This window comes from uncultured Lactobacillus sp., from assembly GCF_946477725.1.
Classification (GTDB): Bacteria; Bacillota; Bacilli; order Lactobacillales; family Lactobacillaceae; genus Lactobacillus.
The window spans coordinates 1-57,671 of the sequence record NZ_CAMKZC010000007.1; the positions used below are offsets into that span (position 1 = coordinate 1).

Annotated in this window: 61 protein-coding genes (1 of these 61 running past the window's edge); 52 read left to right on the top strand and 9 right to left on the bottom strand. The window is 36.7% G+C overall.

The window, feature by feature from the left end; genetic code table 11:
• Positions 1-5 precede the first annotated feature (5 nt).
• The 6 genes from Q0R51_RS04405 (at position 6) to Q0R51_RS04430 (ending at position 3,576) form a co-directional block, all read left to right on the top strand.
• Entirely contained in the window at positions 6-443 is a 438-nt protein-coding gene (locus Q0R51_RS04405) for a F0F1 ATP synthase subunit epsilon (RefSeq protein ID WP_046324715.1), read from the top strand.
• Positions 444-517: 74 nt separating this feature from the next.
• A complete protein-coding gene (locus Q0R51_RS04410) occupies positions 518-748 on the top strand; it encodes a DUF1146 family protein (RefSeq protein WP_034981184.1) in 231 nt (76 codons plus the stop codon).
• Positions 749-829: 81 nt separating this feature from the next.
• The gene (locus Q0R51_RS04415; RefSeq protein WP_046324716.1) at positions 830-1,819 is read left to right on the top strand and encodes a rod shape-determining protein; all 990 of its coding nucleotides are present in this window, start codon (positions 830-832) and stop codon (positions 1,817-1,819) included.
• 16 nt (positions 1,820-1,835) lie between these two features.
• Complete coding sequence (gene yidD, locus Q0R51_RS04420; RefSeq protein ID WP_046324717.1) at positions 1,836-2,129, top strand: membrane protein insertion efficiency factor YidD; 294 nt, start codon at positions 1,836-1,838, stop codon at positions 2,127-2,129.
• Between the two features lie 8 nt (positions 2,130-2,137).
• Positions 2,138-2,365, top strand: a complete 228-nt coding sequence (locus Q0R51_RS04425) for a DUF2969 domain-containing protein (RefSeq protein ID WP_110445998.1) — start codon at positions 2,138-2,140, stop codon at positions 2,363-2,365.
• 17 nt (positions 2,366-2,382) lie between these two features.
• Positions 2,383-3,576 carry an FtsW/RodA/SpoVE family cell cycle protein gene (locus Q0R51_RS04430; RefSeq protein ID WP_294757009.1) on the top strand — a complete coding sequence of 398 codons (1,194 nt, stop codon included), beginning with the start codon at positions 2,383-2,385 and terminating at the stop codon, positions 3,574-3,576.
• Positions 3,577-3,724: 148 nt separating this feature from the next.
• Here Q0R51_RS04430 and Q0R51_RS04435 read toward each other — a convergent pair whose 3' ends face one another.
• The 4 genes from Q0R51_RS04435 to rpsD all read right to left on the bottom strand — a co-directional run bounded on the left by Q0R51_RS04435 (position 3,725) and on the right by rpsD (position 7,414).
• On the bottom strand, positions 3,725-4,180 hold the full coding sequence (locus tag Q0R51_RS04435) for a universal stress protein (protein ID WP_294757010.1): 456 nt from the start codon (positions 4,178-4,180) through the stop codon (positions 3,725-3,727).
• A 780-nt stretch (positions 4,181-4,960) separates the two neighbouring features.
• Positions 4,961-6,262, bottom strand: a complete 1,302-nt coding sequence (locus tag Q0R51_RS04440; protein WP_294757012.1) for a replication-associated recombination protein A — start codon at positions 6,260-6,262, stop codon at positions 4,961-4,963.
• Positions 6,263-6,730 (bottom strand): YueI family protein, encoded by a 468-nt coding sequence (locus Q0R51_RS04445; protein ID WP_294757014.1) that lies wholly within the window; start codon positions 6,728-6,730, stop codon positions 6,263-6,265.
• Between the two features lie 72 nt (positions 6,731-6,802).
• Entirely contained in the window at positions 6,803-7,414 is a 612-nt protein-coding gene (gene rpsD, locus Q0R51_RS04450) for a 30S ribosomal protein S4 (RefSeq protein WP_294757016.1), read from the bottom strand.
• A 429-nt stretch (positions 7,415-7,843) separates the two neighbouring features.
• On the opposite strand from rpsD, the gene ezrA reads away from it, so the two are divergent.
• The 10 genes from ezrA to mreD all read left to right on the top strand — a co-directional run bounded on the left by ezrA (position 7,844) and on the right by mreD (position 20,148).
• Complete coding sequence (ezrA, locus tag Q0R51_RS04455) at positions 7,844-9,559, top strand: septation ring formation regulator EzrA (RefSeq protein ID WP_294757017.1); 1,716 nt, start codon at positions 7,844-7,846, stop codon at positions 9,557-9,559.
• Positions 9,560-9,723: 164 nt separating this feature from the next.
• Positions 9,724-10,881, top strand: coding sequence for a cysteine desulfurase family protein (locus Q0R51_RS04460; protein WP_294757019.1), 1,158 nt, complete (start codon positions 9,724-9,726; stop codon positions 10,879-10,881).
• A gap of 6 nt (positions 10,882-10,887) precedes the next feature.
• Entirely contained in the window at positions 10,888-12,105 is a 1,218-nt protein-coding gene (gene thiI, locus Q0R51_RS04465) for a tRNA uracil 4-sulfurtransferase ThiI (RefSeq protein ID WP_294757022.1), read from the top strand.
• A 267-nt stretch (positions 12,106-12,372) separates the two neighbouring features.
• Positions 12,373-15,012, top strand: coding sequence for a valine--tRNA ligase (locus Q0R51_RS04470; RefSeq protein ID WP_294757023.1), 2,640 nt, complete (start codon positions 12,373-12,375; stop codon positions 15,010-15,012).
• Between the two features lies 1 nt (position 15,013).
• Positions 15,014-16,291, top strand: coding sequence for a folylpolyglutamate synthase/dihydrofolate synthase family protein (locus Q0R51_RS04475; protein WP_294757025.1), 1,278 nt, complete (start codon positions 15,014-15,016; stop codon positions 16,289-16,291).
• Positions 16,272-16,952 (top strand): HAD family phosphatase, encoded by a 681-nt coding sequence (locus Q0R51_RS04480; protein WP_294757026.1) that lies wholly within the window; start codon positions 16,272-16,274, stop codon positions 16,950-16,952. Before Q0R51_RS04475 ends, Q0R51_RS04480 begins: the two co-directional genes overlap by 20 nt.
• Positions 16,953-16,987: 35 nt before the next feature.
• Positions 16,988-17,611 carry a JAB domain-containing protein gene (locus Q0R51_RS04485; protein ID WP_294757028.1) on the top strand — a complete coding sequence of 208 codons (624 nt, stop codon included), beginning with the start codon at positions 16,988-16,990 and terminating at the stop codon, positions 17,609-17,611.
• Positions 17,612-17,708: 97 nt separating this feature from the next.
• On the top strand, positions 17,709-18,713 hold the full coding sequence (locus Q0R51_RS04490; RefSeq protein ID WP_122025974.1) for a rod shape-determining protein: 1,005 nt from the start codon (positions 17,709-17,711) through the stop codon (positions 18,711-18,713).
• A 50-nt stretch (positions 18,714-18,763) separates the two neighbouring features.
• Entirely contained in the window at positions 18,764-19,615 is an 852-nt protein-coding gene (mreC, locus tag Q0R51_RS04495; protein WP_122025975.1) for a rod shape-determining protein MreC, read from the top strand.
• On the top strand, positions 19,615-20,148 hold the full coding sequence (gene mreD / locus Q0R51_RS04500; protein ID WP_294757031.1) for a rod shape-determining protein MreD: 534 nt from the start codon (positions 19,615-19,617) through the stop codon (positions 20,146-20,148). Before mreC ends, mreD begins: the two co-directional genes overlap by 1 nt.
• 29 nt (positions 20,149-20,177) lie before the next feature.
• On the opposite strand, the gene Q0R51_RS04505 is transcribed toward mreD, so the two are convergent.
• Positions 20,178-20,318 carry a DUF4044 domain-containing protein gene (locus Q0R51_RS04505; protein ID WP_084619544.1) on the bottom strand — a complete coding sequence of 47 codons (141 nt, stop codon included), beginning with the start codon at positions 20,316-20,318 and terminating at the stop codon, positions 20,178-20,180.
• 102 nt (positions 20,319-20,420) lie between these two features.
• Between Q0R51_RS04505 and Q0R51_RS04510 the strand changes: the two genes are divergently transcribed.
• The 30 genes from Q0R51_RS04510 (at position 20,421) to Q0R51_RS04655 (ending at position 48,369) form a co-directional block, all read left to right on the top strand.
• Positions 20,421-20,747 (top strand): DUF3397 domain-containing protein, encoded by a 327-nt coding sequence (locus Q0R51_RS04510; protein WP_294757033.1) that lies wholly within the window; start codon positions 20,421-20,423, stop codon positions 20,745-20,747.
• Positions 20,748-20,914: 167 nt separating this feature from the next.
• Positions 20,915-21,346 carry a division/cell wall cluster transcriptional repressor MraZ gene (gene mraZ / locus Q0R51_RS04515; RefSeq protein ID WP_265666778.1) on the top strand — a complete coding sequence of 144 codons (432 nt, stop codon included), beginning with the start codon at positions 20,915-20,917 and terminating at the stop codon, positions 21,344-21,346.
• Between the two features lie 2 nt (positions 21,347-21,348).
• Positions 21,349-22,296 carry a 16S rRNA (cytosine(1402)-N(4))-methyltransferase RsmH gene (gene rsmH / locus Q0R51_RS04520; RefSeq protein WP_294757037.1) on the top strand — a complete coding sequence of 316 codons (948 nt, stop codon included), beginning with the start codon at positions 21,349-21,351 and terminating at the stop codon, positions 22,294-22,296.
• Between the two features lie 12 nt (positions 22,297-22,308).
• Positions 22,309-22,671 (top strand): cell division protein FtsL, encoded by a 363-nt coding sequence (gene ftsL / locus Q0R51_RS04525; RefSeq protein WP_046324739.1) that lies wholly within the window; start codon positions 22,309-22,311, stop codon positions 22,669-22,671.
• Positions 22,671-24,836: a penicillin-binding protein gene (locus tag Q0R51_RS04530; protein WP_294757039.1), complete on the top strand. Its 2,166-nt coding sequence runs from the start codon at positions 22,671-22,673 to the stop codon at positions 24,834-24,836. Before ftsL ends, Q0R51_RS04530 begins: the two co-directional genes overlap by 1 nt.
• Before the next feature lie 6 nt (positions 24,837-24,842).
• The gene (mraY, locus tag Q0R51_RS04535) at positions 24,843-25,805 is read left to right on the top strand and encodes a phospho-N-acetylmuramoyl-pentapeptide-transferase (protein WP_294757041.1); all 963 of its coding nucleotides are present in this window, start codon (positions 24,843-24,845) and stop codon (positions 25,803-25,805) included.
• Positions 25,806-25,814: 9 nt separating this feature from the next.
• Complete coding sequence (gene murD / locus Q0R51_RS04540) at positions 25,815-27,194, top strand: UDP-N-acetylmuramoyl-L-alanine--D-glutamate ligase (protein WP_294757043.1); 1,380 nt, start codon at positions 25,815-25,817, stop codon at positions 27,192-27,194.
• Between the two features lies 1 nt (position 27,195).
• Complete coding sequence (gene murG, locus Q0R51_RS04545; RefSeq protein WP_294757045.1) at positions 27,196-28,302, top strand: undecaprenyldiphospho-muramoylpentapeptide beta-N-acetylglucosaminyltransferase; 1,107 nt, start codon at positions 27,196-27,198, stop codon at positions 28,300-28,302.
• Between the two features lie 16 nt (positions 28,303-28,318).
• Complete coding sequence (locus tag Q0R51_RS04550) at positions 28,319-29,176, top strand: cell division protein FtsQ/DivIB (protein ID WP_294757047.1); 858 nt, start codon at positions 28,319-28,321, stop codon at positions 29,174-29,176.
• Positions 29,177-29,236: 60 nt separating this feature from the next.
• Positions 29,237-30,595 (top strand): cell division protein FtsA, encoded by a 1,359-nt coding sequence (gene ftsA / locus Q0R51_RS04555; RefSeq protein WP_294757049.1) that lies wholly within the window; start codon positions 29,237-29,239, stop codon positions 30,593-30,595.
• A gap of 14 nt (positions 30,596-30,609) precedes the next feature.
• A complete protein-coding gene (ftsZ, locus tag Q0R51_RS04560) occupies positions 30,610-31,947 on the top strand; it encodes a cell division protein FtsZ (protein WP_122025984.1) in 1,338 nt (445 codons plus the stop codon).
• Between the two features lie 15 nt (positions 31,948-31,962).
• Positions 31,963-32,403: a cell division protein SepF gene (locus tag Q0R51_RS04565; protein WP_122025985.1), complete on the top strand. Its 441-nt coding sequence runs from the start codon at positions 31,963-31,965 to the stop codon at positions 32,401-32,403.
• Entirely contained in the window at positions 32,403-32,708 is a 306-nt protein-coding gene (locus Q0R51_RS04570; RefSeq protein WP_294757050.1) for a YggT family protein, read from the top strand. Before Q0R51_RS04565 ends, Q0R51_RS04570 begins: the two co-directional genes overlap by 1 nt.
• A 176-nt stretch (positions 32,709-32,884) precedes the next feature.
• The gene (locus tag Q0R51_RS04575) at positions 32,885-33,715 is read left to right on the top strand and encodes an RNA-binding protein (protein ID WP_294757052.1); all 831 of its coding nucleotides are present in this window, start codon (positions 32,885-32,887) and stop codon (positions 33,713-33,715) included.
• Positions 33,682-34,488, top strand: coding sequence for a DivIVA domain-containing protein (locus Q0R51_RS04580; RefSeq protein WP_294757053.1), 807 nt, complete (start codon positions 33,682-33,684; stop codon positions 34,486-34,488). The genes Q0R51_RS04575 and Q0R51_RS04580 overlap by 34 nt, the downstream gene beginning before the upstream one ends.
• Positions 34,489-34,708: 220 nt before the next feature.
• Positions 34,709-37,498: an isoleucine--tRNA ligase gene (gene ileS / locus Q0R51_RS04585; protein ID WP_294757054.1), complete on the top strand. Its 2,790-nt coding sequence runs from the start codon at positions 34,709-34,711 to the stop codon at positions 37,496-37,498.
• A complete protein-coding gene (locus tag Q0R51_RS04590) occupies positions 37,498-37,704 on the top strand; it encodes a cold-shock protein (RefSeq protein ID WP_294757055.1) in 207 nt (68 codons plus the stop codon). Before ileS ends, Q0R51_RS04590 begins: the two co-directional genes overlap by 1 nt.
• 14 nt (positions 37,705-37,718) lie before the next feature.
• Entirely contained in the window at positions 37,719-38,282 is a 564-nt protein-coding gene (locus Q0R51_RS04595) for an NUDIX hydrolase (RefSeq protein WP_046324752.1), read from the top strand.
• A 1-nt stretch (position 38,283) separates the two neighbouring features.
• A complete protein-coding gene (locus tag Q0R51_RS04600) occupies positions 38,284-38,622 on the top strand; it encodes a hypothetical protein (RefSeq protein WP_294757056.1) in 339 nt (112 codons plus the stop codon).
• An 18-nt stretch (positions 38,623-38,640) separates the two neighbouring features.
• Entirely contained in the window at positions 38,641-39,339 is a 699-nt protein-coding gene (locus tag Q0R51_RS04605) for a 5'-methylthioadenosine/adenosylhomocysteine nucleosidase (RefSeq protein WP_294757057.1), read from the top strand.
• Positions 39,340-40,491, top strand: a complete 1,152-nt coding sequence (locus tag Q0R51_RS04610; protein ID WP_294757058.1) for a cysteine desulfurase family protein — start codon at positions 39,340-39,342, stop codon at positions 40,489-40,491.
• Between the two features lie 53 nt (positions 40,492-40,544).
• On the top strand, positions 40,545-40,886 hold the full coding sequence (locus Q0R51_RS04615) for a DUF1831 domain-containing protein (protein ID WP_294757059.1): 342 nt from the start codon (positions 40,545-40,547) through the stop codon (positions 40,884-40,886).
• Positions 40,887-40,891: 5 nt separating this feature from the next.
• Positions 40,892-42,016, top strand: a complete 1,125-nt coding sequence (gene mnmA, locus Q0R51_RS04620) for a tRNA 2-thiouridine(34) synthase MnmA (protein ID WP_294757060.1) — start codon at positions 40,892-40,894, stop codon at positions 42,014-42,016.
• 118 nt (positions 42,017-42,134) lie between these two features.
• A complete protein-coding gene (locus tag Q0R51_RS04625; protein WP_294757061.1) occupies positions 42,135-42,791 on the top strand; it encodes a histidine phosphatase family protein in 657 nt (218 codons plus the stop codon).
• A complete protein-coding gene (locus tag Q0R51_RS04630; RefSeq protein ID WP_294757062.1) occupies positions 42,788-43,432 on the top strand; it encodes a tetratricopeptide repeat protein in 645 nt (214 codons plus the stop codon). Before Q0R51_RS04625 ends, Q0R51_RS04630 begins: the two co-directional genes overlap by 4 nt.
• The gene (locus Q0R51_RS04635) at positions 43,429-45,804 is read left to right on the top strand and encodes an ATP-dependent RecD-like DNA helicase (protein WP_294757063.1); all 2,376 of its coding nucleotides are present in this window, start codon (positions 43,429-43,431) and stop codon (positions 45,802-45,804) included. The genes Q0R51_RS04630 and Q0R51_RS04635 overlap by 4 nt, the downstream gene beginning before the upstream one ends.
• Positions 45,805-45,813: 9 nt before the next feature.
• Positions 45,814-46,203: a DUF1828 domain-containing protein gene (locus Q0R51_RS04640; RefSeq protein ID WP_294757064.1), complete on the top strand. Its 390-nt coding sequence runs from the start codon at positions 45,814-45,816 to the stop codon at positions 46,201-46,203.
• A 95-nt stretch (positions 46,204-46,298) separates the two neighbouring features.
• Positions 46,299-47,012 (top strand): ABC transporter ATP-binding protein, encoded by a 714-nt coding sequence (locus Q0R51_RS04645; RefSeq protein ID WP_294757065.1) that lies wholly within the window; start codon positions 46,299-46,301, stop codon positions 47,010-47,012.
• Between the two features lie 8 nt (positions 47,013-47,020).
• Positions 47,021-47,812, top strand: coding sequence for an ABC transporter permease (locus Q0R51_RS04650; protein ID WP_294757067.1), 792 nt, complete (start codon positions 47,021-47,023; stop codon positions 47,810-47,812).
• 11 nt (positions 47,813-47,823) lie between these two features.
• Positions 47,824-48,369, top strand: a complete 546-nt coding sequence (locus Q0R51_RS04655; protein WP_294757069.1) for a GNAT family N-acetyltransferase — start codon at positions 47,824-47,826, stop codon at positions 48,367-48,369.
• A gap of 136 nt (positions 48,370-48,505) precedes the next feature.
• Here the strand turns inward: Q0R51_RS04655 and Q0R51_RS04660 are convergent, their stop codons facing one another.
• The 4 genes from Q0R51_RS04660 to def form a co-directional block, all read right to left on the bottom strand.
• Entirely contained in the window at positions 48,506-49,456 is a 951-nt protein-coding gene (locus tag Q0R51_RS04660; protein ID WP_122026001.1) for a diacylglycerol kinase family protein, read from the bottom strand.
• 45 nt (positions 49,457-49,501) lie between these two features.
• Complete coding sequence (locus Q0R51_RS04665; protein ID WP_294757070.1) at positions 49,502-51,181, bottom strand: ribonuclease J1; 1,680 nt, start codon at positions 51,179-51,181, stop codon at positions 49,502-49,504.
• Between the two features lie 5 nt (positions 51,182-51,186).
• Positions 51,187-51,411, bottom strand: a complete 225-nt coding sequence (locus Q0R51_RS04670; RefSeq protein ID WP_046324764.1) for a DNA-dependent RNA polymerase subunit epsilon — start codon at positions 51,409-51,411, stop codon at positions 51,187-51,189.
• A 175-nt stretch (positions 51,412-51,586) separates the two neighbouring features.
• Positions 51,587-52,141, bottom strand: a complete 555-nt coding sequence (gene def / locus Q0R51_RS04675; protein ID WP_122026002.1) for a peptide deformylase — start codon at positions 52,139-52,141, stop codon at positions 51,587-51,589.
• Between the two features lie 254 nt (positions 52,142-52,395).
• On the opposite strand from def, the gene typA reads away from it, so the two are divergent.
• The 6 genes from typA to Q0R51_RS04705 all read left to right on the top strand — a co-directional run.
• Entirely contained in the window at positions 52,396-54,237 is a 1,842-nt protein-coding gene (gene typA / locus Q0R51_RS04680; protein WP_122037540.1) for a translational GTPase TypA, read from the top strand.
• Between the two features lie 101 nt (positions 54,238-54,338).
• Positions 54,339-55,517 carry an FtsW/RodA/SpoVE family cell cycle protein gene (locus tag Q0R51_RS04685; protein WP_294757075.1) on the top strand — a complete coding sequence of 393 codons (1,179 nt, stop codon included), beginning with the start codon at positions 54,339-54,341 and terminating at the stop codon, positions 55,515-55,517.
• A complete protein-coding gene (locus tag Q0R51_RS04690; protein WP_198202439.1) occupies positions 55,514-55,855 on the top strand; it encodes a YlbG family protein in 342 nt (113 codons plus the stop codon). The genes Q0R51_RS04685 and Q0R51_RS04690 overlap by 4 nt, the downstream gene beginning before the upstream one ends.
• Positions 55,852-56,400, top strand: a complete 549-nt coding sequence (rsmD, locus tag Q0R51_RS04695) for a 16S rRNA (guanine(966)-N(2))-methyltransferase RsmD (protein ID WP_294757077.1) — start codon at positions 55,852-55,854, stop codon at positions 56,398-56,400. Before Q0R51_RS04690 ends, rsmD begins: the two co-directional genes overlap by 4 nt.
• A gap of 6 nt (positions 56,401-56,406) precedes the next feature.
• A complete protein-coding gene (gene coaD, locus Q0R51_RS04700) occupies positions 56,407-56,886 on the top strand; it encodes a pantetheine-phosphate adenylyltransferase (RefSeq protein WP_294605271.1) in 480 nt (159 codons plus the stop codon).
• Positions 56,883-57,671, top strand: the 5' portion of a protein-coding gene (locus Q0R51_RS04705) for a SepM family pheromone-processing serine protease (RefSeq protein WP_294757079.1). 261 nt of this gene lie beyond the right edge of the window; the window shows 789 of its 1,050 coding nt (coding positions 1-789); it begins with the start codon at positions 56,883-56,885; its stop codon lies off the right edge, out of view. The genes coaD and Q0R51_RS04705 overlap by 4 nt, the downstream gene beginning before the upstream one ends.

Here is a 57,671-nt window from a genome sequence, read left to right on the forward strand (position 1 = left end):
GTCAAATGGCAGATCCAGAAAAACTTTTTATGGTAAATGTTGTAACTCCAGATGGTCTAATATTTTCTCATCATTCTAGTATTGTTGAAATGCGTGCAATTGATGGTCAACGTTCAGTGATGTATAATCACTTACCGATTTTGACTCCGCTAGCAATAGGTGAGATTAAAGTTAAAAGAAGTCGGGAAATGAACAATATTGTCAACCATATTGCTGTTAGCGGTGGCTATTTTGAATTTTCAAATAATGTGGCTACCATTATTGCTGACAGCGCTGAGCGGGCAAATAATATTGATGTTTCCCGGGCTAAAGCAGCTAGAGAACGTGCTCAAAATGCACTGAAAAAGGCTCAGGCTGCCCATGATCAACGATCACTTGAGCGGGCACAGGTTGCACTTAGAAGAGCCGTTAACCGAATAAGTGTTTACAATTCAGTTAAATAGATTTAAAGTTTTAAGCGGATGCACTGCTTTTGTGTGTCCGCTTTTATTGTAACTTAGGAAAAGTGGAAAAGAATATGTTTCAACTTGGCGTTCATGCTTTAATTAGTATAGTAATTTATTTAATTACGATTGGTTTGTCCTTTCAGATTATGAAAAGTGTTCGTATTGAAAAGATAATTCGTAAAAACAGGATATTTGAAGCACAACTGCTACTTATCTTTGCTGCAATTGCTTTAGGCTTTTTAGTGGGTAATTTCTTTATTACATTAATTGATACTTCATTGCAGTTAAGTAATTTCTTTTAAGACTTGGTAAAGCGGATAAAGTCGCCGACAAACTTAAAATCTTTATGGTAAAATATACATTGAATATGATGGAGGATTATCGTGGCACGAGATATAGGAATAGATTTAGGAACAGCAAATGTGCTCATTAATGTTTCTGGTAAGGGAATTGTCTTAAATGAGCCTTCTGTTGTTGCTGTTAATACAAGTACAAATAAAGTAGTAGCAGTTGGTACGGAAGCCTACAAGATGGTTGGAAGGACTCCGGGGAACATCCGTGTAATCCGTCCTTTAAAAAATGGTGTGATAGCAGATTTTGATATCACAGAAGCAATGCTGTCTTACTTTATTGAAAAATTAAACGTTAAAGGCTTTATGTCTAAGCCAAATATTTTAATTTGTGCTCCTACTGGAGTAACATCAATTGAACAGAAGGCAATTATTCAGGCTGCGGAAAAATCGGGTGGTGGCAAAGTTTACCTCGATTTTGAGCCTAAAGTTGCTGCTGTAGGTGCAGGGCTTGATATTTTCAAACCTCAAGGCAACATCGTAATCGATATTGGTGGTGGTACTACTGATATTGCCGTTTTATCAATGGGTGAAATTGTTACTAGTCAATCATTACGTTATGCTGGAGACCATATGAATCAGGCAGTTGTTTCTTATATTAAGAATAAACATAACTTACTAATTGGCTCACGCACTGCGGAACAGATTAAAATTGAAATTGGTAGTGCTTTTGAACCTGATAAGAACGAAACTATCACTGTTCGTGGTCGCGATGTGGTTGACGGTCTGCCAAAACAGGCTACTGTTACTGCGCCTGAAATTCAAGAAGCTCTTCATGATGGCTTGATGACTATTATTGCTGCTACTAAAGAGGTTTTGGAAAAGACCCCACCGGAGCTTTCTGCGGATATTATTGACCGTGGAATTATGCTGACAGGTGGTGGAGCATTGCTTAAGAATATTGATAAGCTAATTTCTTATTACCTTAAGGTACCAGTATTAACGGCCGATCATCCACTTGAAGCTGTCGCACTTGGGACTGGAATTTTGCTTAAGAATATTGAAAAACATCAGCGTCACTGATTATGGGAGGCTCGATTTGCGGAAAATTTTGATTTATTTGGTTAAAATTTATCAGAAGTTTATTTCTCCTGCTTTACCAAAGTCATGCCGTTATTATCCAACATGTTCGACTTATATGGTTGACGCATTAACTAAATTTGGTCCTCTTTTAGGACTTATTATGGGAATCTCACGTATACTACGGTGCAATCCTTTTGTGCGTGGTGGTGTAGATCCTGTACCAGATAAATTTACAATTTTTCGTAATCCGCATCCAGAACGATATGAAGATGAGATTATTGCAAAAAAGTTCCATCCTAATACAAAATAGGAGTATTTATGTCAAAAAAACCAGAAAATATTAACGTGGAAATTAATGAAATCAAGGGTAAACAAAACCCAACTTGGGAAGTAGTAATTCCCCAGAAAAAATCTATTGGCGTAATTGAAAAAATTGCTGGCCGTTATCGGGCTACAACTGGCAAAACAAATAGCGTCTTGTATGCAAAAAGTTTGGAAAGCAGTATTAATGATTTGCTTTCATACTTCGCTTTGCATGAAAAATAATAGGTTGTGATTAATTAATGGTCAAAGTACAAAATAAAACCAATCTGTTTGATCGAATTGCCTGGAATATTGTTGTCCCTGTGCTCATATTGGCAGCTGTGGGCCTTTATTCCATTTATTTTGCCGCAATTGATGATCCCAGTCATATGGGAAGCCCCGTAAGAGCAGTGGCAATGCAAGGATTATGGTATATTATTTCGATTGCTGCAGTTGTTTTTGTAATCCAATTTGATGCTGAACAACTCTACCGCATCGCGCCTTATGTGTATAGCCTGGGGATAGTACTTTTAATTGCGGTTTTGTTCTTTTACAATCGCAGTATAGCTGCAGATGCCGGCGCTAAAAGCTGGTTTAAGCTGGGGCCAATTTCTTTTCAGCCATCAGAAGTCATGAAACCTGCTTTTATATTGATGCTGGCCCGGGTTGTGCGTGAGCATAACAATAAATTTGCTCACACTATTAAAAACGACTGGATTTTAATCGGTAAAATGCTGGCTTGGCTGCTACCGATTGCTGTGCTTTTAAAATTACAAAATGACTTTGGTACGATGCTGGTCTTCATTGCAATTGTTGGTGGTGTTGTGCTGGTGTCTGGTATATCATGGAAAATAATCGCTCCAATGTTTGCGGCTGTCTTTGTACTAGGGGTCGTAGTTATTTACATGGTTACCACAACAAATGGTCAATCTTTTTTAAGTCATTTTTTTCAGCCTTATCAATTTAGACGTATTATGTCATGGCTGAATCCATCTAATGACACTTCAAAAGCTGCGTATCAATTGTGGCAAAGTATGCAAGCGATTGGTTCTGGGCAAATATTCGGCAACGGCTTTGGTAAACTAAGTGTTTATGTGCCGGTACGAGGCTCAGATATGGTTTATTCGGTAATAGGGGAATCGTTTGGTTTCATCGGGAGTGTAGCAATTATTTTGCTTTATTTATACTTAATAGTGCAAATGGTACGGATTACTTTTGACACAAAAAATGCATTTTATTCTTACGTTTCTACTGGCGTTATCATGATGATACTTTTCCATGTATTTGAAAATATTGGTATGAGTATTGATCTGCTACCACTGACCGGTATTCCATTGCCATTTATTTCTCAAGGTGGATCAGCCTTAATTGGTAATATGATTGGTATTGGGATGATTTTGTCCATGAAATTTCATAACAAAGATTATATGTTTAGTCAAGCAGGAGATTTCTAATTTATTTATATACAAAGAGTCTGGGAAGAAACTCTAACCTAACTAAAAAGACTGACAAATCACGTCAATAAAACGTTGATTTGTCAGTCTTTTTAAATTGTGAAATTTTTTAATTTAACTTCAAAGAGCACTTTTTCCCAGACTCTTTTTAATTATTTAAATTTTCGTTAGAACGACAAACTAGTACATCACAATCTGCAGTTCTAGTAACATATTCGGTAACACTGCCGATTAATATGCGTTCAACAGCGTTCAGTCCTGTAGCTCCTAATACGATTAAATCAATTTGGTGCTTTTTAGGGAATTGGTGGGCGATAATAGCTTTAGGAGCCCCAAATTCAATTGAATAGTGAACCTCACTTACTCCAGCTTCTGTAGCCTCTTGGTAGTAATTTTGCAATTTTTCTTTAGCATCGTTTGATACTTGTTCAACCATTTCTGAGTCAAAGCTAGAAACATTTTGGAAGGATCTGGTGTCGATGACATGTAAAATTTCCAAAGCAGCTTCATTTCGCTTAGCTGCAGCGACAGCTTTTTTAAAAGCTAAATCTGCTTCTTTTGAGCCATCAACTGCGACTTGAATACGGTGATATTGTTTCATCATTTAAAACACCTCTCTTACCACTATTTTACCAAATTTTAGTTCAGTTAATCATCCTTTTGATTAAGTAAAAGACTAAAAATTAGGATAGTAATGCTACTGAGAATTAAAGTAATAAGATTTAAGTATTTATTCTTCTGGAAAACTATAACTAAACCTAAAATGGTCTCTATAATTAAAATAATAGCTGTCCAAGACATTAGAGAACTAAAATTAGAAATATTTTTACTGTTGTATATTAGGAAATGACTGTGCCGATTATGCCATAAGTAAAAGGCAGTCAATAGCAATACTGCCAGGTAAATTAGAATAACAATTTTAATAGCCATAAAATCTCCAAATAAAAAAACGGTCCGCAGACCGCTTCATAAATTTCTCAAGAAATCCGAGTCGTCGAAACATAGCAAAACAATGCTTGTTGAACCCGCAGTGTTCAAAAAATGAGATGTATCGCAACGAATATGGATCCTATCTTTGAAGATAGTTTTCCGATTCGAAAGTTATTTACTATCTCGCATGTCTTATGTTTGACCGGTCAACCTTATACAATTGAGCTAGTCGATCAACTCAGATCAACTATTATACTACTAAGCATCACAAGTTTTGTCAAGCCAGAAATATGAGAGGGAGCTTTTCTTAGGCGTAGCTTTTAAACTCCTGATTGAATTAAGGTTATCAATATACTGATTACATTGTGCAAAAATAAAAGGGCTAATCAAATTAAATTTTAAAATAAATCTTCGGCCAGCATATATTAAATTTTTTCCTTCTAGGCTTAACTAATTATTTTAGACCCTGTTTTTGCAATTCATGCAACGTTTCATATTGTTTTTTAAACCCTTTTTCTATTTTAGAATTTCCTTTAGGCTGAAAATATTGCGTGCCAATGAGTTTATCAGGTAAATACTGCTGTGGTACCCAGTCATTCACATAAGAATGAGGATAAATATATCCATTACCATGACCTAATTTTGCAGCACCACTATAATGTGCATCTTTTAAAGTAGCAGGTATATTACCATAGTCCTTATTTTTTACATCAGCTAAAGCCTGATCAATAGCACTGATAGCACTGTTGCTTTTAGGCGATAATGCCAGTTCAATTACGGCGTTAGCTAAAGGTATCCGCGCTTCAGGGAAACCGAGGCTCTTTGCAGACTGAATAGCTATTTGAGCATGTTGAACAGCTGCGGGATTTGCAAGGCCGATGTCTTCATAGGCAATTACACTCAAACGCCTGCAAATTGCTATTAAATCACCAGACTCAATTAGTCGAGCTAAATAATGCAAGGCTGCATCTGTGTCAGAACCACGAATTGATTTTTGAAAAGCAGAAACCAGATCATAATGTCCATCGCCCTTAGCATCAAAGTTTTGATTACGCAACTGAATAGAATTGGCCATTTCATCTTGATCAATGGTTAATTCTGTTTCATCATTTTTACCGGCAGCAATCATTTCTTGTTTCGTTGAGCGGACTGCAAGTTCAAGTCCGTTCAATGTTGAACGTAAGTCGCCATTGCCCTTTTGCACTAATAACTTTCTGGCGCTTGAAGTCAATTTAACGTTGTATTTACCCAAACCAAGTTCACAATCTTTAAGCGCCCGATTAATTGCTTTATTGACATCATCTTTTGCTAGAGGCTTTAATTCAAAAATCTGGCAGCGGGAACGAATAGCGGGGGAAATTGCTATATAGGGATTTTCAGTTGTCGCACCGATCAAAATAATTTGACCGGATTCTAAAAGGGGTAATAAAAAGTCCTGCTTGGTTTTATCCAAACGGTGAATTTCGTCTAGGAGCAATATCACAGTGCCACTCAATTTTCCTTCCGCGGCTACTTGCTCCAGCTGTTTTTTGCTGTCTGTTGCAGCGTTAAGCTGGCGAAAGGCATATTTGGTGGAACCGGCTATGGCACTGGCAATACTTGTCTTACCTATACCTGGAGGACCGTAAAGAATCATCGAGGACAACATTTTGGCTTCAACCATCCGGCGAATAATTTTTCCAGGACCAATTAAATGCTCCTGACCGACTACCTCATCTAACGTTTTTGGTCTCATTCTGTAAGCTAAAGGTTTCATTTAATTGTCTCCATGAAAAAGCCGATGCCAAAAACCAGCTTTTTTAGTTTTGCCGCTAGTAAGCAATTCTTGAGGCATTTCGGGTGGATACACTTGACTTATGTCGATGCGCATTTTGTTAATTGCATTTGCAGCTACTACTAAGATTGCTGAGTCATTCGGACCAGTTTTTGCTGTTTGATTGTTAACGATAGTAAAAGAGATCTCGTATTTGCCACAATTAGTTTCCACTTGATCAACAAATTTATCATGTAAATTGCCATTAATCAGGATATTGTAACCAATATAATCTTTAAAGTGGCGTAAAAATAGGTTGGTTAACTTAGGATCTTGCACTTCGGCATTGGTCATTCTAACTAGAACTCGTTCGCGAAGAGATCCTAAAAATCTTCTGCGTTCATCCGGTTTTGTTTGGGGTGTGATGCCTTGAGCAGCATTTGAAACTCTGGTATTTAAATCCTCTGTCATTGATTTAGTACTCCTTTCGGGTAACAAAAACCCCTCTCCAAGAAGGAAAGGGGTTTTGTAAAAACATTGAAATTAAAGTAACTTGTTGTAGTATTCAACAACTAGAGCTTCGTTAATTTCTGGTTCCATTTCATCACGTTCTGGAAGGCGAACAAGTGAACCTTCTACCTTGTTGTCATCGAATGAAACAAAGGATGGGCGGGATACAACTGCTTCAAGTGCATCCTTAACTTGTTGCAAGCTCTTTGACTTTTCCTTAAGACCAATGGTTTGACCAACCTTGACTTCATATGAAGGAATATCAACACGCTTGCCATCAACAGTGATGTGACCGTGGTTAACTAATTGTCTAGCTTGCTCTCTAGTAGTAGCTAAACCTAAACGGTAAACAATACTGTCTAAACGGCATTCAAGCAGAACCATAAAGTTAGTACCGTGTTCACCTTCACGGATCTTGCCGGCACGTTTAAATAAAGTTCTAAATTGACGTTCATTTAAACCATACATCCAACGTAGCTTTTGCTTTTCATGTAATTGTTCACCATATTCTGATAAACGACCACGTGAATTGGGACCGTGTTGACCAGGGGCGTAGTTTCTGCGACTAAGCTCCTTGCCAGTACCTGAAAGTGAAATTCCTAATCTTCTGGAACGTTTCCAACTTGGACCTGTATATCTTGACATAAAATCCTCCAATAAAATCTGATAACAGTTTTTGGAGTAAAATAATTACGTATAAGTTTAACATTCGTGCATCTTAATTTTCATTTTCGCCTCTTGCAGCGTCGGTTACTCGTTCACTAAAACGTATTAAGATGTTGACGTTCTTGCCACTTATAGCTGCAAATATTTTACACGTTCTATATTATAGTTGTATTACCTTATTAAAGCAAGGAAAATAGCAATTGCTTTAATATTTAATAATTTAACTAGAAAAAATAAAAAGGTGGTAGCAACTTGCTAACACTAGTATACTGCTTTTAATTAAAGAAACATTTATAAATATCTGATAGCACGATTTTATTTAAATAATGAATTTTAATAGCTTAAAAAAACTCTTGACCACAATAATGTAGAAGTTTGGTATAATTGGGGTAGTTTTGGAGGAAAATTATGTCACCAACTCAATCCATAGTTGTAATCATTGCAATTTTAATCATCATTATAATTATAGCCGCTATGTTAATAATCAATCGCCGCCAATTAAGGCAAATTCTTGAATTAGACGATTTGATTACCAAAATTGACAAAATGCATTTAGAAACAGATATTGTTAATCTGGATAAAATGGATTTAGCCGGTGAAAGTTTGACGACATTAACTACTTGGCGTAAAAACTACGAGCAGGCATTAGCTAAAAAGATTCCTGCTGCGCAGAACTTTCTTGAACAGGCTGCCGAGCAAAATACACACTATCACTTATTTAAAGCTCATAAAAATATTAAACAAGCTCGAGAAATCATGGAACCAACTTACAAAGATGCCAAGAACACTAAAGAAGTATTTACAGAATTACTTGAATCCAATCGTGAGAATCAAAAAAAATATAATGACTTGTTTAATGGTTTTAAAGAAATGCGCAAAGACATTCTGGCAAATTCATATGATTATGGTGCTGCTTTGGATCAGATTGAAAATGAATTGACAAATATTGAAAATGACTTCTCTGAAGCCAAAAGTTTGACTGCTCAAGGAGATCAGGTTGAAGCAAAGCGTATTTTGTCAAAAATCAAAGCTGCTTTGACTAGCATTAGTTCTATTCTGCCCGAAATTAGAAATGCCCGTCACCAACTCAATAAAGTTTTTCAAGATCAGTTGAGTGAATTGTCCGATAGTTATAAGAAAATGATGTCTTCTAAGTATTACATAACTCAAGTTGATGTTTTAGCTGAGATTAAAAAAATTAGAGGACAAGTAGCCGATGCAAATAGTTTGCTAAAAGAGCTTAAAGTGTCCGATCTCACAGAAAAAAATGCGGAAATCAAAAAAGAAATTTCTGCTCTTTATGATATTTTAGCTAAAGAGTATAAAGCGAGACCATTTGTAGAAGAAAATCAAGATAAAATTCAACGTCTGCTTGCTCACGAACAAGTGGAATCAAAAAAATTAGTAGCAAAATTGCGTCATATTGATGAGAGTTATGAGCTTACTCATAATGAACTTGCCACTAGTAGAAAGTTGGAACAGGAAGTTAGTGATATGGAGCGGCAATATACGGTCGATACCCAAAATGTTGCTGATGGTAAGGGAGTTTATTCCAAAATTAAGTCATCGTGGTTGAGTATGTTGGAACGATTGCGTGAAATTAGTGCACAGCAAAAGAAAATGTCCCAAGACGTTGATGGTCTTTATGATTCTGAGAATGTAGCCAATGATTCGATCAACCGCTTTAAACAGGAAGTTTCTCTAGTTTATCGACGCTTAGAACGTAAAAAAATCCCTGGTAATCCTGATACCTTTGTTCAAATGTATACTTTGGTTGTCAACGAGATTGGTCACGTGGCAAAAGAATTGAGTCAAGTAAGGCTGAACATGGAAAAGATTTCTCAGGAATTAATTCAAATTTCTGATGATGTTGAAAGGTTAAAACGTGAAGCAGATGACATTATTAATTCTGCAGATTTAGTTCAGCTAACTTTGCAATATTCTAATAAATATTCCAATAATGGTTCCATCAAAAGCGCTCAGAAAAAGGCAATGCAACTTTATGAACAGGATTATAACTATAAAGATGCTTTGGACACCATCGCAACAGCTATTGAAAAAGTTGAGCCAGGTTCATATCAACGCTTAGAAAACTTGTACTATTCTGATAAGAAAAATAGCTGATGGATATTATAATTCTGCTGAAAAATATTTAGCTTTAAAATTAAAACAATAATTTTAAAGCTTTTTTAGTGCTCATGAATAAATAATTGAAGCTGACAAGAATTTAAGTTACAATTTATAAGTTAATAGCTGACCATGTAGTGTTTTTGGAGGGGAGAAATTCCGTGATTTACTTTGACAACAGCGCCACGACTAAGATTGATCCTGCTGTTTTAGCCACATATGATAAAGTAGCTCAAACTATCTGGGGCAATCCGTCCAGTTTACATAAACTGGGAGACCGTGCATTTCAACTTTTAGAGAGTTCACGTAAGCAAATTGCCAATCTTTTAGGCACAAAACAGGATGAAATTTTCTTTACCTCTGGTGGCACTGAGTCAAATAACTGGGCGATAAAAGGAACCGCTTTTCAAAAACGGGAATTTGGCAAGCATCTCATTACCTCAAGCGTTGAACATGCTTCTGTTGCCAATGCTTTTAACGCTCTAGAGTATATTGGCTTTCGTGTAACCCATTTACCTGTTGATAAAGAAGGGCGTGTTAGCGTAAACGATTTACGTAATGCCTTAGATTCTGATACAACTTTAGTTTCAATAATGGGCGTTAATAATGAAATTGGTGCTATTCAGCCAATTGATGAAATTAGTGATTTATTAACTAACTACCCGACCGTGAGTTTTCATGTAGATAATGTGCAAGCATTAGGTAAAAATATTTGGTCTCGTGTTTTTACTCCTCGTGTTGATTTTTCCAGTCTGTCAGCACATAAATTCCACGCACCACGAGGTACCGGAATCCTTTATAAAAAAGAGGGCAAGATGCTTGATCCCCTGCATGATGGTGGCGGCCAAGAAAAAGGTTTGCGCTCAGGTACTGAAAACTTACCGGCGATAGCGGGGATGGCTAAAGCAGTGCGCTTGCTTTTAGAAAATGAACGTGAAAAAGCTCAACGTGAGATTGCTATTAAAGCCAAAATAGTGAATTATCTCCAAAATAAACCAGGAATCACTATATTTTCACCATTAAATGATAACTTTGCTCCTCATATTTTATGTTTTGCCCTTGAAGGTATTAGGGGAGAGACTCTTGTTCATACACTTGAAGAGTATGACATATATACTTCAACTACTTCGGCCTGTTCTTCTACTAAGACTGATCAAGCCAGCACATTAGTGGCAATGCATGTTGATGATACAGTAGCAACAAGTGCGATTCGTCTTAGCTTTGATGAAACTAACACCCTTGCCCAGGCAGACGAATTTATTAAGGTCTTTGATAAAATTTACCATCATTTTGCCAGAATTAATCATTTAGGAGAATAAATTTTTATGAAATACACTGAAATAATGGTACGTTATGGTGAGCTTTCAACTAAAGGAAAAAATCGTAAAGATTTTATTGGTCGCTTAGCTGGTAACGTGACTAAAGTATTACGCGATTTTTCGCAAGTCGAAATACACCCGCGCCATGACCGCATGCATATAGTTTTAAATGATGCACCTTTTGCAGAAGTTGATAAACGCTTAAAAAAGGTTTTTGGTATCCAAACTTATTCACCGACTATCAAAGTTGAAAAAACTTTGGCAAAAATTGAAGAAACTGCTCTAGCTTTAATGAAAGAAACCTTTAAAAAGGGCATGACTTTTAAAGTCAACACTAAACGCAGTGATCATCAATTTTTATACGATACCAATGAGTTGAATAAAATGGTGGGTGACTACCTCTTTTCACATATGGATGATTTAAAGGTGGAAATGAAACACCCTGATATTGTTCTGAGAATTGAAGTACGCAAGGATGCTGTCTATATTTCTAATCAGTTACTTCACGGTGCGGGTGGAATGCCAGTTGGAACTGGCGGACGTGCTGTTATGATGTTATCTGGCGGAATTGATTCGCCAGTAGCTTCCTATTTGGCTCTAAAGCGCGGCGTTGATATTGATATGGTTCACTTTTATAGTCCACCATATACTACTGAAAAAGCGCTCAATAAGGCTAAAGAATTAACAGGTATCTTGGCTAATTATGCTGGCAAGATCAATTTTATTGCGGTGCCATTTGCGGAAATTCAAGAAACTATCAAAGAAAAAATTCCTGAAGGCTATTTAATGACTGTACAAAGAAGATTCATGTTGCAGTTAGCAGATAAAATTAGAGCTAAAAGAAGAGGACTGGCTATTTTTAACGGTGAATCCGTTGGTCAGGTGGCTTCGCAAACTTTGGAATCAATGGCCGCAATTAATGATGTGACGACCACTCCTGTTGTCAGACCCGTTGCTACAATGGACAAAACCGAGATTATCCGTTTAGCTGAAAAGATTGGCACTTTTGATTTATCAATTCAGCCATTTGAAGATTGCTGTACAATTTTTGCCCCTCCTCGCCCCAAAACTAAACCAAAAATCGATAAAGCACGAGAATTTGAAAATCGTCTGGATGTTGAAGGACTAATTGACCGTGCTTTAGCTGGTATACAAGTGACTTCAATTTACCCTAATGATAAGTTTTTAGCAGATAAAGCGGCAGAAGATGCTGCACTACTGTAAAAAACGTGTTATAATACGCCCAAAGCAATAATTGAGAGGTATTAACCTTATAAATAGAGAAAGGCTGAATTGGTGAAAGGCCGAATGAAGGTTAATTGGTAGCTCGATTGGACTGATTAGCTGAACTAACAGTAGGCTGATCCGGCAAATTCGCCGTTATCATTTTTAAGAGAGGCAGAATTTATTCTGCTTAACTTTAGGTGGTACCGCGGTTAATCACATCGTCCTAGACATTTTGTCTAGGACTTTTTTATTGGGAGGAGAACTATGACAGATTTAGCACCAAAATATGACCCACGCGAGGTTGAACAGGGTAGATATCAAAAATGGCTAGATCAAGATTTATTTAAGCCATCTGGAGATAAAAAGGCACATCCGTATGCAATTGTTATTCCGCCACCAAATGTTACTGGTAAGCTTCATTTAGGTCATGCTTGGGATACAGCAATTCAGGATACATTAATTAGATTTAAAAGAATGCAGGGTTATGATACTTTGTATCTTCCAGGAATGGATCATGCAGGAATTGCAACTCAGGCTAAAGTTGAGGCTAAATTACGCAAACAGGGTAAAGACCGTCATGAAATGGGCCGTGAAGCTTTTGTTAAACAAGTTTGGGGCTGGAAAGATGAATACGCTGCTATTATCAAGAGCCAGTGGGCAAAATTGGGTCTGTCACTAGATTATTCACGTGAAAGATTTACATTAGATAAGGGTTTGTCAAAAGCAGTTCGCCGCGTCTTTGTCCAACTTTACAAAGAAGGATTAATTTATCGTGGTGAATACATTATCAATTGGGATCCTGAGCTGCAAACAGCTCTAAGTGATATCGAGGTTATTCACCAAGACGATAAAGGCGCTTTTTATCATATTAAATATCCATTTGCTGACGGTTCCGGCTTTGTTGAAATTGCAACTACACGTCCTGAAACCATGTTCGGTGATACTGCTGTTGCCGTGGCACCAGGGGATGAACGATATAAAGATCTTGTCGGCAAAGAATTAATTTTACCGCTAGTGGGACGCCATATTCCAATTATTGCAGATCAACACGTTGATCCTGAATTTGGTACTGGTTTAGTAAAGATTACCCCTGCTCATGATCCTAACGACTTTTTAGTCGGCAATCGTCATAACTTAAAACGGATTAACGTCATGAACGACGATGGCACTATGAACGAAAATGCCGGTAAGTATGAAGGAATGGATCGTTTTGAGTGCCGTGAAGCATTAGTTAAGGACCTGAAGGAACAGGGCTATCTGATTAAAGTTAAGCCGATTGTGCACTCAGTTGGACACTCAGAGCGTTCTGGCGTTCAAGTTGAACCTCGTCTTTCCACTCAATGGTTTGTTAAGATGAAACCATTAGCTGAAGCTGCATTAAAAAATCAGGAAACTGACAATAAGATTACTTTTGTTCCTGAAAGATTTGAGCGTACTTTTAAACAATGGATGGAAAACATCCACGATTGGGTTATTTCTCGTCAGTTATGGTGGGGTCACCAAATTCCAGCTTGGTATAACAAGAAGACTGGTGAAATGTACGTTGGTGAAGAAGCGCCAAAGGACATTGAAAACTGGAACCAAGATCCAGATGTATTAGATACCTGGTTCTCAAGTGCATTATGGCCATTTTCAACGATGGGCTGGCCAGATGAAGATTCAGCCGATTATAAACGTTATTTCCCAACTAATGCGTTGGTTACAGGCTATGACATTTTACCGTTTTGGGTAGCCAGAATGATATTCCAAGGCTTACACTTCACTCATCAACGTCCATTTAAAGATGCTGTCTTTCATGGCTTGATTCGTGATGAGCAAGGGCGCAAGATGAGTAAATCACTGGGTAACGGAGTAGATCCTATGGATGTCATTGACCAGTATGGTGCTGATGCTTTACGCTGGTTCTTGCTCAATGGTACAGCTCCTGGCCAAGACACACGTTATAATCCAAAGCAACTGGCATCTGCATGGAACTTTATCAATAAGATTTGGAATGCTGCTAGATTCGTAATTATGAATTTACCAGAAGATGCACAACCTGCTCATATGCCAGATACAGCTAAATTCGATTTAGCAGATGGTTGGATTTTTGACCGCCTAAATCATACGGTCAGTGAAGTTATTCGGTTATTTGATGACTATCAATTTGGTGAAGCTGGTCGTGAATTATACAACTTTATTTGGAACGACTTCTGTGACTGGTACATCGAAATGGCCAAAGTGGCTTTGAATGGTAGTGATGAAGAATTAAAAGCAAGAAAACAAGATAATTTAATTTGGATTCTTGACCAAATCTTGCGTTTATTGCACCCAATTATGCCATTCGTGACAGAAAAATTATGGTTGTCCATGCCACACGATGGTGAATCAATTATGGTTGCCAAATATCCTGAACCACATGCTGAATTTGAAAATGAACCAGCTCGTCGTGACATGGCTTTCTTAATCGAAATCATTAAGGCAGTACGTAATATTCGTATGGAAGTAAATGCTCCGTTGTCTTCTTCAATTGACATTATGATTCAATTAGAAGACGCAAAGAATGAAAGAATTTTAACTGACAATGAAGATTACGTTAAGAACTTTTTGCATCCAAAAGAATTAACCATTTCAACTCAAATTGATGCACCAAAACTTGCTAAGACTGCCGTGATTTCAGGTGCACAGATCTTTGTTCCGTTAGCTGATTTAGTCAATATTGAAGACGAGATCAAGCGCATGACCAAAGAAGAAAAAGATCTGCAAGCTGAAGTTGAGCGCTCAACTAAGAAACTAAGTAATCAAGGCTTTGTCGCCCATGCTCCTGAAGCTGTGATAAATAAAGAAAAAGCGAAAAAAGCTGATTATGAAAGTCAACTTCAAAGCGTTCAGGAAAGAATTCAAGAATTAAAGAAGAGTGAATAACGTGACTTTTACCAAAGCTCAAGATGTGATTAATTATTTATACTCACTTCCTAAATTACATGAAAAAGCAGATTTAACATATATTAAGACAATTTTGGCTATGTTAGGTAATCCGCAAGATCAGATAAAAACAATCCATGTTACGGGCACGAATGGTAAAGGCTCAACTTCTTACTATTTAAGTAATTTGTTGCAAAAGGCTGGTCAAAGGACTGGCCTTTTTGTTTCGCCCTATGTTTTTGAATTTAACGAGCGGATTCAGCTAAATGGTCAAAATATCAGTAACCAAAATTTGGTTGGAGTAGCTAATAAAATAGAGTCAGTTTTGACAAAAATTCGTAAAAACAATCCTGCTTTTTCATTAGTGACGTTTGAATATGAAGTAGTATTGGCATTTCTTTATTTTGCCAATGAAAAATGTGACTATGCTGTGATTGAAGTTGGCATAGGTGGTGAGCATGATAAAACTAATGTTATTACACCTGAAGTCAGTGTGATTACTACAGTTGGACTAGATCATGAGCAAGTTATTGGACCAACTCTAGCAGATATTGCCCGTGAAAAAAGTGGCATAATAAAGGAAAATAGGCCAGTTGTTTTAGGTAATATTCCAAAAGAGGTGTTGCCTATTATTCAACGAAAGGCTCAAAAAGAAAATGCTCTGGTTAAAAAACTTGGATCCGACTTTAATGTTTTACTTCAAGAAAATTTGGAGTATCAAGATCAAATACAAAACATTTCTTTTTTACCCAGGCCGCTAGTTGAAGGTTATGATATTGGGATCGCTGTTCAAGCCTTTAGCTTATTAAATCTGTCACTTTCTGCTTCAGAGATAGAAGATACAATAAACCAAACAACTGTGCCTGGACGTTATCAAATTTTGCAAAGTAATCCTTTAATTATCCTTGATGGTGCACATAATATTCAGGCAATGCAAAATCTGCTAGATTTTGCTCACTTTAAGCAGGAAAAAAAGCAAGGCAAAATTAGAGTATTAATTATGATGATGAAAGATAAGGATATTGAGCAAGTTTTTAAATTGTTTAAACCAGCGGATGAAGTTCACTTAACTACAATTGATTATCCGCGTGCAGCTAAAAAAGAAGACTATCCGGTTTGGATTCAAAAAAAATATCAGTATCACGCTGACTGGCGAACTTCTTATCAAGATTTAAAGCATAAGAGTCAAACAAATGATATACTGCTAGTAACAGGATCATTTTACTTAGTTGGGGATATTTTACAAATGGAGATAAAAGATGCGCGTTCAAGGCATTAAGGATGATATCACAGGCATTTTGTTTGATATGGATGGCTTGTTGGTAAATTCCGAAAATTTATACTGGGAAGCTAATATTCAGGCTGCTAAGGAGGCAAATCTAGGTACGCCCGATGATATTTATCTTAAATTAGTTGGCTCGACAACAACTGATATGAACGATTTTTACCTGCAATATTTTAAGAATAAGGAACAACGTGACCAATTTATTAAACGTACTGATGAACTAGTATGGCAGTGGACTGAACAAGGTAAATTAAAGTTAAGACCGGGAGTGCAAAAAGCTCTTGATCACTTTCAGGCTGCCGGGTTACCTATGGCTGTGGTAACCAGCAATTCTGAAAATGTGGTAGAGCATAATTTATGGGCCACAGGTACGCGTAACTATTTTCAATTTCACTTAAATTATGACGATGTCAAAAATAATAATGTCAAGCCTAAACCTGCACCAGATATTTATCTTTTGGCAACCCAAAAATTACATGTTGCCCAAAATAATATCTTAGCGTTCGAAGATTCTTCTCCTGGATTGCTAGCCGCTGTTAAAGCCGGCTTGAAATGTGTGATGGTGCCTGATTTAATTCCAGCTACTGCCGAAGATCATCAGAATGCGGTTTATGTTTGTCAGGACTTCTGTGAATTTTTACAAAAAGTTAGTTAGTTTTGGCGTATATAAATAGTGAAAGGAATGATTTTATGGAATTAATAAGGTCTCATCACTATTTAATTAAAACCGACTGGGAAATGCTGAACAGCTTTTTTGGAGAATTGAAAGAACATGGAATTGAAAATTTTGATGAACTTCTTGTTAAGTTGGAAGAATTAAAAATAAGAAATGCCAATGATCTGCTTAAATATGTTTCTGGCGGTCAATGCTGTGACAGCCTGGCGCTTTTGAGCGAAGGATTGCTCGAAAGATTGCGCTCAGCAGTATCAGACCGGGAACTTATTATGACTTCAAGCGACGAAGTAGGTACTTATTTATTAGATAAATTTGCAGGACATAAGCAAGAAGAACTATGGGCAATCTACATAGATAACAGTAATCATATAATTGCTGAAAAGAAGTTGTTTCAAGGTACTTTGGATAAGTCAATTGCGCATCCGCGGGAAATTTTCCGTTGGGCAGTTGTTTATGCCTGTGCCGGCTTCTTTGTGGTGCATAATCACCCTAGCGGTAATTTGTTACCTTCAAAAAGTGATATTGAACTCACTGAGATGCTTCATGAAGCAGCAAAACTATTTCGGATTGAATTTCTTGATCATTTCATTGTCGGTAAAGGAAATTACTTTAGTTTCTGTGAACGACAATTATTTTAAAATCATCTTAAAGTTACGTTCCATTTTCTTTTTTAAGTTGCACTTTATGCTATAATTATTCAAGATTTAGAGACTGCGATAATAAGGAGAGATTTACGTGTTTGGATTAGGAGCAAAAAATATTGGCATTGACTTAGGAACTGCCAATACTCTTGTTTATATGGAAGGTAAAGGGATTGTTTTAAGAGAGCCTTCTGTGGTGGCAAAAAACACCCATACCGGTAAGGTAATTGCGGTAGGCTCAGAAGCAAGAGAAATGATTGGCAGAACACCAGAAAGTATAGTGGCTATAAGGCCAATGAAAGATGGTGTAATTGCTGATTATGATACAACTGCCTCAATGCTTAAGTATTTTATCGAAAAGACTGTTGGCAATTCCAAACCTTCAGCTATGATTTGTGTACCTTCTGGTGTAACTGAGGTTGAAAAGCGGGCAGTGATTGATGCTGCCCGTGTAGCTGGAGCACGTGAAGCTTTTGTAATAGAAGAACCATTTGCAGCTGCTATTGGAGCAGGATTGCCAGTAATGGATCCTACTGGCTCAATGGTTGTAGATATTGGTGGTGGAACTACCGATGTTGCCACTATTTCTTTAGGTGGAATAGTTTCTTCTACCTCAATCCGCCAAGCCGGTGATAAGTTCAATACGGCAATTGTGAATTATGTTCACTCTAATTTTAATCTGCTGATTGGTGAGAGAACTGCTGAAGATATTAAAATTCAGATTGGTTCTGCTTCAGTTGAAAAGGCTGAAGATATTGAAGCAGTCAATATTCGTGGCCGTGATTTAGTTACTGGTTTACCAAAATCAGTTGATGTAAAAGCAGTCGATGTTGCTCATGCTATTCAAGACGTTGTTCAGGACATTATCGTTGCAATTAAGGAAACGCTTGAACAGACCTCTCCTGAAATAGCAGCGGACGTCATTGATCACGGCATTGTATTGACAGGCGGTGGAGCTTTACTTAAAAACTTACCTGAGGTTATTTCCGAAGCTACTAAAGTGCCAGTATTTATAGCCCAAGATCCATTAGATTGTGTTGCAGTTGGTACAGGTGAGTCTCTGAAAAATATTGAAGTAATGCGCAAAAATCGCAGATAATACTAAAAGTCGGCTGTTTTCGCCGGCTTTTCTTTAGGGACTGTTTCCAAATGAAGAAATTTCTACAAAACAAAAAATTATTATCGGCATGTATAGCAGTTATTTTGGCTTTTACTGTTATAGGAGGCAGTGTCAGCTTGCGTAATAGACGTGATACTCCTTTGATTATCCAGAGTTTTGGCAATGATGTGGTTGCAGTGGGATCAAGAATAATTGATTTTCCACTTAGTTTTGTTTCTGGTAGTTTAAATAACGTTCACGATTTGCTAAATACTCAAGATGAAAATAACTATCTCAAGAGCAAAGTTACTGACTTGGAACAAACAAAAGCTCGTAATTCTAGCCTGGAAGCTGAAAACAAACAACTTAAATCTGCATTAAAAGTAAAAAATACGCTTACTGACTATAATATTATTCAAGCATCTGTCATTTCCCGTTCACCGGACAGTTGGACAGACCTGTTGGTTATTAATAAGGGATCTACATCTGGCTTGCGTAAAAATATGGCGGTAATGTCCGGTGGAGGTATTATTGGTCGCCTAATAGAGGTCAATGCCGCTACTGCAAAAGTTGAATTAATAACAACTAGTGATAAATCAGCCAATCGTTTTGCAGTTGAAGCACAAGCCGTTAACGGAAAGAAAGTTCATGGAATTATTACGGTAATAGGTAACAAGACACTAGCATTTACTCAGGCGGTCGACAGTAAAAAACTAAAGCGTGGTGCAAAAATTTACACTAGCGGATTGGGTGGTAATTCACCGAAAGGATTATTGGTAGGGACGATTTCTACTACAACCCATGATACATTTGGCTTATCTGATTTAATTAAAATTAATCCAGCAGGTGAATTAAATGATCCTTCTGTAGTTTCGGTTATTAAAAGGAAAGTGAACGACTAATGAAGTCTCTGCGAAAATTTAGTCTTGTTTTAGCTTTATATATTGCTTTAGCTATCAGCGGCAGTTTGTCTTTATTCTTTCACCGGTTCTTTTTAATTGGTAATGCTACAAACTTATTGGTACCTGTTAGCATGATGTTAATAGCACTTTTTGATGATACTAATCACAAAGAGATTTTGTTAGCTTTTGGTACTGGTGTAGTAAGTGATATTTATTTTTTTGGTATTATCGGTGTTTATGCCATTAGTTTACCTATAATTTGCTGGCTGTTGCAAAAAACTGCCAGATTTTTACCAGAAGTTTTTTGGGCACGAATTTTAGCGATTTTAATCGCTTCTATTCTGATTGAGGGCTATACTTGGCTTATTATGAACATGACAGGTCTGACGAGTATTAGTTCAATGAAATTGTTAAAAAGTATTTTGCCAACCTTATGCTGGACATTTATATTCGCTTCCGTTACTTATAAATTATGGTGGAATTTAGCTGTTAACTATCCCTTTATGGTAAATTTAGATAATTATCAACAATAAAAAACGTGAGACAATGATCTCACGCTTTTTTATTCGAAAAAGCCAAAGCTAGATAATGCACCAACAACTTGCATTACTACAGCAGCTAAAGTTATTATTGCCATTAGCCAGGCCATGGCAATTGTTAGCTTTTGAAATTTAGATCTCTTTTTCTTATGTCTTCTCGTCATTGATAGACCTCCCTGTTTGAACAATATTTTATGCTACTTAAAAGTTTTTTTCAATCAGAGAGTAAGATAAAATAGAGAATAGATATATAGAGGATATAGCCAATGTTTTTAATTTTTTTGATACCTATTGTTGGTCTTACTTTAGCTTTTCTTATTAATAAGATGTTTCCCAAGGCTCAATTTCGCGGATACGATTTATTACCATTCTTTTTTATATACGCATGTCACTTGATTACCCTGAAGCAGAAAAGGCCTGAGTTTTTGCCTTATGGTTTTTTTGTCTTCTTCATTTTAGTTATAATAATTGCTATAACTGAAGCAATTAAAAATAAGAATCTGTCCATAAGTAAAACTTTCCGCAAAATATGGGACTATTTAACTGTTAATACTATTTTTTGGTATTTAGGATTATTATTTTTAATGATATAGTCAAACTTTTTGAGTAAAAAAATTTGTTTTTGAAGATAAACGCAAACCTGTAATGGTCTGCGTTTTTTACTTTTCGGATCATAAAAAAGAAATGTTAAACTTTATAACTAAAAAGTGGTAGGAAGTGGTGAATTGTGGTAAATTAATTAGTGGAAGGGGGTAATGCCATGTTCATGGGTGAATATCATCACAATCTCGACAGCAAAGGGCGTTTAATTATACCTGCTCGTTTGCGTAGTCAGATTGGCGAAAAAATGATATTTACTCGTGGAATGGAAGGTTGCATTTTTGGCTATACTACAGAGGCATGGCAGAAAATTGAAGCCAAGCTAGCCCACCTTCCTTTGACTAAGAGGAATGCACGCAGTTTTACGCGTTTATTTTACTCTGGTGCAATGGAATGCGAATTTGATAAGCTGGGACGTGTGAATCTGACCACAACGTTGAAGAAGCACGCTTGTCTTGTTAAAGAATGTGTCATTATAGGAGTTTCTGATCGAATTGAGATTTGGTCGAAAGAGCGTTGGGAAAGCTTTAGTGATGAAGCCAACGAAAACTATGATGATATCGCAGAAAATTTAGATGATTTGGAACTATAAACATGGAATTCAAACACACCAGTGTACTCTTACACCAAACAATCGATAATTTAAAACCCAAAAATGGTGGTCTTTATGTAGACGCAACTTTTGGCGGCGGCGGTCATGCAAAATATTTACTGAGCAAACTTGCTAGTGGTACCGTGATTGGTTTTGATCAGGATGAATATGCAATAAATTCGGCTAAGTTAAACTTTGCCGATTTACTTAAATCTGAGGCTGATCCTAAATTACAATTAGTACACGACAACTTTAGTCATTTAAAAATTAACTTGGTTAAGCTGGGTTATCAAGATGGCATTGACGGTATCTATTATGATTTAGGCGTTTCCTCCCCCCAATTTGATCAGGCAAAAAGAGGCTTTTCTTACCGCTTCGATGCCAGATTGGATATGAGAATGGATCAGGATCAAAGTCTTGATGCGTATCAATTGGTTAATGACTCAAGTCAAAAAGAATTGACTAATATTTTGTATAAATTTGGTGGAGAAAAGTATTCTCGCCAGATTGCTCATAAAATTGTCCTTAAAAGACAAAAAAAGCCAATTGCGACAACCTTTGAACTGGTTGATGTTATTAAGGAAGCAATTCCTGCGTTTGCAAGAAGGACTGGAGGGCATCCAGCAAAAAAGACTTTTCAGGCTTTGCGTGTTGCTGTAAACCACGAGCTTGATGCTTTAAGTACATCACTTGAGGAAGCGATCAAATTACTCAAACCAGGCGGTCGCATTAGTGTGATTACTTTTCAGTCTGATGAAGACAAAATAGTAAAAAATATTTTTAAAAAATACTCCGACGTTGAGGTACCTAGGGGAATGCCTGCTATTCCCGATGACTTGAAGCCAACGCTTCGATTAGTAAATCGTAAGCCCATTGTTGCTTCGGCTGAAGAGCTTAAAAATAATAATCGCTCACACAGTGCCAAGTTGCGGGTTGCAGAAAAATTGTAAAGAGGAAAAACAATGGCTGATAATTTAGCAAGAAAAATAGAGTTTAATCCTAATGAGCAAAGAGATCCAGAGAAGAGACAACGTCAAGTTCTCAATCATCACAACGTTGCTTGGACCGGTTTCGAAAAGTCCTTGCTTATATTGGGAACAATGATCACAATTGGCTTAATGACAATGCTCGTTTCTTCTAGTATTTCTGCTACTTCAGCTCAACATGAACTTACTAGTTTGCAGCGCTCGGTTGCAAAAGAGCAAAGTCAAGTTGGAGATTTGCATCAAGAATTAGGTGAGTTGACCTCAAGCTCAAGAATGAATAAAATTGCTCGCAGCAAGGGGTTGGCTTTGAATGAAAAAAATATTAGGACTATACGCTAATGAATAAGCACATTAGTAAAAAATATAACTTAAATTCCAAAGCCCACGGATACCGTTTTACAGTCGGGAGATTTCTCGAGGTAGCTGTTGCTTTGGTTTTTCTTGTATTTATAGGCAGATTTTTATATCTGGGAATTTCAAAAACCGTTAATGGACAAGATTTAACCGCTAAGACCGAGCAATTGTATATGCGTAATCAAGTATTAAAGGCCAATCGGGGAAATATTTATGACCGTAACGGTTTAGCTGTAGCGCAGGATTCCCATTTGTATACAATTTATGCCATTCTAGATAAATCATCCATTAATTATAAAAATAAGCCAGAATATGTTGTTAGCAAAAGTAAAACTGCTGAAAAGTTAGCACAAGTTTTACCTCTTAAAGCAAATAAAATTTTAAAGTATCTTAATCCTTCGCAGCCGGTTTTTCAGGTACAATTTGGTACTGCAGGTTCTAATTTGACCAAAAAGCAAAAAGACCGAATTGAAAAAATGAATTTGCCGGGAATTAAATTTTTTGAAACTCAGTCACGGTTATACCCAAATGGTAATTTTGCAGCTCACATAATTGGTCTGGCTACACCAGTTTATGATAAAAAAACCAGGCAACAAAATTTAGAGGGTACCATGGGACTGGAAGCTTGGTATGACGACGTTCTTACCGGAAAAAACGGCTATCAGGTTTCAGCTGTTGATGCCTCAAATTTCCAGACGCCAAATAGTACCCATACTTATAAAGCCCCTGTAGATGGTAATAATATATATCTAACTATTGACTCGCAGTTGCAGGAATGCCTTGAAAGTAGGTTATCTTATGTTCAGGATACCTTTAATCCCGTTTCTATGACAGCCGTAGTTGAAGATATGAAGACGGGAAAAGTATTAGCTGCATCGCAAAGACCAAGTTTCAATCCGCAGACCAAAAAGGGACTAAAAAATTCCTATCGCAATATTTTGGTGCAAGATACATATGAACCCGGATCTGTTTTTAAAGTCCTGACATTATCTTCCGCTGTTAATAGCGGAAACTACCATCCAAATCAATATTACAATTCAGGATCAGTTTCTGTGAATGGCTCAGTAATTCACGATTGGAAGCCGCATGGCTGGGGTAGCATACCTTTTTCACAAGCATTTCCACGGTCGAGCAATACCGGATTCGTTCATATTGAGCAACAAATGGGTGCTAAGACTTGGAAAAAGTATTTAAAGAAATTCCATATTGGTCAGAAAACTGGCGTAACGCTCCCAGGTGAGCAACCAGGATTGATCGCGTTTAACTCACCCGTTGATCAGGCTGTCACTAGTTTTGGGCAGGGCGTTGATGTGAACGTCATGCAAATGATGCAAGCTTTTAGCAGTTTGGCGAATAATGGTCAAATGGTAAAACCCCAATTCGTTGAAAAAATTACCGATGCAGATGATCACACAATAACCGGTTATCAAATAAAAAATGTTGGCAGACCAGTTTATAGTAAAGAAACAGCAAACATAGTTCTTGAAAATATGCGCCAAGTTTTAAACAAAAGAATTGGTACCGGAGCTGCATACCGGATAAAAAATCAAAGTATTGCGGTTAAAACGGGAACAGCTCAAATAGCCAATCTTAAAGGTGGGGGCTATCTTAAAGGTAACAATAATTACATCTTTTCTGTAGTTGGTGTTACACCGGCTAAGCATCCGCGTTATTGCATTTACATCACTGTCAAGCAGCCTCAAAGAATGAGTAAACCGGCTGAAGTAATTCTTTCTTCAATTTTTAAACCTGTAATGAATAGAACAATTCTTATGTCTAAAAATGGCTTAAGCAGTTCAACAATGATTAAAATACCTGACCTAACGGGGCTAAGTTATAAGGAGGCTGAAACAATCGCTCAACGGGTTGGTTTCAGACTTGTCAGGATTGGTTCAGGTGATAAAATAACCAAGCAGTCTTATCAAGCAGGTCAAAAACAGCAGTCAGGTAAATTAATGCTGGTGCGGACTGCCGGCATTATAAAGTGTCCTGCTATGAAAGGTTGGTCAAAAGATGAGCTGCAGCAGTTTGCAGATTTGACTGGGGCTAAATTAAGCATTCGGGGTACAGGTGTAGTATCTAAACAAAGTGTAGCTGTTGGTGAAACTGTCAAATCCGGGACAAAAATAAAAATACAATTAAAGGAGTAGCATTTTATGCTGATCATTAGCATTATTGCATTAGTAAGTTCATTGGCGTTAACGGGGATTATTTTACCCTGGGTGATTATTTTCATGAGGTCACACCATGAAGGACAGGAAATTCGGGATGAAGGTCCTAAATGGCATGAAAAAAAGTCTGGTACACCTACAATGGGTGGTGTGGTTTTTGTTTTAGCAGCCACAGTTTCTACAATCTGGGTTGGTGTATGGCAACACGAAGTCACGAAAATGATCTGGATTTTATTAATCAGTTTGCTGGGTTACGGTATTATAGGCTTCTTAGATGATAGTATAAAATTGTTTTATAAGCGTAATTTGGGTCTTCGTGCATGGCAAAAATTTTCTTTACAAATTTTAGTTGCTGTTCTGATTATTATCATCGCAGCAACGGACCATTTTCAATTCAAACTTTTCATACCGTTTTTTGGTGTAGTTAACAGTGTTGTTTTATTCACAATTTTTGTAATTTTCTGGTTGGTAGGTTATTCCAACGCAGTTAATCTGTCAGACGGTTTAGATGGTTTGGCAACTGGACTGGCAATTATTGCTTATGCCACATACTCTTATATCGCACTTAAACAAAAAAATTTTGCCGTTTTAATTTTTTGTATGAGTGTCATAGGAGGGTTGATTTCATTTTTTATTTTTAATCATAAGCCTGCTAAAATTTTTATGGGTGATGCTGGGTCTCTAGCTTTAGGAGGAGGACTGGCTGCTGTTAGTATCTTTCTAAATAGGCCTTGGTCACTTTTGTTAGTGGGAATCGTATTTGTATGTGAAACAGCGAGCGTAATTTTGCAGGTTATCTCTTTTCAAACAACTGGTAAACGGATTTTCAAAATGACACCGATACATCATCATTTTGAAATGCTGGGTTACTCTGAATGGAAAGTAGACATTATTTTCTGGATTGTTGGCTTACTGGGAAGTATCTTGTATTTAGTAATATGGGGATAAAATAGTTCAATGAGGCAAGTTAAGACTTATCAAGGTAAAAATATTTTAGTTTTAGGCCTCGGCAAAAGTGGTTTTGCAGTAAGTAAATTACTGCTTGAACTTGGTGCAAAGCTAACTTTAAACGACAAGGCTGATTTAAGTAAAAATTCAAAAGCACAAGAATTGAAAAAACTGGGCGTGCAAATAATAGATGGCAGACATCCAGTAGAATTATTACACCAAGAATCTTTTGCTTATTTAGTAAAAAATCCGGGGATTCCTTATGAAAACCCAATGGTGCAAGAGGCAATAAAATTAAATTTGCCAATTATTACCGAACCTGAAATTGCACTGAGTGTTAGTGAAGCTCCATATATTTGTGTTACAGGCTCAAATGGCAAAACTACTACGGTAATGCTAACACAGAAAATTCTGGAGCATTCGCTGGCTAAAAAGGGCCATCATGCGTATGCAGTTGGTAACATTGGTGTTCCAATTTCTGAAGTAGTGAAAAAAGCTACCAAAGATGATATCTTGGTTTGCGAAACTTCCAGTTTTCAACTGCTTGGCGTAACAGATATCGATCCAAAAGTAGCTGCGATTATTGATATTTATCACAATGTCCATTTAGATTATCACAAGACTTTTGCTAATTATGTTAATGCCAAACTAAACGTTACCAGGACGCAAACTTCAGATCATTATTTTTTAGCTAACTTAGATCAAAAAAATATTTTTGAAGAAGAAAAGAAAGTTACAAAAGCAAAACTAATAACCTTTTCCGAAAATGATCGAACTGCCGACTATTTTATTGCTGATGGCTATTTACAGAATCAACATGAAAAAATCATTAAGACCGCCGACATGAAATTACCCGGTATCCATAACCAGCAGAATGCTTTAGTTGCTAGCGCAATTGCACAAATTATGGGAGCGACTATCAGCGATATCCAGGCAGTGTTAACTAGTTTTGCCGGGGCAAAGCACCGCTTACAATATGTTATGACCTTGCAAGGCCGCAAAATCTATAATGACTCCAAATCGACAAATATAGAGGCGGCTTCAGTTGCTATTCCCTCTTTTGAAGATCCTGAAGTCTGGATCGCTGGTGGGTTAGATCGCGGTTTTACTTTTGATTCCTTGGTCCCACTTTTAAAAAAACATGTTAAAGCCGTGGTTTTATATGGCGAAACTCGTTATTTACTGGCTGATGCAGCTCGTAAAGCTGGCATTAAAAACATTGTCATTGAAAATACATTACAAGAAGCAGTACCAAGAGCATATGAATTAACAAATCCTGGTGATGTATTGTTATTTTCACCAGCTTGTGCGTCATGGGATCAATTTCGAACCTTTGAAGAACGTGGAGACTATTTTGTTAACTTTATAAAGGAATTGAAGACTAAATAAAATGAGAATAATATTTACAGGTGGAGGAACAGGCGGCCATATTTATCCTATTATGGCAATTATTGAACGATTAAAAGAGCGCAATTTGGCGACCAATGATGAAATACTCTTTGTTGGTACCAAAAATGGCCTTGAAGCTAAGATAGTTCCAGCAGCAGGAGTAAATTTTAAAACGATTGAAATGCGCGGGTTTTCCCGTAAACATATAATGAGTAATTTTGCTACAATTAGTTTGTTTCTTAAGGCCACAAAAAAAGCTCAAAAAATTATTAATGATTTTAAGCCTGATATTGTGATGGGAACTGGTGGCTATGTCAGTGGTGCCCTAGTGTACGAAGCAGCAAAAATGAAGATTCCAACTATGATTCATGAATCAAATTCAGTAGTTGGCGTTGCTAATAAGTTTTTAGGACACTATGTAAACAAAATTTGTTATACGTTTGATGATGCTGCCAAGCAATTTTCGGAAAAGAAAAAGTTGGTAAAAACTGGAAATCCACGTTCTCAGCAAGTACTAAATCTGTCATCAACCAAGATTGATTTGCAAAGCAAATGGGGTCTTAATCCTCAAATACCTACAGTATTAGTTTTTGGCGGCTCTCGTGGTGCTTTGGCTATCAACCGGATAATGTTAAAATCACTGACTCGGCTTGAAACTAAGCCATACCAAGTCATTTGGGTGACAGGAACTTATTATTATCAAAAAATTGCAGAAAAACTAACCAATGTTAATTATGGTGAAAGTATCAAAATATTACCGTATGTTAAGGATATGCCAGCACTTTTACCAAAAATGATTTGTGTGGTTTCGCGTTCAGGAGCCACTAGTATTGCGGAATTTACCGCTTTAGGTGTTCCAGCTATTTTGATTCCTAGTCCAAATGTAACTAATGATCACCAAATGAAAAATGCTCTTGATCTTGAAAAAGCCGGCGCAGCGACAGTGATTGCGGAAAATGAACTTAATATTAATAACTTTATTTCTTCAATTGATCATATCGTGTTGGATCGTAAATACTATACAGAAATGAGTAAGGCATCCAAAAAACTGGGAGTTTCTGATGCGTCTGATGAAGTAATTAAAGTAATGCAGGATTTAGCTAAATAAAAAGAAGGTGAGGCAGTTGACCAAAAAGCGAGTAACAAAAATTGACCCTAAAGAAAAGCTATCGCCATATTTAAGTCATCAATCAAGTAAGAAAAAGAAAAATTCTAGAACTAATACCAAAATCTCTGCCTCTCTTTCTAAATTACATAATGAACGTAAATCCGCACTATTAAAGAGACTGGGTCTAATAATAGGTGTTTCGGTAATAGCACTTTTGGGACTTGGCTATTATATTTCTCCTCTGGCAAATGTTCAAAGTATTCAAATTAACGGGGAAAATGATTTACCAGTAAAAGAAGTTGTAAAAGCAACAGATATTAAAGCTAGTGACAAAGTAGTCGATTATCTTTTTAATAAAAATGGCGTATCCCGTAAACTTTCTGCCAAATACTCAGAAATAAAAAACATCAAAGTTCAAGTTAAAGACTTTAATCATTTAATAATTGAAATTGATGAATACCCTACAAAAGGCTACATTAAGACTTCTAAAGGATATCGTAAAATACTTACTCAGGGAAAATTAGGGTCTCAGTTTATTCCTTGGTCAAAAGTATATCCAGATAAACCAGTTTTTGTAGGCTACAATCATGAAGTATCTCTCAAAAAAATTCTTCATTTATTCAATAGTTTACCACCTGATTTTCAGGATCAAATTAAATTATTAAGTGGTAATACCCGAAGAAAATCACAAGTGATTTTTCTAATGAAAAACGGGAATGTAGTTATTGGCAACGTTTCAACCCTAAAAAGTAAAATAAAGTACTATAATAAAATAAAAACTAAAGTGGGAAAAAATACGCTGATTGATTTGGAAGTAGGGGCGTTTAGCAGGCCGCTTACACCAAATGAAAAGCGTGCTTACGGTTTAATATAAACTGATTTTAGGCTGGTTTTATGGTAAAATTTTTTAGGTAGCACTGACGGGGGGATAATTTTGGACAATTCGAATTTATTAGTAGGCTTAGATATTGGTACTACAAGTGTGAAAGCGGTTGTAGCTGATTCTGGTAAAGTTATTGCAGCAGTTGCAGTTCCTAATAAAGGGATGCGACATGGTAATATAGTTGATATTGATGAAACTGCTGCTGCGATTAATAGGGCACTAAAAGAAATAGCCAAAAAGACAAATGCAAATATTTATCGAGTAGTAACAGGTATACCTGTAGGTATGCTCCAACTTGAAACTGCAAGTGATCTAGTTAATGTCAGCGATAATGGTCAAGAAGTAGGTAACCATGATGTCAGGCGAGTAGTTCGTGCTGCCATCAGGTCTGCTGTGAAAAACGAACGGGAGCCTATTTCTTTTTTGCCAAGCCGTTTTCTAATTGATGGTAAAACCGAAGTCGATGATCCTCGAAAAATGATTGCACATTCTTTGTCGGTGCAAGGCATCATGTTAACAGCACCGGCCAGTCCTTTGCATAATATAAAAAAGGCTATTGAGCGTGCTGGCTATTCCAATAATTTTTTTATTCCAACTCCACTTGCTATTGCCAGCGTAGCTTTAAATGAAAGTGAACGCCATTTTGGTTCAATTATCCTCGACTTAGGTGGCGGAGTTACTACAGCTACGGTAATTCATAATAATCAAATTAAATATGCAAATATCGATTTTGAAGGTGGCAGTGATATCAGTAATGATATTTCGGTTGTTTTAAGTACTTCTAACAAGGATGCTGAACAAATAAAACTTGATTATGGTTATGCTGATCCCAGCCTTGCATCTGCTAAAAATAAATTTGCCGTTAACAGTGTTGGTTCAAATGGCCAGCAAATGGTTGACGAAAAATATTTAAGTGAAATTATTAACGCCAGGGTTATCCAGACTATTGACAGAATTGAAAAAGGCTTGGTTAAACATGACGCCTTGAAGTTACCAGGTGGCATTATTATTACTGGCGGAAGTAGTCTTTTGCAAGGTTATGATAGTATTATAGCTAATACTTTGAATGTCAAGGCGCGAATTTATCAGCCTGACCAAATTGGAATGCGTAATCCAATTTACTCAGCGGCTTACGGAGTAGTTAACTATGCATATAAGATGTCAGATATTGATTTCTTAGTAATTAGTGCTATTTATGGCAGAGGTGCTCTCAGTCAAGGGGAGCAGTCTACTCAAGAAAAGCCAAAAACTTCTAAAAGAACAGTTACTGTTAATGAAACTAAAAGAAAAGAAGAATATAATAGACATGAGTTACTAAAGCGAGAGCAATCTCCGCATAGTAAAACAAAAAATAATATGCAAAATAAAGATAAAGGCTTTAAGAACTTCTTCAAAAAGTTCTTTGATTAAAGGTGGTTAATTAGATGGATTTCACGTTCGATTCAGACGACAATAAAAATGCTGTCATCAAAGTTATTGGTGTCGGTGGTGCTGGTGGTAATGCTGTTAATCGAATGATTGATGACGGCGTTCAGGGAGTTTCCTTCGTTGCTGCTAACACTGATGTACAAGCATTAAATAGTAATAAAGCAGAAAATAAAATTCAGTTAGGCCCTAAGTTGACAAGAGGACTTGGAGCAGGCTCTCACCCTGAAGTTGGCCAAAAGGCTGCAGAAGAAAGTGAACAGACAATTGAGGATGCTTTAAAGGGCGCGGATATGATCTTCATTACTGCTGGAATGGGTGGTGGTACTGGAACTGGTGCTGCACCAATTGTAGCTAAGATTGCCCGCGAAACAGGTGCTTTAACTGTTGGCGTTGTAACTCGTCCTTTTACTTTTGAAGGTCCAAAAAGATCAAAAAATGCCGCTGAGGGTATTGCACAGTTAAAGCAGTACGTTGATACTCTTGTTATTATTGCCAATAACCGTTTGTTGGAAATGGTTGACAAAAAGACACCAATGATGGATGCCTTCAAAGAAGCTGACAATGTTTTAAAACAAGGTGTTCAGGGTATTTCTGACTTAATTACTTCAACTGACTATGTCAACTTGGATTTTGCTGACGTTAAAACTGTGATGGCTAATCAAGGCGCTGCTTTAATGGGTATTGGCCGTGCAAGTGGTGAAAATCGCACTGTTGAAGCTACAAAACTGGCAATTTCTTCCCCTTTGCTTGAAGTATCGATCGATGGTGCTAAACAGGTACTGCTAAATATAACTGGTGGCCCTGATCTAACTTTATTTGAAGCGCAGGATGCTTCAGAAATCGTTTCTAAGGCTGCAGGTGACGATGTTAATATAATTTTTGGTACTTCTATTAATCCTAATTTGGGAGATGAGGTTGTAGTTACTGTTATTGCGACAGGAATCAACTCTCAAGCAGAGGAGGAAGCCTCAAAGCAGCTCCCGGGTCACAGTCACCAGATTAAATCTCAACCAGGTCAAGCCAATACTTCTCCGGAAAGAAAAATTAACTCAGTTAACAGACCTATGGAACAGAATTCGGCTGTAAGCGAAAACTCCGGTGCAGTTCAAAGTGCGCCTAAACATAAGCCAATGGTTGATCCAACAAGTGTTTGGGGCTTGGATAATGATGATGAGGGCAACCGCCGGTCAGCTCCTTTTACAGCAAATCAGGATGATAGATCTAGTTCATTTGATGAAGACGATCAAAGTAGCATTTCACAAATCGAAACTAATGCTTTTGATGATGACGATACTGATGATATTCCATTTTTCAGGCATCGTGGTGAAAACTAATAGGAGGCAAGAGAAATGGCTTTTAGTAAAATAGGCAAATTTTTCGGCGTGGCAAATGATGAAGATGAAATGTTAGATGACGATTATGCAGAAGAGCAGCAGTTAAGTGATGAAGATAATTTTCCTGCTGGTACTGTTAACCGTGACAAAGTTGTTTCCATTAAATCTGGTATGAATGCTGCCAAAAGCAAAATTGTGCTTTATGAACCACGTGTTTATTCAGATGCTAAAGAAGTTGCACAGAATTTATTGAATAATAAAGCGGTAATAATTAACTTCAGCAGAATGGAAGATGCATCAGCCAGAAGAATCGTTGATTTTATTACTGGTACAGTGTACGCTTTAAATGGTGAAATTCAACGTATCGGCGATAAAATTTTTTTAGCGACTCCGCCGAAGTTTGTCACGAATGGCAAAATTAGTGATCTAGTTGATAAGAAAGATTCTTTAAGTTAATGGCAGCAAATATCATATATTACGGCATTAATATTATTGACTATGTAATATGGATTTATAGTATAGTCATGGTAATTGATGCAATTTTAAGTTGGGTTCCCTCTTTACGCGATTCAGCTGTGGGTCGCATAATTAATCGCGTAATTGATCCTTATTTGAATATTTTTCGGAAGGGGCCAATTGCCAGACTGTCTAATGCCACTGGATTAGACATTTCATTTTTAATTGGTTTGCTTTTACTTTATTTTGTCCAAGATTATGTTTTAAATTGGGTTGCAAATATTTTATTTCATTTATTTGTTTAACCTCCAATCTTAATAAAGAGCTGGTAAATTTCGTTTTAACTTTGACGGAGTTACTAGCTCTTTATTTATCAGTTGGCTTAATTATTTCCTAAAATAAAAGAAAGTCACAGTTCATGCTATAATAATTTACGAAGTGACAGAGTAGTAATTTCACCTTCACTATTAGGGGGCAGTTCTTGAAAGCATCTAATATCTCAAAACGTAGTTTTTATATTAAAAATGTGGTCTTTAAGGGAAATTTATCTGACCAAAAAACAGTTGATAGAATGAATGGGCTTATAAATGATGTCATTTATAAACATCAAAAAGTTTTAACTGAATTTTTAGACCCAGGGGAAAGAGATATTTTAAAAAAGCTGGCTGGAAATGAAGTTTGCCTGCAAAGCTTTGGTGGCTATGCAAACGCTGAAAAAAAGAGAGTTGTTATAACAGAAGATTGGGCTACTGTTTCACCTCTGTCATATCAAATCTCTCTTTTTGAAATTGAATATCCTCAAAAATTTGTTTCTTTGACACATAGTGATGTATTAGGAAGTATAGCTAATGCTGGAATAGAAACGTCTACATTTGGTGATATTATTACGGATGGGAATGGGCGCTGGCAATTTTTTGGCAAAAGTGAACTAACTGATTTTTTCCAATATGAAATTACTCATATAGGCCACACAAAAGTTAAATTAAGGCCTATTTCAAGTGAAAAAATATTAGCAGTTGAAGATGAAAGTAAACACTTAACGGTAATTGCTTCTTCATTGCGATTGGATGCAGTTTTGGCAGCGATCGCTAAACAGAGTAGAAGCCAAATTAAAGCAAATATTAAGAATAATTTAGTTAAATTAAATTGGCATACTATTAAAGATTTTAATATAATAATTGAAGAAGATGATGTTCTTAGCCTAAGACATTTTGGCAGATGTAAGATTATGAGTATTTCAACGACAAAAAAAGGCAATTATAAGGTGGTATATAAGCTATGGCAGACGAAAAGAAAGAAACGCAGAAGCTGACTCCGATAAAAATTCACAATAAAGAATTTAAAAAAAGAGGATTGAGTGGATATGACAGGCATGAAGTTGATAGTTTTTTAGATCAAATTATTAACGATTATGGTGATGTATTAGATCAAAATGTTGATTATAAAAATAAAATAATACAATTACAAGATCGAGTTTCAAATTTGCAAAAGCAAGTTGCACAGTATCAGCAGAATGAAAATGCTACTAAAGAAGCCATAAATAATGCCAAGATCAAAGCAGAAAGAATTATCAATGACGCTACAGTTCAGGCAAATAATGCAACTGAGCAGGCTAAAATTGATACTGATTATCAGCGTCAGCAACTGGAAACTATTAAGTTAGATTATGAACGGGTCAAAAAGGAAACTTCCGGTTATCGCAGGTATATACAAGAACTTTTACAAAAAGCAATTGAGAATCTGAATGACGAAAAGTGGCAAAAAGCTCTTGATCAATATTTTGATACGGAACGATTTTATCCTCCAGATGGTGCAGAACCAATCATGCTCACCGATGAGGACGAGGATGTCGATGAAGACGATGACGATGATACTGATGAAGAAGATGAGGATTTTGAGGTTGACAATGATACGGATGATGAAGTAAACTTTGAACAAGACTCTGAAGAAACAAATAATAGTCCTCAACCGATGACCGGTGACAGTCCTAGTATTGAAACTGTTAATGACGACGATACTGCAGCCGATAATAATTCTGGCGGAACTACTATTATTTTTCCGGATGACTATAAAAATCATAAATGACAAACTGACAGTAAAACTTGCGAGCAATTCAGCGAATTAGTGAGGGTGTGAGTCTAATATAAGAGCTTAAAAGTTGATCAGCTGTTAATGATGGTTTGTCACGGTAGTTGCACGATACGCAATTCATTAAGTGGAGTTTAGCAACTCAATTTAGGTGGTACCACGATATTAACCTCGCCCTAATTTTAGGACGAGGTTTTTTGATAGGAAGGATTAAAAAATGAGAGTGAAAGATACACTTAATTTAGGTAAAACTAAATTTAAGATGCGGGGCAATTTGCCAGTACGTGAAGCACAATGGCAAAAAGAATGGGAAGAAAATAAATTATATGAACAGAGATTAAAATTAAACAAAGGCAAGCCAAGATTTGACTTGCATGATGGTCCTCCCTTTGCAAATGGTAATATTCATATTGGTCATGCGATGAATAAAGTATCTAAGGACATAATCGTTCGCTTCAAAAACATGAACGGTTATTATGCTCCTTATGTTCCGGGTTGGGATACTCATGGTTTGCCAATTGAACAGCAATTGACTAAACAGGGCGTTGACCGCAAAAAAATGAATCTTGCGGATTACCGTCAACTTTGTCAAGATTTTGCCAGTAAAGAAGTTAAAAAGCAAATGACTGACTTTAAGCGTTTAGGCGTAATGGGAGACTGGGACCACCCATATATTACTTATCAGCCAGAATATGAGGCAGAAGAAATTCGCGTCTTTGGTAAAATGTATGAAAAAGGATATATCTATAAAGGTAAAAAGCCCGTTTATTGGTCTCCTTCAAGTGAATCAACATTAGCTGAAGCTGAAGTTGAATATCACGATATTAAATCACCTTCAATTTATGTTTCATTTCCTGTAAAAGACGGTAAAGGAATTCTGAATCCTGAGAAGACATATTTCTTGATTTGGACAACTACACCTTGGACTATTCCTACTAACCAAGGGATTACAGTTAATCCAGGATTTGATTACTCAGTAGTCCAGGTTAACGATAAGCGTTACGTTGTTGGAACTGATCGTTTAGAAGCCGTTGCTGAAGAATTGGGCTGGAATGACTATGAAGTGGTGCAACATCTTAAGGGTAGTGAAATGGACCGTATGGTTGCTAAGCATCCTTTGTATGATCGTGATGCCATTTTAATGAATGCGATGCACGTTACTGCTAGTGATGGTACTGGCTTAGTTCACACAGCTTCCGGCTTTGGTGAAGACGACTATAATGTTGCTCAAAAGTATGGTCTACCTGTATATAGTCCTATGGATGACAAGGGCTGCTTTACTGCAGATATTAATGATCCTGATTTAGCTGGCTTATTTTATGATGATGCGAATAAAGTTGTCAGCGAAAAATTAAAGAAGTCAGGGAATTTACTCAAGTTAAGTTTCTTTACCCACTCTTACCCACATGATTGGCGCACCAAGAAGCCCGTAATTTACCGTGCTACCACACAATGGTTTGCTTCTGTTGCTAAGTTTCGTCAGCAAATTCTTGACCAAATTGATCAGGTTAAATTTACGCCTTCTTGGGGTCAATTACGCTTACACAATATGATTAAAGATCGTGGTGACTGGGTAATTTCCAGACAGCGTGCTTGGGGTGTTCCACTGCCAATCTTTTACGCAGAAGATGGCACTGCAATTGTGACGCCAGAAACTATCGAGCATATTGCCCAGATTTTTGCTAAAGAGGGCTCAAATGCTTGGTATAAGAAGACTGCTAAGGAATTATTGCCCGAAGGTTTCACTTCTGAACATTCTCCAAATGGTAAGTTTACTAAAGAAAAAGATATTTTGGACGTTTGGTTTGATTCAGGGTCTTCCCATCAGGCTGTTATGGCCAAAAGACCAGATTTGAGATTTCCATGTGATCTTTACCTTGAAGGTAGTGACCAATACCGTGGGTGGTTCAATTCAAGTCTGATTACCTCTGTAGCTGCCACAGGTAAAGCACCTTATCGTGGCATTTTGTCACAAGGCTTTGTTTTAGATGAAAAAGGACATAAAATGTCTAAATCGTTAGGTAATGTAATTTCACCAAACGATGTCATCAAACAAATGGGTGCGGAAATAATTCGTTTATGGGTTGCCTCAGTTGACACGACTTCTGACGTTGCCGTTTCACAAGATATTTTACGTCAAACCTCTGAAAGTTATCGTAAAATTCGTAATACTTTCCGTTACATGCTGGCTAACACCTCAGACTTTGATCCACAAAAAGACCGCGTGGTTTATGAAAATCTCAATTCTATTGATCAATACCTGGAAGTTAAACTTAACGATTTAGTTAAAACTTGCCTTGACAGTTATGAACGTTACGACTTTAATAATGTATATAAAAAGGTATTTGCCTTTATCTCAAACGACTTATCAGCATTTTACCTGGACTTTGCCAAAGATGTTCTTTACATTGAAAGCAAAAACAGTCATGCGAGAAGATCAATGCAAACTGTAATCTATGACGCAGCGGTAAAACTTGCTAAAGTCATGACACCAATATTGCCTCACACAATGGAAGAAGTTTGGTCCTTCTTAAAAGAAAAAGAAGATTACGTCCAGCTTGCCGACATGCCTGAAGTTGAACGATATGATAATCATGATGAGCTTCTAGAAAATTGGCAGAAATTCATGAATTTACGTGATGATGTTTTGAAGGTGCTCGAAGAAGCACGTGATCAAAAATTAATTGGTAAATCTTTTGAAGCAGCTGTTACAGTTTATCCCACAGATGAGATAAAAACTGTTTTAGCTAATCTTGATGCCAACTTTAGACAAATTTTGATTGTTTCTAAATTAACGATTGCTAAGGGTGAGGCACCGGCAAATGCTCAAAAATTACCAAATGGTGCTTTTGTAGTTGAGCATGCTAAAGGAGAAGTTTGTCCTCGTTGTCGCATGATTAGAACTGATATCGGAGCTGATAGTGAAGTACCAATGCTTTGCGGTAGATGTGCTAAAATTGTCAAAGAGGATTACCCTGAAGCTGTGCAGGAAGGCTTAGAAGAATAATGCGCTACGGAACTGTAAAGCAATTCGATCGTAACAGTAGTTTTGGTTTTATTACTGATATTGAAAACCAGAAATCATATTTTGTTTTTTATACAGCAATAAAAGAAGAAGGTTATCGCCGCTTACAAGTAGGACAAAAGGTTAAATATCAGCTTGCTCAAGGAAAAAATGGACTCCAATGTGTGAACGTATATTTAGCTGATTAACAGGAAAGTGAATAATGGATTTAACAGAAACTGAAATCTCTTCAAAACAAATTTTTACTGGGCGTATAGTTGATCTTTCAGTTAGAACGATCAAATTACCTAATGGTGAAACTGCAACAAGAGAAGTAGTAAAACATCAGCCTGCTTCGGCTGCCATTGCAGTAAATGATAAGCAAGAAATGTTGCTGGTTGAGCAGTGGCGTGAGCCGATTAAAGAGTTGACTTTGGAAATTCCAGCAGGTTTAATAGATGAAACTGATGCCAGTCCATTAGATGCCATGAAAAGGGAATTAAATGAAGAAGGCGGTTATCATGCCGACTACTGGGAAAAGATAACAGAATTCTATTCATCGCCTGGCTTTACTAATGAGAAACTATACTTATTTTATTGTGATACATTAACCAAACTAACTGATAAAAAGGCGCTTGATCCTGACGAATTTTTAACCAGTCACTGGTATAGTTTGGAAAAGTTGAAACAGCTTGCGGCACAAGGTAAAATTGTTGATGCCAAGACATTATATGCAATGAGTGTTTGGGAGAATATGTTGCTTACCAGTGCTAATACAAGGGATTAAAATGACAGAAAAGCGATCTGATTACCGTAAAAAATTAAAAAAGAAAAAAAGCAAAAATATTTTAAATACAATTAAATCTGCTTTTGATGATAATGATGCTGAAGTTGACGTTAATCCTGATTTTACCCGTAATGAAGATGAATTTATACAACCAAATGAATCTTCAAATAAAAGGGAAAAGACTCAGGGGCAGTCTCCGAGAAGAGAAAAGAATAAGTCACAATCTCAACCAACTACCAGTCAAGACAAAGCGTTAAGACTGAAAGGTAAGCTTAATCGTGCCATTCTCATCGTTTCAATTTTAATTATTTTGGTATTATTGGCGTTATTTCACTTATAAATAAAAACGAGGGTAAAAATGAAGATAGCAATTATTGTCCCAATGGAAATTGAGGCTGAATATTATCATAAGTATTTTCACTCTGGTCACAAAGAAATGTTCGGATCTACTACATTCGAGCATTTTTGCGTTAACCACAATGATTTATATATTGGTTTGAGTGGAATTGGTAAAGTCCAAGCTGCTATGAATTTAGCTAGTTTGCTATGCCAGGTTAATATTGATTTAGTTTTTATGACTGGTACAGCAGGATCATTGCAGTCAAATATTCAAAAGGGCGATTTGATTTTAGCCAGTTCATTTGCTTATCACGATGCGCATAATACTCTAGCAGGGGATTATGTTGAAGGGCAAATACCTGGTGAACCGGCAGATTTTGTTTTGAAATCGACTGCCAGAACACAATTTGCGCAGTTTTTGCAGCATGAGAACATTGAATATAAAGAGGGACTTATTGTTACAGGCGATTCATTCATTGGTTCACAAGCTCAAAAAAATGATATTAAGCAAAATTTTGCTCAAGCTTTAGGAGTTGAGATGGAAGGGGCTGCTTTTGCACAGGTGGCTTATCATTTTAATAAGCCTTTAATAGCTTTGCGAGCTATTTCTGACAATGGCAATCAAGATGCAAATGAAGACTTTGATCAGTTTGCACAAAAAGTGGGTGCTAAAGCGGCTAAAATTATTTGTACTTACATAGAGAAGATGAATTCATAAATGACAGAAATTTACTTGGATAATGCTGCTACGACACCCATGTCTGCCAAAGTAATTAAAGTGATAGCTGAAGAAATGAAAAATGATTTTGGTAATGCTTCTAGTACTTATGAATTAGGACGTAAAGCCCGTCATGTCATTGATCTTGCCAGGCAAGAAGCTGCAGGAGCAATCAATGCCAGCGAAAATGAGATAGTTTTCACCTCCGGTGGATCTGAGAGTAATAACACTGCTATTTTTGGGACAGCGCATAGTCGCGAAAATATTGGTAAACGCATTATCACAACTAAAATTGAACATCCCTCTGTTCTAAAGCCAATGCAGCAATTGGAAAAAGAGGGTTATGATGTCATCTACCTTGATGTAGATGCAGATGGTCGGATATCATTGGCTGACTTAAAAAACGCATTGACTCCGCAAACTATTTTGGTATCTGTAATGGCAGTTAATAATGAAGTAGGAACAATTAATCCTTTGACTGAAATTGGTGCAATAGTAAGACAAAGTAATGCCTATTTTCATGTGGATGCAGTACAAGGTTTAGGGAACATTAATCTTGATGTTGCTAAAATGAATATTGACTTATTATCTACTTCTGCTCATAAAATCAACGGTCCTAAGTTTTTGGGATTTTTATATGAAAGAAATTCTATTAAATTACCACCTTTAATTTATGGTGGTGAACAAGAAACCAAACGCAGGGCTGGAACCGAGAATGTTCCAGGAATTGCAGGTTTTGGAGAAGCAATTAGTGAAATTGCAGCCGTGGATAAGAACAAGCTCCAGGCTAATTATCAGAAGTTGCAAAAAATTATTTTAAATAAACTTGACCAAGCTCAAATTGAGTATCAAGTTAATGGTGGAACTAAAAAATTTGATTCTCATCATGTCCTAAACTTGCACTTTACTAATGTCAATACGACTATTCTACAAACAAACTTAGATTTGGCTGGGTTTGCGGTTTCAGGAGGTTCTGCATGTACTGCAGGAACACTTGAGCCTTCCCATGTTTTAGTGGCTTGTTTTGGTAAAAGTTCTCCGCGAATATCTGAGTCAATTCGTATATCATTTGGCCGTTATACTACAGCAAAAGAAGTTTCTGCTTTTGCAAGTCAGTTGGTTAAAATTGTGGGTAAAATACAAAACAAATAAAAAAATTGCTTTTTTAAAAAGATATGCTTATTATAAGTAAGTGAGGTAATATTATGGCAAATATGGTTATTATTAATGGTGATCAACGTAAGTTTACGCTTAGTCCCGACTTGAAATTATATGCACTGATTGATGCCGGTTTTGTTAAAACTGTTAAGGGTAATTTTAATTATGAGCATCCACTTTATAATGATTCACCATATAACGCCCCAACAAAGTTGAAAATGACCATTAACAAGGAAATGACTCGTTTAACAATGGTCGTTACTGATAGAAATGGCTTGCAAAAGGTCAATATTTTTAAAAATAAGCAATTGGCTCCCACAGTGGAACTTTTAAATTATATCTTAAAAGATCTTGAGGAACGTAAAATTATTGTTGCTGTGAAGGATTGATTAATTTGGTAAAGAAAAACAAGAGAGTAGTTGTAGGAATGAGTGGAGGGGTCGACTCTTCAGTTTCCGCCCTTCTGTTGAAAAAGCAAGGATATGACGTAATTGGTGTCTTTATGAAAAACTGGGATGATACCGATGATTCTGGTGTTTGTACAGCTACTGACGACTATGAAGATGTTAAAAAAGTTGCTGATCAAATTGGCATTCCTTATTATTCAATCAATTTCGAAAAAGAATATTGGCAGCGCGTTTTTGAGTATTTCTTAAATGAATATAAAAAAGGGCGTACACCAAATCCTGATGTAATGTGCAATAGTCAGATTAAATTTAAATCTTTTTTAGAGTTTGCGTTTAATCTGGATGCCGATTATATTGCAATGGGACATTATGCAAAAACTATAACTGATAAAAATGGTATCACGCACATGATGCGTCCTAAAGATGGTAATAAGGATCAAACTTATTTTTTAAGTCAGTTAAGTCAAAAGCAAATTAGCCGTGTTATTTTCCCATTAGCCAACTTAACAAAGCCGCAAGTCCGGGAAATTGCAATAGAAAATGGTTTAGCTACAGCCAAAAAGAAGGATTCCACCGGTATTTGTTTTATTGGGGAAAGAAACTTTCGTAAGTTTTTGAGTGAATTTTTACCTGCTCAGTCTGGTGAAATGATTACGCCAGATGGCAGAGTAGTTGGTCATCATGCCGGTCTAATGTATTATACAATCGGCCAGAGATCCGGTTTAGGTCTAGGTTCAACTAAAGAATCTACGGCTCCTTGGTTTGTTGTCGGCAAAGACTTGCAAAAAAATCAATTGATTGTGGAGCAGGGCTATGACAGCAAGCTACTTTATGCCACTGAATTAGAAGCTAGTGACATGTCATTTTTTACTGGACAGCCCAAGCATGATTTTACAATTCATTGCAGTGCCAAGTTCCGTTATCGTCAACCTGATGTCGGCGTGACAGTTTCTTATGATGCTGCAGCAAACAGGGCCAAAGTTTACTTTGATGAGCCGGCTCGCGCTGTCACTCCTGGACAAGCACTGGTTCTTTATCAAGGTGAAGAGTGTTTAGGCGGCGGTAATATCGACTGCGCCTACCAGAATGAGCAGCAACTACAATTAGTCTAATACAAATGAGTTAGGAAAATGTGTCATGCATTTTCCTTTTTATTTGTGTTCGTTTTTCTTTTAAACTAATTAAATGATAAACTAGAAAGCAACAGCTATAGAAAAGAGTAATTAATGAATGCAAATTTATTTTGTCAGACATGGGAAAACAGAATGGAATTTACAAAGACGTTTTCAAGGAGCTCACGGTGATTCACCACTTTTACCCCAAAGCTTAATTGATATTCAAAAATTAGGCAGTTTTTTAGCTGGCACTAAATTTGCCGGAATATATTCTAGTCCATTGAAAAGAGCTAAGGCTACAGCGGAGGGTTTAATAAAAACATTGAGCTGTCCATCTGCAATTAAAGTAGATGATCGTCTGCGCGAATTCGATTTAGGAGCAATGGAAGGCCTTACTTTCACCGAAGCTCAAGCCCAGTATCCCAAGCAAGTAACTGACATATGGGATCATCCCGAAAAATATGACGGTCACAGTATAGGTGGAGAAAATTATTCTGAAGTCATTGCTCGCGGACAAAGCTTTGGTCATGATATTGCGCTGAAATGTAAGGCAGATGATAAAGTAATTGCTGTAAGTCACGGAGCGGCCTTAGGAGCAATTATGGGCGGTTTATTAGGCTATCCGTTGTCAGATATCAGACACAACGGTGGCTTAAGCAATACCAGTCTGACGATTTTAGAAACAAAAGATAAAGGCAAGACTTTTAACGCTTTAGTTTGGAACGAAACAGGATTTTTAGGTAGAAAAATGGTGGATTCAGATTCATTATGATAGAGAAAAGAAAATCAACAGGTAATTCCGATATTGTCCAAAAAAAGATACACGAATTAATTACGCAGATTGATGAAAAGCCAGATAATAGTGAAAACTATTTAAAATTGGCAACCTATTTAATAAAACAGGGTAGCAGCGATCAAGCTACGGAGTTATTAGAAAAGGCTAAAAATCTGGTTACTCATCCTCAGGATTTAAATTATGATCTGGCAGTATGCTATTACCTGCAAGGTGAATTTAAAAAGGCCATAAATTTACTTAATCAGATTCCCAACGATGATCTAGTTTTATACCAAAAGGCTCTCGTTTTTTTCAAAATAGGACAAAGGCAAAAAGCACTTGCTTATGCTTTAACCATTAAACGACAAGATGCCAAGGTGTGGGAATTGATAGGAGATATTTGGCTCAGTCTTGGTGAAATCAATGAGGCAGAGTCAAGTTATAAAAAAATCAGGAAAGAGCAAAGGACGGCAAAAGTAAATTTCATGCTTGGAATCACAAGTTTGACTCAAAACCGCCGCAAAGCAGAAAAGTATTTTGCTAAATCCAAAAAACAGGATCCCAAAGTTTTTGCACATGAAGAGCAACAGTATGCTTCTGCACTAAAATTAATAACTAATGCGAGAAAGAAAAAATGACAACTTTTACCGGCAAAATTAACAGAATAGTTTTTGAAAATGACCAGGATCTATATAAGATACTTGATGTCACCATAATTGGTAAACTCGAAAAATACGATCGTGATGAAATTAAGGTTACCGGTAATTTTGGTGACGTTCAAGTTGGCGCAACTTATAGCTTTTCAGGTAGGTTAATTGTTCATAATAAGTTTGGCCTGCAATTTCGCTCTGATAACTATAAACTGGCGTTACCACATGAAAAAGGCAGTTTAATCAGTTACTTAAGTTCAAGTAAATTTCCAGGAATCGGTAAAAAGGCAGCCAGTGCAATAATTTCAGATTTGGGAATAGATGCATTAACAATTTTAAAAGAAAAACCTGAAAAAGTAGCGACTTTGTCATTAACCAAAAAGCAAAAAGACAGTCTGCTAAATGGTGTCAGTTCAATGGATTCTTATTCTGAAACTGTACTAAAATTGGCGCAATTTGGTCTAAATAAAAAAGTAGCTGGCAGACTTTACCAGCTTTATCATGGTGACACTTTAAGCAAATTGGAAGAAGACCCATATGCTTCTATTGCTGAAGTTACGGGTTATGCATTTAAAAGTGCAGACCGAATAGGTAGTAAACTAGGAATTGGTTCTGCAGATCCTAAAAGAGTTAATGGCGCTATTTTTCAGATTTTGCTTGATGAAGTTGCTAAAGAAGGTAATACATACATTAAACTGGAACAGTTGCTAACAGAGGCTGGTAAATTGCTTCAAGTTGATCAATTTGATGTCATAGCTGATTGCGTTAATAATCTCCAGCATCAAGGTAAAGTGGTGGTAATAGGGGAAAATGCAGCGCTGCAGGAAATTTATGAAACTGAAACTGATATTGCCAATGCAATGAAAAATTTGGTGGAAAAAAACCACAAGAGTTCGAATTATAGTGAGAAGGAATTAAACCACGCTATAGCGCAGGCTGAAGTAAAGTTAGAAATAACTTATGATGAAACCCAAAAAGCTGCTATTAAAAATGCTTTAACTAATCCCATTTCAATTTTGACGGGAGGCCCAGGAACAGGAAAAACAACTATCATTAACGGTATACTGTTAGCATTGCGTGATTTAGCTAAAATACCTGCTTCATCCTTGTATAGTACGGATCCGCCTTTTTTGCTGGCAGCACCCACAGGTCGTGCTGCAAAAAGAATGGAAGAAATCACTGGTATTACCGCTAAAACAATCCATCGCTTATTAGGATTGGGAATTGGAGAAAATGATGCAACTGATTTGAACGAATTAAATGGTGAGATTTTAATCATTGATGAAATGTCAATGGTAGATATGTTTTTGTTTAAACAGTTGGTTTATAGCATTAATGAGACTAAACATATTGTTTTCGTAGGAGATAAAGATCAACTGCCTTCTGTTGGTGCAGGAAATGTGTTTGCTGATTTGATTAAATCGCAAGCTTTTCCCACTACAATTCTCAAGCAAATCCACCGTCAAGGTGATGATTCCAGCATTATCACACTTGCTCATGACATTAATATGGGTAAAAATGTCCAAGAATTATTTCAAAAAACCAGCAACTATTCCTTCATTTCTTGTCCACCTCATGAAGTCGCTCACGTAGTTAGTCAAATTGTTGAGCGAGCTTTGGCAAAAGGTTTTAATCCCGATGATATCCAAGTCTTGGGGGCTATGTATCAGGGCGATGGCGGAGTAAATAATTTGAATGATGTAATTCAGGAAATTATGAATCCAGCTAAGCCAAACAGTAAAATTCTGGAAGTGCATGACGAGATTTTTCGTATTGGTGATCGCATTCTACAGCTGCAAAATAATCCGGAAAAAGATATTTATAACGGTCAAATCGGCAAAATTTTAGCAATTGATAACGAGAATTCGCAAAAGTGTATGGTTGCTGACTTCGATGATAGGGAAATTACTTTTAGCAAAAAGGATCTTTTCGATTTAACCAGAGCATATGCAATTACTATTCATAAAGCCCAGGGTTCTGAATTTCCTTTAGTTATCCTTAGTCTGACTATGCAAAATTATGTCATGCTCAAACGTAATTTGTTATATACTGCTGTTACTCGTGCAGAAAAAAATTTGGTTTTAATTGGTGACCCCCGTGCTTATGAAATGGCTTTGAATACTTCTGGTAACGATCGCAAGACTGGCTTAACTAGTAAATTACAAGCGACGTTAAAAGTTGAGCCCAAGGAAACTAAGAAGCAGATTCCAGCTAAAAGCGACCAAGACGTTGTATCAAATTCTGAAGAAATAAGTCCTGAGAAAACGAATTATATTTTGACACCTGAATTGATATACTCAGGGCAGATAGATCCTATGATTGGGATGCAAGATGTCAAGTTAGTAACAAGAGCGGGGTAAAAATTCGCTATGATAGGAAAAAATGCTGATTTGAATGAGTTTAATGATGCTTTACAAATATGGGTTAATAATCATACTCATGTTTTACTGCTGGATCAAAATACCCTGGAAGTTGAAACAATTTATCGAGATTCTTTTAATGAGTCAGTTTATTGTTTTGTAGAAAGAACTGCAAAAGAAAAGTTTATTGTCAGTGATGATGGCCGTTCACTTTTTAAGCTTGATCCTAGTGCAAGTGACGTTGATTTAATAGCAACTATTGGTGATATAGCGATAGCCTCAGAGTTTAATTTTAATCTCCAAAATGGCGTTATCAGTGCTAAAGCTGACAGAGAAAATTTAATCGACACCATTATGCGTTTAGCGCAACTCCAAGTAAATATTTCATATCTTAATTAAAAATTTTTTCAAATACAATTTTTATTGCTTTTTTTAAAATATAATGATTAAATTAGTAATATTATTTTATTTTAATCTGGGGGGGAGCAAAGTCTATGACAATAGTTTTTGATCAGGTAAAGAAAAATTATGGTAAAAAGCCGGTTTTACATGATATTAACATTAAAATCCCTTTGGAACCTACAGTAATTGGTTTGGTAGGGCCTAATGGTGTGGGCAAGTCAACCATGTTAAGACTACTTGCAGGAGTACTAGAACCAACTGAGGGCACGATCAGGAATGATCAAACGAAAGGATCCTATTTTAAGTGGGCCCGCTTGCACACAAGTTTTGTTGCCTCCGGAGAAAGGGGTCTTATGTACAGACTAAATACCCTTGAAAACGGAATGTACTTTTCCTCACTTAAAGGAATTAGTACTAAAAGAACTGAAAATAACATTCGTAAAATGGCGCAAGATTTTAATTTTTCAAATGAGCTTAATACTTTTTTTCAGAACTTGTCCACTGGCTTAAAGAAAAAAGCTGCTATCTTGGTGGGAGCTGCAATGGGAACAGAAGTTTTACTCTTGGATGAACCATCAAATGGTTTGGACATAGCTGCTCAAGAGGATTTAGCCTCTTTTATTCTTGATTTAAAAAATAAGAATGGCAATATTATTTTTATTTCATCGCATGACACTCAGATGCTCTCTGGAGTTGTTGATCATTATCTCTTCTTAAGAGATGGCCAAATAGAGCAAAATATTGAACATAAAATGGCTGAAGATGACCTAATTTCTGAATACCGTGAAATTTATAAGCGAAAGTAGGAAGCAAAATGAAAAAAATCAAAAAGCTATTTAATATTTTTTGGGTACAATTATATTTAGAGCTAAAACTGCAAATGCGCTATGTTAATTCTGCTATCAGTTCGCTTGTTTTATATGCCGGAGCTTTTTTAGTTGTTATCCTTTTCACCAAGCCTGCCGAATTGGGCCAGGCCTATGGTACCAAAAAAGGGGTTTTATTTACTATTGTTGGCTTTTTGTTTTGGAGTATTGGTATTGCCTCATTGGGTGGATGCAGTAATGGGGTGGAGACTGATGAGCGAACTGGTCTGCTTGAGAGTGAAACGCAATCCGTTTTTCCCTTGTGGGTTCTATACTTTATTCAAACTTTGGCAGAAAACTTATTTGTTTGGATTTATCTTTTAATTATAGGCATTGTAGCCTCGTTTTTTTCAATGTTTACAGTAGCGGAATTATTAAAAGCTATATTATTGACGTTTGCTTTTTCCTTAATTTCCAACTTAGGAATGTTTGGCATCGGAATGATTTTTGCCTCTGGTTCTATTAGATTTAAAAGAATGGGTCAGTGGGCTACTATTTTGCAGGCTTTATTGCTCATGTTGTCAAATGTTTATTTACCAGTATATAATGCGTTTCAGGAGATCATTCCCTATGTCGGTGGCATCGAAATAGTGCGGCAAATATTTCTTGGTCATGGAGTTTCATCGTCGAAACTGATGTTATTGATAGTGGTAAATGTAATTTGGTTCTTGTTTGGTATATTGATTTTCAATTATTGTATTAAAAAAGAGCGCAAAAACGGTTCATTTGACGCATTTTAAGTTAGAGAAAGGTGATATTTATTTTAACGTTTAAAAATGTTAAATGGGGAACAAAAAATTATTTTAAAGTAAAAAAATTATATTTAAGTGCATTTCCAAAAAGAGAGCGGTTTCCAATTAGTGGCTTGCTTGCAATGGGTCTGCAAAAAAGAGTAAATTTTCAGGCCGTTTATGACCAAGAAAATTTTATAGGTTTAATTTTCTGGACTTATGCGAAACAAATCATTTATATTGGGTATTTGGCAGTTGATCCAATCTGGCGTGGCAAGGGCTATGGTAGTGAGATTTTAAATCTAATGAAAAGAAACCATCCAGGTCAGGAAATTGTTTTGGACATTGAACTAGTTATTAAAACAGCAAAAAACTACTCTCAAAGGAGCAACAGATTATTATTTTACAAACATAATGGCTTCAAACTAACTCAAAATAATTTAGTCGACGAAGGAGGTCGTTATTCGATTTTAAGCTCAGATAAACACTTTAAAAAGCGTAGTTTAAGTCAGTTGCTTGATCATATGAGTTTTAATTGTTATAAGTATAAAATTGTAAAAAATTAAAAAACTAACGTGCAAAAAAGACTGATATTAAAAAGTGTATATCTTAATTAAGGCAAATGTAGTCAAAAACAAAATACCGAGCATAGCAAATGCGCGGTATTTTTTGTTTTTGCAAGTTTTGGCAAAACTAATTTTTTCAGCGTAAAAGATTAAAACTTGAAACAGAAAAATTAATGTTAAAAATATTACGTTTAATTTCTTCCCCATCTACTTGGGCATATTCTTTTTTTATTGTTGTTACCTTAACTTTATTAGTTTCAAAATAATGAAATTGAGGGTCATTGACATGTGAGCCATCTTTTAGGAGGTTGATAAATAGTTTAATCAATTTGGCTAAGCTAAATTTTTCAACGACCACGGTGTATATTTTATGGCTGTCAATTCTAGCACTGGGTAAAAGGGGAAGACCTCCGCCTAAATAAGGATGATTAGTTGTGGTAACCATGAAAGCATCGTCAAAATGGAATTTTTGACCATTTTTTTCAATATCGACAATAAAAGTATCTTGCTTGGTAACAGTTGCTAAAACATTACAGCCGTAAATTAATTTACCTTCACTAAGATGATTCAGAACCTTTTTCAATTTTGAAATATTACTATTATGGTTGACAAATGCGTCAAAGCCGATGCCAAAGCTATTGGCAAAATAATACTTCTTATTAGGGGCAATATCAGGAAAAATAAAAGTCCCGCAATCTATCCGCTCTGGTTTAAATTCTTGTTGCAAATGATCTATAAGAACTTTCGGATCATTCGTTAAACTAGCAGCACGCGCAAAGTCATTACCTGTTCCTGCAGGTAGGTAGGCAATAGGAGTTTTCGGATTTTGGGATCTTTTAATTCCATTTAGCACCTCATTAAGAGAACCATCACCACCGATTACCAACAAAATTTCCGTAGGCGAGTGCTTTTGGTCACCATATTCTTGTGCAATGTAAATAGCCTCCCCGGCATAAGTGCTTTTTCGCAAGTCAAAGTTAATGTTTTCATTGATTAATAAAGCTGTGGTTTTCTTGAGTGCTTTTTTGGCACGCCCGTTACCAGCTACTTCATTAACCAAAAGATGTATTTTTAATTTGTTATCCATAAAATTTCATTCATTACATAAAAAGCCCTTAAAAAGGGCTTTTCGTTATTTTTTCTCAACTAACATTGGTAAAATCATCGGCCGTCTTTTTGTCTTAGAATATAGAAAATCAGAAAGGTTAGCAATAATGGCATTGCGAATTACACTGTCTTTAGGATGTTCAGTTTTGTCCATTTCGGACTTTATAATGTGATAAATATGCTTTTGCGCCTGATTGATTAATTCAGTAGATTCACGCATATAAACAAAACCACGACTCAAAACATCGGGACCAGCTAAAACGCGTTTGTGCTTGTAATCAACTGTTGCAACCACAACTACCAATCCATCTTCAGATAAGACTTGCCGATCATGAACGACAACATTGCCTACATCGGCTGTGCCAGAGGTATCAACATAGACATCGCCAGCTGGAATATGGCCAGCTATGCGGGAGCCTTCTGGTCCAAAGCAAATGACTTCACCATTTTCCAAAACAAATGTATTTGCGGCCGGAACTCCTGCTGCTTGTGCCAGTTCGGTATGAATGACCTGCATGCGGTATTCACCATGAACAGGAATCATGTACTTAGGTTTTGTTAGGCGAACCATCATCTTTAATTCTTCTTGACCACCGTGTCCTGAAGTATGGACATTATTAATTCGGCCATGAACCACGCTGGCGCCGCCTTCCATTAACTTGTTAATCAAATGATTAACGCTTAATGTGTTGCCAGGTATTGGGTTTGAAGAAAAGATCACTGTATCGCCGGGCTGTAAACTAATTTGTCTGTGGGTTCCATTTGCTATTCTGGAAAGAGCAGCTAAAGGTTCACCTTGTGAGCCGGTACATAAAATCATCACTTGTTCAGCTGGTGTGTGATTTATTTCATTAGCATCTACAATCAGACCATCAGGAACGTTCAAATAGCCTAAATCAATGCCATTTTGCACACCGTTTTCCATACTGCGTCCAAAAATGGCAACTTTACGTCCAGTATCTATTGCTGCCTGGATAGCAGTCGATACGCGGTAAAGATTAGAGGCGAAGGTAGCAAAGATTATGCGACCGTGGATTCCCGTAATAATGTCATGCAGCGATTTAGCCACAAAACGCTCGGACTTAGTAAATTGGGTGACTTCAGCGTTAGTTGAATCGGATAATAGAACTAAAACTCCCTCGTTACCTAATTTAGCCATCTTTTGAAAATCCGGAGCAGGTTGGTTCATTACCGGTGTTAAATCAAATTTGAAGTCTCCTGTAAACACGACCGCACCTAATGGGGTATGAACAGCTATGCCTAAGGTATCCGGAATAGAGTGAGTGGTTCTGAAAAAAGTAACCGTTAGTTTCTTGAATTTAAGAACAGTGTCCTCGTGCTCTTCGTGTAATTCTGTTGTTCGCAAAATGCCGTGTTCTTCAAGCTTGCCCTTAATTAAAGCTAAGGCAAATGGTGTGGCATATACGGGAATTTCCGGAATCTTTTCAAGCAGAAATGGTATTCCGCCAATGTGATCTTCGTGTCCGTGGCTAACAACAAGTGCTTTAATCTTTTTACGATTTTTAACTAAATATGAATAGTCAGAAATGACGTAATTAATACCAAGAAGATCATCTTCAGGGAATTTAATTCCGCAATCCATAATAATAATTTCGTCTTGGTACTGTACACAGTACATATTCTTGCCTATCTCGTGCAACCCCCCGATTGCAACGACGGCTACTTCATTATTTTTTATTCGCACAGATATTACTTCTTACTCTCAAAAGAAGTTAGCTTAAAATCGGCATGCTCCTTTTCATAAGTCAGTGAATTACCGGCTAATTCTTGGATGAGTTCAATATTATAGGGGGTATTTTCCTCAACCATAGTCCTTGCGGCGACCAAATTTTCTGCCTCAAGGTAAAGAGTCTTGGTTGTTTCTCGTCTAGGATTGACAACCTTGTCTTTTTGATACAAAACTTTGTAGATCATATTTGTATTCTCCTTATTCAGTTAATAAAACGTTCTAATTTTGGACAGCATTAAAGCTTCCAATAGCTAGTAAAATTCTACCATACATGCAAAAACAAGTATAGAATCAAGTTTTGCGAGCTTTATTAAAAAAGCCGTCAAAACGACAGCTGACGACATGAATATCTGTGAAAAATTAATAGATGACCACTGTATCTTCATCTAATTTAAAGGGGTCTTGCTTATTGATGCGGTCGTAAAAAAGGTGGCCTCGCAGATGTTCAATTTCATGTGAAGCTACGATTGCAGGATAATCCTTTAGACGAATTGTTTTTTCTTCACCTAAAACAGTGTAATAATGTATTTTCAATTTATCAGGACGGGGCACGTAACCATCAATTACTTTGTCAACGCTTAGACAACCTTCACCTTCACTTAAACAAGCTTGTCTGACAGATTCGGACAAAATTTCCGGGTTAACAAAAGTTTCCTTGAAAACTATTTCATTTTTATCATTTGGTACTAATAATGAGGCCATCTGGACGCTCTCACCAACCTGAGGTGCGGCTAAACCAACGCCAGCACGTAATTGGTGCTTTTTTGCAATTTTAGGATCTTGAGAGTTAATCAGATATTCCATCATTTCTTTTGCTAAATTTTGATAATGTTCGCTTAAAGGAAAAGTTAGTGGTTTGGCTACCTTGCGTAATACCGGATTTCCATCTCGGGTAATATCTTTCATTAAAATCAATTACATTCACTCTTTCATAAAAGTTTATAGTTATATTTGTAACATAAAATAAACTAATTTGTCTGCTTTTTATTCTATACTAAATTTTTAATTTGAAAAAGAGGGATAAACGTTGACCCTTAAACAGTTAGGTGGTAAAATCAATGAGCGTAAATATACAGATATGAAACACTTCGATCAGCATGTTTTTGACGTGCCGCCGAAACTGTGACCACGTCACAGTTTTTTTATTGAGGAGTGGAGGAGGAATACTTTTGTCAGAAAAAAGAAGAAACGATATTAGAAATATAGCTATCATAGCGCACGTTGACCATGGTAAAACTACCTTGGTTAATCAATTATTGAAGCAATCCGACACTCTCCCTGAACATATGGCTCTGGAAGATCGGGCAATGGACTCCAACGATATTGAGCGTGAACGTGGTATTACTATTTTATCTAAAAATACAGCGGTTAAGTATGGTGACACTACCATCAATATTTTGGATACTCCAGGGCATGCCGATTTTGGTGGTGAAGTTGAACGAATCATGCATATGGTCGATGGTGCTTTATTGCTGGTTGATGCTTACGAAGGAACTATGCCGCAAACTCGTTTCGTACTAAAAAAGGCATTAGAGGCTGGAGTTAAGCCCATTGTTGTTATCAATAAAATTGATCGTCCAGGTGCTCGTCCCAAAGAAGTTCTTGACGAAGTTTTGGAATTATTTATTGAACTTGGCGCTAACGATGAACAACTTGATTTTCCAGTAGTATATGCATCTGCCTTGAATGGTACCTCATCCTATGATCCAGATCCTGCTAAGCAGGAAGAAACGATGAATCCTATTTTTGACACTATTATTAAGGCTATTCCTGCGCCTGTTGACAATGCTGATGAGCCTCTGCAGTTCCAAATTACAATGCTTGACTGGGATGATTATGTTGGTCGAATTGGCGTTGGCCGTATTTATCGCGGTAAAGTTAAAGTTGGCGATAATATCACTGTGATGAAGCGTGACGGTTCCACCCAAAACTTTAGGGTTACCAAATTATTTGGTTTCTTCGGTTTGAAGCGTAATGAAATTACTGAAGCTAAAGCAGGGGATATCATTGCCATTAGCGGTATTAACGATATTTTTGTTGGTGAGACTATTGCTTCTGCCGAAAATCCGGAAGCATTGCCACTTCTTAAAATAGATCCGCCAACTTTGCAAATGGATTTTGTTGCCAACGACTCACCATTTTCTGGTCGTGAAGGTGATAAAGTTACGCCTAAGAAGTTAGAGGATCGACTAATAAAGCAAACACGTACCGATGTGTCATTAAGAGTTGAGCCGACTGATCAATTAAACGCCTGGACTGTTTCTGGTCGTGGTGAATTGCACCTTTCAATTTTAGTTGAAGAAATGCGACGGGAAGGCTTTGAATTACAATTATCAAGACCAAAGGTAATTTATCGTGAAATTGACGGCAAAATGTGTGAACCATTTGAAGCTGTCCAGGTTGATACTCCTGATGAATATGTTGGCTCTGTCATTGATTCTCTTTCACAAAGAAAAGGTGAGATGAAGAATATGACTTCAACTGGCAATAATCAAACCCGCTTAGACTTTTTGGTTCCTTCTCGTGGCTTAATTGGTTACAATAATGAATTTATGTCCCAAACCGGTGGCTACGGCATTATGAACCACAGTTTTGATTCATATAAGCCAGTTGTCAAAAATTGGGAACCGGGCCGGCAAAATGGTGCTTTGGTGTCAATTAGCCAGGGCAAATCAACTACATATTCTCTACAAACTGTTGAACAACGTGGTGAATTATTTATTGGTGCTGGAGTAGAAGTTTATGAAGGGATGATTGTTGGCCAATCTTCTCGTGATCGTGATATTGCGGTCAACGTTATTAAAGGTAAGAACTTAACAAACACTCGTGCTGCCGGTAAAGACCATGCCGCTGCAATCAGAACTCCTAAGACCTTAACTCTAGAAGAGGCTATTGAATTTTTAAATGATGATGAATACTGTGAAGTAACTCCTGATTCAATTAGATTAAGAAAGAAAATTCTCAATACTTCAGAAAGACAAAAAGCTGATAAGAAACGTAATAAAAAATAAATAAATGTTTTAGAAGGGCACTCACTAATGAAGTGGTGCTCTTTTTGTTTTATAATGCTTATAATAAAGGTAGATTAAGTTACAGAAGGAGAGGTCGGCTAGTGCGGCAAAAACTTCACCATTTAAATTACAATATTTTCATACCTTATATTCTCTTAGTCGTTTTTGGAATAGTAATGGTTTATTCGGCTAGTTCGGACATATTATTAGTTAATGGCTTTAACCCGGCAATATATGGTATTCGCCAGGCTCTGTATGCCGTCTTTGCCGTTTTTGTCTGCTGTGCTCTGTGCTTTTTCTTAAAACTAGAAATTTTTAAGAGTCGCAAATTTGTTATCTGGTTTTTAGGTCTTAGTTTTTTGCTGCTCATTTACCTAATTCTCTTGAAAATTTTTAAGGGATCTGCCGCAGCTGTAAATGGTTCTGTTGGCTGGATTGATTTAAAGATAATAAAGATTCAACCATTAGAAATTGCCAAACTCTCGCTGATAATTTATTTAGCATATTTTTTAGACCGTCATGATGGAGCTTTTAAAAAAGGCCAAATTATTCATAATTTGTATAGGCCAGCAATCTTAGCTGCTTTTATGATGTTTTTGGTTATACTTGAACCGGATTTTGGCGGTACTGCTATTTTAGCCATGATTGTGATTATCATGTTTTCTGTTTCTGGTGTTCCTGCTAAAAATGCAGTATTATGCTTAATTGGTATTGCAGTTGGAATATATTTGTTTATCTTCCTGGTTATCAAATTGAATCCTGCTTTCTTACAAAATAAGTATCAGTATCACCGTTTTATGTCTTTTCTGCACCCTTTTGAACTTGAGCAAAAGGGTGGTGCGCAGCTAGTTAATTCGTATTATGCTATTCATAATGGTGGTTTGCTCGGGGTAGGATTGGGCAATAGCATGCAAAAACGGGGATATCTTCCGGAACCGTACACAGACTTTATTTTAGCCATAATTGCGGAAGAAATTGGCGTTATTGGTGCTTTAGTCGTAATAAGTCTTATGTTTTATCTGATATGGAGTATCATGGAAGTTGGTATCCATGCCAGTTCTCAATTTAATGCTCTGGTATGTTTTGGAGTTACTACAATTATCTTTATTCAAACTCTGTTTAATGTAGGGGCCGTGCTTGGTCTATTGCCTATAACCGGGGTCACGTTACCTTTTATCTCTTATGGTGGCTCTTCTTTAATTATCTTATCGGCTGCTATTGGGATTGTACTGAATATATCAGCAAATGAACGAATTGAAAAAGAAGGAAGTTTTAAATGAGCATCAAGCAAGACTTAACCAATAAAAATATTAGCCAAAGACTGAGCATTATTGTTTATTTAAATTCAGTCAGCAATCAATATAAGCTAAGGCATTATGGTGATATAGTATATTTTTCTAAAAAATTAGGTTATTGTATTTTATATGTAAATCAAAATGAGATCGAGCAAGTTATGCGGAATCTGAATGCACTTGATTTTGTCGACAGGGTTGAAAAATCAAAATGGGATCAAATAGATCTTTCAAGTGATCATATTGAAAAACAAATTACGGCTTTAGCAGCAGATGCTGAAAGAAAGTTACAAGAACGTCAGGAAAATACAGAACAACTATTATGAGAATTATTTCTGGAAAATATGCTAAAAGAAATTTATTTACTTTAAAGAGTCAAAAGACAAGACCGACTAGTGATAAAGTTAAAGAGTCACTGTTTAATTCATTAGGTCAATCTTTTTCTGGTGGTGAAGTTCTTGATCTATATGGTGGAAGTGGTGCTTTAGCAATAGAAGCCGTTTCGCGGGGTTGTCAGCATGCTGTGATAATAGACATTAATTACCAGGCCGTAGCAATTATTCGCAAAAATGTTGCCTTGACCAAAGAGCCAAACCTTTTCTCTGTATATAAAATGTCCAGTAAAGCCGCCTTGAGTAAATTGGCTGAAGAGCAACAGAAATTTGACTTAGTTTTTTTGGATCCACCATATGCTAAGCAAAAAATTGCGTCTGATATGGCAAAAATGCGTGATTTAGCTTTGCTACATCATGGAGCAATAATAGTAGCTGAAACAGATGATCGGACTGATTTAGCAGCAGTTGCGGGTTTTGAGCTTATTAAAGAAAAGCACCTGGGTAAAACTATTATCCGTTTTTATCGAAAGGAATAAAAAATAATGAGTGTAGCAATTTTTCCGGGCAGTTTTGATCCTGTTACTAATGGACATGTTGATGTTATTGAGCAGGCAGCTGCAATTTTTGATCAAGTTTATGTTGTAGTAATGGTTAATACGGCCAAAAAATATCTTTTTAAAGATAAAGAAAGGCAAAAATTATGTCAGGCTGCTGTTAAAAACTTGCCAAATGTTGAAGTCCTGCTAAAGCCTGATCAGCTGACAGTTAAGGTAGCACGAGATTTACACGCAAATGCCATTGTGCGCGGGGTCAGAAACACGACAGATTTTTTATTTGAACAACAGATTGCAGAAATGAATAGAAAAATGGCAAATGATATTAGTACAGTCTTGCTTTTTACTAAACCGGAAAATAGTTATGTTGCCTCTAGTATTATTAAAGAAATTGCCCAATTTAATGGTGATTTTAATAGTTTCTTGCCCAGCGAGGCTGCAAAGGCTTTAAAGGAAAAATTTTTATGAATACAGTAGAAAAACATGCTAAAAAAAATAGTAAGACACGAAAATGGCTGCTTTTTATTCTAACTATTTTTCTGGTTTTTATTGGGTTGAACTGGCCGACAAATTATTATATTGAAATGCCGGGAAGCGCAGTGCCAGTAGGACAATTTGTGAAAAGTAAGGCTAAGGCTCCCAATAATTTCTATCTTGTTACAGTTAGTGAAACTAGCCAGCCGGCATCTGTCTGGGAATATCTTTTTAGTTATACGCAAAAATATGCCAGTCGCATTCCCAAGTCTGAATTACTGGGTAATTCAAGTAACAGTCAGTATCAGGAACTACAAAATTGGTATATGCAAACAAGTCAGCAAAATGCACTTTATTGTGCGGCTAAAAAGGCAGGCCTTAAGCCTAAACTGCATTATAAAGGCGTATATGTGATGCAGTTGCAAAAGGGTTCCAGTTTTAGAAATAAGTTGCAAATAGGAGATACCGTGTTAGGTGCGAATGGTCATAAATTTCGCTCTACTGAAGAAATGATCAATTACTTTCAAAAGAAAAAGATTGGCTCTGAAGTTGTGATTAATGCTTTGCGTGAACAGAAAAGAATAGATTTTAAAGGCAAAATCGTTAAAGTTGCAGGAACTGGGAAGCCAGGTATTGGCATTCAATTGGTCGAACATTTACAGGTAGAAACCAATCCTCAAGTAACGATTAATGCTGGCGCAATTGGCGGTCCTTCAGCTGGTTTAATGTTTACCTTAACCAGTTACGAAGTCTTTTCAGGTAAACACTTAGCTCCAGGA

Coding starts and splice junctions, on each gene's coding strand:
- Q0R51_RS04405 (WP_046324715.1), top strand. CDS start 6: ATGGCAGATCCAGAAAAACTTTTTATGGTAAATGTTGTAACTCCAGAT.
- Q0R51_RS04410 (WP_034981184.1), top strand. CDS start 518: ATGTTTCAACTTGGCGTTCATGCTTTAATTAGTATAGTAATTTATTTA.
- Q0R51_RS04425 (WP_110445998.1), top strand. CDS start 2,138: ATGTCAAAAAAACCAGAAAATATTAACGTGGAAATTAATGAAATCAAG.
- Q0R51_RS04430 (WP_294757009.1), top strand. CDS start 2,383: ATGGTCAAAGTACAAAATAAAACCAATCTGTTTGATCGAATTGCCTGG.
- Q0R51_RS04435 (WP_294757010.1), bottom strand. CDS start 4,180: ATGATGAAACAATATCACCGTATTCAAGTCGCAGTTGATGGCTCAAAA.
- Q0R51_RS04440 (WP_294757012.1), bottom strand. CDS start 6,262: ATGAAACCTTTAGCTTACAGAATGAGACCAAAAACGTTAGATGAGGTA.
- Q0R51_RS04445 (WP_294757014.1), bottom strand. CDS start 6,730: ATGACAGAGGATTTAAATACCAGAGTTTCAAATGCTGCTCAAGGCATC.
- rpsD (WP_294757016.1), bottom strand. CDS start 7,414: ATGTCAAGATATACAGGTCCAAGTTGGAAACGTTCCAGAAGATTAGGA.
- ezrA (WP_294757017.1), top strand. CDS start 7,844: ATGTCACCAACTCAATCCATAGTTGTAATCATTGCAATTTTAATCATC.
- thiI (WP_294757022.1), top strand. CDS start 10,888: ATGAAATACACTGAAATAATGGTACGTTATGGTGAGCTTTCAACTAAA.
- Q0R51_RS04470 (WP_294757023.1), top strand. CDS start 12,373: ATGACAGATTTAGCACCAAAATATGACCCACGCGAGGTTGAACAGGGT.
- Q0R51_RS04480 (WP_294757026.1), top strand. CDS start 16,272: ATGCGCGTTCAAGGCATTAAGGATGATATCACAGGCATTTTGTTTGAT.
- Q0R51_RS04485 (WP_294757028.1), top strand. CDS start 16,988: ATGGAATTAATAAGGTCTCATCACTATTTAATTAAAACCGACTGGGAA.
- mreC (WP_122025975.1), top strand. CDS start 18,764: ATGAAGAAATTTCTACAAAACAAAAAATTATTATCGGCATGTATAGCA.
- mreD (WP_294757031.1), top strand. CDS start 19,615: ATGAAGTCTCTGCGAAAATTTAGTCTTGTTTTAGCTTTATATATTGCT.
- Q0R51_RS04505 (WP_084619544.1), bottom strand. CDS start 20,318: ATGACGAGAAGACATAAGAAAAAGAGATCTAAATTTCAAAAGCTAACA.
- Q0R51_RS04510 (WP_294757033.1), top strand. CDS start 20,421: ATGTTTTTAATTTTTTTGATACCTATTGTTGGTCTTACTTTAGCTTTT.
- mraZ (WP_265666778.1), top strand. CDS start 20,915: ATGTTCATGGGTGAATATCATCACAATCTCGACAGCAAAGGGCGTTTA.
- rsmH (WP_294757037.1), top strand. CDS start 21,349: ATGGAATTCAAACACACCAGTGTACTCTTACACCAAACAATCGATAAT.
- ftsL (WP_046324739.1), top strand. CDS start 22,309: ATGGCTGATAATTTAGCAAGAAAAATAGAGTTTAATCCTAATGAGCAA.
- Q0R51_RS04530 (WP_294757039.1), top strand. CDS start 22,671: ATGAATAAGCACATTAGTAAAAAATATAACTTAAATTCCAAAGCCCAC.
- mraY (WP_294757041.1), top strand. CDS start 24,843: ATGCTGATCATTAGCATTATTGCATTAGTAAGTTCATTGGCGTTAACG.
- murD (WP_294757043.1), top strand. CDS start 25,815: ATGAGGCAAGTTAAGACTTATCAAGGTAAAAATATTTTAGTTTTAGGC.
- murG (WP_294757045.1), top strand. CDS start 27,196: ATGAGAATAATATTTACAGGTGGAGGAACAGGCGGCCATATTTATCCT.
- ftsZ (WP_122025984.1), top strand. CDS start 30,610: ATGGATTTCACGTTCGATTCAGACGACAATAAAAATGCTGTCATCAAA.
- Q0R51_RS04565 (WP_122025985.1), top strand. CDS start 31,963: ATGGCTTTTAGTAAAATAGGCAAATTTTTCGGCGTGGCAAATGATGAA.
- Q0R51_RS04570 (WP_294757050.1), top strand. CDS start 32,403: ATGGCAGCAAATATCATATATTACGGCATTAATATTATTGACTATGTA.
- Q0R51_RS04580 (WP_294757053.1), top strand. CDS start 33,682: ATGGCAGACGAAAAGAAAGAAACGCAGAAGCTGACTCCGATAAAAATT.
- ileS (WP_294757054.1), top strand. CDS start 34,709: ATGAGAGTGAAAGATACACTTAATTTAGGTAAAACTAAATTTAAGATG.
- Q0R51_RS04590 (WP_294757055.1), top strand. CDS start 37,498: ATGCGCTACGGAACTGTAAAGCAATTCGATCGTAACAGTAGTTTTGGT.
- Q0R51_RS04595 (WP_046324752.1), top strand. CDS start 37,719: ATGGATTTAACAGAAACTGAAATCTCTTCAAAACAAATTTTTACTGGG.
- Q0R51_RS04600 (WP_294757056.1), top strand. CDS start 38,284: ATGACAGAAAAGCGATCTGATTACCGTAAAAAATTAAAAAAGAAAAAA.
- Q0R51_RS04605 (WP_294757057.1), top strand. CDS start 38,641: ATGAAGATAGCAATTATTGTCCCAATGGAAATTGAGGCTGAATATTAT.
- Q0R51_RS04610 (WP_294757058.1), top strand. CDS start 39,340: ATGACAGAAATTTACTTGGATAATGCTGCTACGACACCCATGTCTGCC.
- Q0R51_RS04615 (WP_294757059.1), top strand. CDS start 40,545: ATGGCAAATATGGTTATTATTAATGGTGATCAACGTAAGTTTACGCTT.
- Q0R51_RS04625 (WP_294757061.1), top strand. CDS start 42,135: ATGCAAATTTATTTTGTCAGACATGGGAAAACAGAATGGAATTTACAA.
- Q0R51_RS04630 (WP_294757062.1), top strand. CDS start 42,788: ATGATAGAGAAAAGAAAATCAACAGGTAATTCCGATATTGTCCAAAAA.
- Q0R51_RS04635 (WP_294757063.1), top strand. CDS start 43,429: ATGACAACTTTTACCGGCAAAATTAACAGAATAGTTTTTGAAAATGAC.
- Q0R51_RS04640 (WP_294757064.1), top strand. CDS start 45,814: ATGATAGGAAAAAATGCTGATTTGAATGAGTTTAATGATGCTTTACAA.
- Q0R51_RS04645 (WP_294757065.1), top strand. CDS start 46,299: ATGACAATAGTTTTTGATCAGGTAAAGAAAAATTATGGTAAAAAGCCG.
- Q0R51_RS04650 (WP_294757067.1), top strand. CDS start 47,021: ATGAAAAAAATCAAAAAGCTATTTAATATTTTTTGGGTACAATTATAT.
- Q0R51_RS04660 (WP_122026001.1), bottom strand. CDS start 49,456: ATGGATAACAAATTAAAAATACATCTTTTGGTTAATGAAGTAGCTGGT.
- Q0R51_RS04670 (WP_046324764.1), bottom strand. CDS start 51,411: ATGATCTACAAAGTTTTGTATCAAAAAGACAAGGTTGTCAATCCTAGA.
- Q0R51_RS04690 (WP_198202439.1), top strand. CDS start 55,514: ATGAGCATCAAGCAAGACTTAACCAATAAAAATATTAGCCAAAGACTG.
- rsmD (WP_294757077.1), top strand. CDS start 55,852: ATGAGAATTATTTCTGGAAAATATGCTAAAAGAAATTTATTTACTTTA.
- coaD (WP_294605271.1), top strand. CDS start 56,407: ATGAGTGTAGCAATTTTTCCGGGCAGTTTTGATCCTGTTACTAATGGA.